Here is a 54373-nt window from a genome sequence, read left to right as displayed (position 1 = left end):
GGCCCGGCACTGGCCGCTGTGGAGTTGGGGCGCCCTGGCATTGTCCGGCCTGCTGCTGGCGCAATTCAGTCTTCAGCAACGTCGTCGGCAACGCCGGGGACTTGTGCCGCTGGTGGATATGACGTTACTGCGGCAACCGGCTTTCGCGCTGGGCTGTGTGCTGGTCACGCTGATTTATTCCACCTCCAGTTCCTTCTTCCTGTGCTTCGCGCTGCTGGTGCAAACCGGACTGGGGCTGGATCCGTTCCAGGCCGGGGCGCTGTTCGCGCCGGCCAGCGCCGGTTTCATGGCGTCGTCGCTGCTGGCGTCACGCTGGGTATCGCGCTATGGCACCGCCACCCTGGTGGCCGGCGGTGGTCTTTACGCGGTGTCCCTGGGATTACTGATCGTGCAGGTGAAGTGGACAGCGGAGGGTGGCCTGCTGGCCTGGTGGATTCCGGTATTGATCGCGGTGGGCTTTGGCCAGGGCCTGGTAATGACGCCGTTGTTGAATCTGGTTCTGGGAGTGGTGCCGCAGCGACAGGCGGGTATGGCCTCCGGCGTGATCTCCACACTGCAACAGGTAGGCGCCGCCCTCGGCGTGTGCGCCATGGGCATGCTGTTCCTCGGCACTTTGCGGGCCGCTCCGGCGGCGAATCCGGCCGCCGCCCATGTGGACGCGTTCGTCGTTGCTATGTTGTACAACCTGACGGCGGCGCTGGTGTCTTGCGTGCTGTTGCAGCGGCTGCGGCGGTTGGGGCATAACGCCTGACGCCAAAGGATGGAAAACCGCGTCCACCGCCCTTATCGGCGGGCGCTTACCGCCGGCTGATTTCGTTATTTTCTTTTTTCTTCTTCCCTTTATCGTAGTGCCACTTGATGGCGAAGAACATGCCCGTGCCGAACACGGCAACCTTGAACGTAAGGAAGACTATAGGGATCCAGTCCATCATTTGGAGTATTTCCAGGCTATGACTTGACACTGTCTATCGTGAGGAGCGTCGCGAAGTATGCCTCATCCGGGGTCTGATCGGCCAGGCTCGAATGGCCTCCGGCGCGCTCTCACAGCAGCGGCATATCCACCACCGTGGACCAGGCGGTGAACAGCAACAGCACCGCCATGGCGCGATTGAACCAGCGCAGGCGCCCCGGCGAGCGAGTCCAGGCCGCGGCTTTGACGCCCAGCCAGGCCCAGGTCGCCATGCACGGCAGCGCCACCAGAAAGAAGATCAGTGACAACAGGGCCACGCGACCGCCTTGCCCGGCGCCGGGGGTGACGAACACGCCCATGACCGCCAGCGCCATCATCCACACTTTCGGATTCACCAGTTGCAAGGTCGCGGCCACGGTAAATCCCCGGCCACGGCCAAGCGCCCGTTCGTCGTCACCAAGGGAATCACTGCGGAACAGACGCCAGGCCATCCAGCTCAGCCAGGCAACACCCATCCAGGCGATGGCCCGCTGGATCTGCGGGTGCTCCGCCAGGGAGCGGGTCAGGCCGCTGCCGACCAGCAGCACGATGGTGGCGGCGGCGGCGCAGCCGCCGATCACCATGGGCAGCGCCGCCGGCCAGCCATGGCGGGAAGCGTTGCTCATCACCAGCACGTTAGTGGGACCGGGCGTGATCGAGGCGACAAAGGCAAACAGAAAAAACGCGACCAGGGATTCCATGACACCAACCCTTAACCAGATGGGAGGGCTATCGTCGCGTGGCGGCCGCCGTCAGTCTGGAAGCTTTGAGCAGCGATTGCGGTAATAGGCCGGCGTCATCGCATAAGCGCGGCGGAACCAGCGCCCGAGATGGCTTTGGTCAGCGAACCCGGTGGCCGCCGCCACTTCCGCCGGTGTCTCGCCCCGGGCCAGCAGGCGGCGGGCGCCGACCAGACGCAGTTGCACCAGATAGGCGTGCGGCGACATACCGAACGCGGCTTTAAAGGCCCGCGTGATACGGAAACGGTCGCAGCCGAGCGCCCGCCCCACGTCGTCCATGCCGATGTCATCGGCGATATGAGCGTGCAGGAATTCCCGCGTTTTCGCCGCCAGCAACGGCATCGCCGGGCTCGGCCGCGGGCGTCGCCGCCATTGCACATGGCAGGTCAACCGCTCCAACAACGTATCCAACGCCGCCTGCCGGGTGATGCGAAAATCGCCGTGATGCATGACATCAAAGGCGGTACCGATGGCGTGGGCCAGCCGCACGTCGCTGCTCATGGCGTCCTGAAACGCCATGCGATAATGATCGGGGCGTTGTTCGAACAGCCCGCCCAATCGCTGATGCAGCCATTGCGGATCGATGTACAGTAGCCGGTAGGTAAAGCCTTCCGGCGTCGGCCCATGGCCGTCATGGACATCACCGGGTTCCAGCAGAATCACTTTGCCCGGCGTGCTCTCATGGCGGGTGCGCCCCAGATGAAACCGCTGCACGCCCTGTTCGGTGAGGCCGATGGCATAGGTGTCATGCCAATGCGGGTCGTAGGCGTGGCCTTCGAAATGGGCGCGCAAACTCTCGATCCCGGTTTCCGGATCGCGGGACAGATCAACCCAATTGGTGGACGTCATTGCCGTTCCTTGCCACAGTCTGGGGCGGATTCGCCCCGTGGCGTCATTATTACAGATTATTGGAATTGATCATCAATACAGCCCCGGGCGGGGACACGTCTGGAACATTTGTGCAGCGCCCCTCCATTCTTCAGTGCTAACGGCATCCCATAGGAATAAAAAATGAAATTTCTCTGTCTGGCCTATGAAGCGGAACACGCCCTCACCGATCTGACGCCGGAACAATGGCAGGCGCTGCGTCAGGAAACGCTGGACTATGTGGAAACCCTGCGCGCCGGGGGCCACCTGGTCGATACCCACGCGCTGCAAAGCGCGCACCGGGCCAAAACCACCCGCATCCGTGGCGGCAAGGTCTCCGTCACCGATGGTCCGTTCGCGGAAACCAAGGAGCAGTTGGGTGGCTTTTTCCTGATCGAAGCACGGGATTTCGAGGAAGCCCTGCGCCTGGCCCAGGGCTGGCCGTCGGCGCGGCTGGGCACGATTGAAGTGCGCCCGATCGAGGAAGTGTTGCGTGAAGAGGGGCGGTATTGAGTTGGTCTCACCCTCTCCCTCGGCCCCTTATTCACCCTGAAGGGTTCACCCCTTCGGGGCCAGCCTAGCGGCTGTTCTGCGCTGCGCTGGTCCCCTCAAGGGAGAGGGGACCGTATAGAAAGGTTGATCTTGTCTCCCCTCTCCCTCGAGGGGAGAGGGGTTGGGGGAGAGGGTGAAACGTTGCCGTTCAGTTCTGCCCGGCAATACGCTCCGCACGCAGCCGCTGGATCGCTTCGGCGGACAGCCCCAGGGTTTCCGCCAGCACCTCGTCGGTATGCTCGCCGAGAAGCGGCGGCGCGGTGCGGTACTCCACCGGTGACGCCGACAGCCGCAGCGGGCTGGCCACCTGCGGTACCGTGCCCAGACTCGGATGCGACATTTCCAGTTGCATGCCCCGGGCCTGGACATGGGGATCCTGGAACACATCGGCGATGCTGTTGACCGGTCCGCAGGGCACACCGGCCTGTTCCAGAACCTCGATCCATTCCTTGGTGGTACGCATTACCGTGGCCTGCCGCATCAACGGAATCAGGGTATCGCGATTGTCCACCCGGGCCCGGTTGGTGGCGTAGCGGTCGTCCGCGGCCCATTCCGGGTGTCCGGCCACCTCACAGAAGCGGGCGAACTGACCGTCGTTGCCGATGGCCAGGATCACATCACCGTCGGCGGTGGGGAAATCCTGGTACGGCACCACGCTGGGATGAGCATTGCCCATGCGCGTCGGCGCTTGACCGGTGGTGAGGTAATTGAGTGTCTGGTTGGCCAGACAGGCGATCTGCACATCCAGCAGCGCCATGTCGATGTGCTGGCCTTCGCCGGTCCGGTTGCGATGCTCCAATGCGCCCAGAATGGCGATGGTGGAATACAGACCAGTGGTGATGTCGGTGAGCGCCACGCCCACTTTCATCGGGCCGGCACCGGGCTCACCATCGCGATGGCCGGTGATGCTCATCAACCCGCCCATGGCCTGAATCAGAAAATCGTAGCCGGGACGGCTGGCGTAAGGCCCGGTCTGACCGAAGCCGGTGATGGAGCAATAAATCAGTCCGGGGTTGTCCGCGGACAAGGATTCATAGTCCAGACCGTAACGGCGCAGGCCGCCTTTTTTGAAGTTCTCGATCACCACATCGCTTTGCGCGGCCAGTTCACGAACCAGCGCCTGCCCTTCCGGGTGGGCGATATCGATGGCCACCGACTTCTTGTTGCGATTGGTGCACAGATAGTAGGCGGACTGATCACTGTCGTGACCCTCCGCGTCCTTGGCGTAGGGCGGCCCCCAGATGCGGGTATCGTCACCGCCGCCGGGCCGCTCCACCTTGATCACCTCGGCGCCCAGATCACCCAGGATCTGGCCGGCCCAGGGGCCGGCCAGAACGCGGGACAGATCGAGCACGCGCAGGTGCGACAGCGCGCCACTCATAACAGCCCCTTAGTTGGTGAAGGCTTGCAGGCCGGTTTGCGCGCGGCCGAGGATCAGCGCGTGCACGTCGTGGGTCCCCTCGTAGGTATTCACCACTTCCAGGTTGACCAGGTGACGGGCCACGCCGAATTCGTCGGAGATGCCGTTGCCGCCCATCATGTCGCGGGCCAGCCGCGCGATGTCCAGCGCCTTGCCGCAGGAGTTGCGCTTCATGATCGAGGTGATTTCCACCGCCGCGGTGCCTTCGTCCTTCATCCGGCCCAGACGCAGGCAGCCCTGCAGACCCAGGGTGATTTCGGTCTGCATGTCGGCCAGTTTCTTCTGGATCAATTGGTTGGCGGCCAGCGGACGGCCAAACTGTTTGCGGTCCAGGGTGTACTGGCGGGAGGTGTGCCAGCAGAACTCGGCGGCGCCCAGGGCGCCCCAGGCAATACCGTAACGGGCGGAGTTCAGGCAGGTGAACGGACCGCGCAGGCCGGACACGCCCGGCATCAGGTTTTCTTCCGGCACAAACACATTGTCCATGACGATTTCACCGGTGATGGAGGCGCGCAGGCCGACCTTGCCGTGAATCGCCGGAGCGCTCAGACCTTCCCAGCCTTTCTCCAGAATAAAGCCGCGGATCTTGTCGTCCTCGGTCTTGGCCCAGACCACGAACACATCGGCGATGGGGCTGTTGGTGATCCACATCTTGGCGCCGGAGAGCAGGTAACCGCCGTCTGTTTTCTTGGCGCGGGTGACCATGCTGCCCGGATCGGAACCGTGGTCCGGCTCGGTCAGACCAAAACAGCCGATCCATTCGCCGCTGGCCAGCTTCGGCAGGTATTTCTGCTTTTGCTCTTCACTGCCGAATTCATTGATCGGCACCATCACCAGGGAGGATTGCACGCTCATCATGGAGCGGTAACCGGAATCCACCCGTTCCACTTCCCGGGCGATCAGGCCGTAGCACACATAGTTAAGGCCGGCGCCGCCGTAAGCTTCCGGAATGGTGGCGCCCAGCAGCCCGAGTTCGCCCATTTCACGGAAGATTTCCACGTCGGTGTGCTCGTTGCGGAAGGCGTTAAGCACCCGCGGCATGAGCTTGCCCTGCGAGTACTGGTAGGCGGTGTCGCGCACCATGCGCTCGTCTTCGGTGAGTTGCTGATCCAGCAGGAGGGGACTCGCCCAATCAAAGGCTGCGTTATTGGCCACGGTTATTCCACCTTTTCACTTCAAGAAGGGATGAGAGACTGCCCGGTCAGGCACGAAGGCGCTATTTGGGCGGGTTTGGCGCCATGCTATACAGGCCGTGGCGGTCAGAACAAGCCACTTTCTCGCACGCCTTTGTGCTATTTTATCACTTGTAGATCAAAACGGACCGGGAAGACCCGCATGCGACGCAAGATCCCCAGCACCGCCGCTCTGATCGGCTTCGAGGCGGCCGCGCGCCATCAGAGCTTCACCAAAGCCGCCGAGGAACTGGCCCTGACACAAAGCGCCATTTGCCGCCAGATCGCGGCCCTGGAGGACTTTCTCGGCGTCAAACTGTTCCGCCGCTCACGTCCGGGCGTGCGGCTCACCGAAGCGGGCCGCGATTACAGCCGCCGGGTCAGCGTCCATCTTGATGAATTGGAACGGGATACACTGGCGGTGATGGGGGACCACGGCGCCGCCAACACCCTGGAACTGGCGGTGGTGCCCACCTTCGGCACCCGCTGGCTGCTGCCACGGCTGAAGGACTTCCGCCGTGCCCACCCCGGCGTCACCGTCAATCTGACCAACCGCACCAAGCCGTTTCTGTTCGCCGAGACCCGCTTCGACGCCGCCATCTATTTCGGCGACGGCGACTGGCCCGGCACCGAAGCCACCTTGTTAATGCATGAGGAACCGATGCCGGTGTGCAGCCCGCGGCTGATCGCCCCGGAACGGGAGCTGGACGCACAGACCATCGCCGTCCTCACCCTGCTGCAACAGACCACCCGCCCCTACGCCTGGCGCGAATGGTTCGACTCCACCGGCCTGCGGGTGGAACGGGACATGACCGGCCCGCGTTTCGAGCTGTTCACCATGCTGGCCGAAGCGGCCATGCAGGACATGGGGATCGCCCTGATTCCACCGTTCCTGATCCGCGAGGAGCTGGCCTCCGGGAGGCTGATCATTCCATTACCGCACAGCTATCGCAGTTCTTGGGCGTACCATTTTATTCTGCCGGAACAGAAAGCGGAGAATCCGTTGTTGGTGTTATTCCGGGATTGGCTGGTGACGGAGATCGAGCACTTCCGGGCAAGCGGCGGACTGACTGCGGCGCCGGCACCACAGGCGGTTTGACGCCGGGCGAGACGCATGGGTGTCACGGCTCACAAGCCGCGATCTTTTCCCTATCCGATGTCTTCCCTATGTCATTTCCTGGCGTTAACCTTGGACACGATGTCGAATTCCTCACCCCGTCGTTCGACTCAATGACGACTCAAAAGAAAGGAGAGACCGATGAACTACAAAGGAAGTTGTCATTGCGGAAACGTCGCCTTCGAAGCCGAAGGCGAGTTGGACGGCGCCATGTCCTGTAACTGCTCCATCTGTCAGCGCAAGGGATCCCTGATGTGGTTCATTCCCCGGGATCACCTTCATCTGCTGACGGCGGAGGACGACATCGCCACCTACACCTTCAATCAGCATGTGATCCAGCATCACTTTTGCCCGAAATGCGGCATTCATCCCTACGGTGAAGGGGTGGATCCGGAAGGCAATCGGATGGCGGCGATCAACATACGTTGTCTGGAAGGTGTCGACCTGGATTCGGTTCCCGTGCAGCGGTTCGACGGCCGCGCCATGTAACCGGTCCGGTTCGCCGACCAACCCGCCGAGCGACTGACCCACGCTCTTCACACTGCCCTTCGGGCATACCCGAACCTCATGGAGGTTCCTCTGTCGCGTTGCCGCAACGGGAAACCGTCGGCCCGTTCCCGCCACCCCCGTTCCAACTAACCTATGGTGGCGTAGCACGCGGCATCTTGTAGTAAGTGAAAGGATAACGACTGTGACACAGGAGAATATGGAAACTTCCAACGCGTCGCCGCCGGCCGCCACGCGGCGCGAGTGGCTGGGTCTGGCGGTACTGATGCTGCCCACGGTGCTGCTGGCACTGGACATGACGGTCCTGCATCTGGCGGTGCCACAGCTGAGCGCGGACCTGCATCCCACCAGTGATCAGTTGCTGTGGATTCTCGACATCTACGGTTTCATGATCGCCGGTTTCCTGGTGACCATGGGCACGCTGGGCGACCGTATCGGCCGGCGTAAGCTGCTGCTAACTGGCGCCACCGCTTTCGGTGCCGCTTCGGCGCTGGCGGCCTTCGCCACCAGCGCGGAAATGCTGATCGCCGCCCGCGCGCTGCTGGGCATCGCCGGCGCGACGTTGATGCCGTCCACCCTGTCGCTGCTGCGCAACATGTTCCATCAGGAGCACGAGCGCACCGTGGCGATTACGGTGTGGATGACCGGCTTTATCGTCGGCAGCGCCATCGGCCCGCTGGTGGGCGGCGCTCTGCTGGAATTTTTCTGGTGGGGATCGGTTTTCCTTCTGGGTGTGCCGGTGATGGCGCTGTTGTTGGTGTGCGGCCCACTCTTGTTGCCGGAGTTCCGCGACGAGCAGGCCGGACGTCAGGATTTTCTCAGCGCGCTGTTGTCGGTGGCCATGGTCATCGCGGTGATCTACGGCTTGAAGGACATGGCCCGCAACGGCGTATCGTGGATGCCCTTGCTGTCCATCGTCGCCGGGCTGGTCATCGGCGTACTGTTCGTGCGCCGGCAACGCCGTTTGGCGGAACCGATGTTCGATCTGGCGCTGTTCCGCAACCGCACTTTCAGCACCTCGGTGGTGGCCATGCTGCTTACCGTGCTGGCGCTGTCCGGTGCCTGGCTGATGGTGTTCCAGTACCTGCAAGGGGTACTGGGTCTGTCGCCATTGCACGCCGGTCTGGTGATGCTGCCGCCGGCGGTGATCCAGACCATCGTATCGCTGCTGGTGCCACGCCTGACCCGCTATATGAGTCGAGGCGTGCTGGTCAGTGTCGGCCTGTTGCTGTCGATGTTCGGCTTCCTTGCCATGGCCATGGTCAATGGAATGGACAACATGCCCTGGCTGGTAGCCGGCATGACGATCATGGGCGTGGGCGTGATGCCGATGATGATTCTGGGCACCGACATGGTGGTCAGCGCCGCCCCGCCCAACAAGACCGGCGCCGCCTCGGCAACGTCGGAGACCGCCACGGAACTGGGCATGGCCCTGGGTATCGCGGTGATCGGCAGCGCCGGTGCCGCGGTTTATCGCGCGCACATGGCCGGAGTCCTGCCGCCTGATCTGCCAGCGGATCTGACACTGGCCGCCGGTGACACCTTGGGCGGCGCTCTGGATGCTGCCAGCCAATTGCCGCCGGACGTGGCGGATCTGGTGCTGTCGGGGGCCCGTGAGGGCTTTACCCAGGCCTTGCACACCAACGCCCTTATCGGCGCGACCATCGTTGCCATCACCGCCGTGATGGTGGGCTGGTTGCTGGCGCGCCGTCAGGCCGCCCCGGATGACACCACGCAAACCGAAACCCCGTGACCCAACGCCTTCGAACAATAACGGATCGACAGGTCGGCAGTGGTCCGCTGGTCCGCACTGTGGCAATCTCGAATCAGATCATCCGGATAGGAGGCTGGTTTGATGAACGAAAAAGAAAAAACATCGTCCTGGGTATCCACTGTTAGCATCCTGGTGGGCCTGCTCATGGTGGTCGCCGGCATCGGGCTGTTCGGCGGCGGTATTTATCTGATTCTGCTGGGCGGTTCCTGGTACTTCAGCCTGGCTGGCATCGGCCTGGTGATCGCCGGCGGCCTGGTGATGGCCCGGCATGTTCTGGGCTTCTGGCTATACACGGTCGTTTTCGTAGGCACCGCGTTGTGGGCCTGGTGGGAGGTGGGTCTGGATTTCTGGCCTCAGGTGTCCCGCCTGTTCGCGCCGGCGGTGCTGCTGTTCCTGCTCGCGCTGCTGGCACCGGCTTTACGACGGGGCAAGCCGATCAGTGGCGGCACCGCCTATCCGGTGGCGGCGGTGATTCTGCTTGGTCTGGCGGCGACGATTTTTCATGCTTTCCATCCCGGCCCCATCATCGCCAGCAAGACCGAACCGCCCTCCTTGACAGTGACGGATCAGGCTCGGGAATGGCATCACTACGGACGCCAGCAGGACGGCACCCGCTATGCGCCGCAGGATCAGATCACACCCGACAACGTGGGCCGGTTGGAAGTGGCCTGGACCTTTCGCACCGGGGATGTTCCCAATGCCAACCCTCCCGGAGCCGGCGGTGAGGACCAGAACACGCCGATCCAGGTGGGCGACACGCTTTATGTCTGCACCGTGCACAACAAAGTGTTCGCCCTGGACGCGGACAGCGGTGAACAGAAGTGGAGCTTCGACCCGGAAGCGTCCTCGCCCTTGTGGCAACGCTGCCGGGGCCTCGGCTATTACCGGGCCTCAGACAATGATGAAACCTGCGCCGGACGCATCGTGCTGTCCACCATTGATGCCCGCCTGATCGAGCTGGACGCACAAACCGGCGCGCTCTGCCCTTCTTTCGGCGATGGCGGCACCGTGGACCTGAAGCAAGGCATGGGAGAAGTGAAGCCCGGCTTTTACTTCCAGACCTCGGCGCCCACGGTGACGCAAGGGCTGATCATTATCGGCGGCTGGGTGTTCGACAACATGATGATCGGCGAACCCTCCGGCGTGATCCGCGCCTTTCACGCCGACAGCGGAGAACTGGCCTGGGCCTGGGATCTGGCCAATCCAACGCTCACCGGCCTGCCTCCGGAGGGCGAGACCTACACCCGCGGCACACCGAATGTCTGGTCCACGCCGGCGGTGGATGAGGAATTAGGATTGATCTATCTGCCCACCGGCAATGCCACTCCGGATTTCTTTGGCGGTCACCGTACCGACGCGGATGAAGACTATTCTTCCTCCATCGTTGCCCTGGATCTTGGTACCGGACAGGAACGCTGGAAATTCCAGACCGTGCATCACGATATCTGGGATTACGACGTGCCCTCCCAACCCACTTTGTTCGATGTGGACGACGGTAGCGGCAATGCCGTGCCAGCGCTGATCCAAACCACCAAGCGCGGTCAGATTTTCATGCTCGACCGGCGTACCGGCACCCCCATTGCCGAAGTGGAAGAGCGCCCGGTTCCGCAGGGCGCGGTGGATGGTGACTGGACCTCGCCAACGCAACCCTATTCGGTGGGCATGCCCGCCATCGGCGCGGAGAAGCTGTCAGAGGCGGCCATGTGGGGCGCCACTCCGTTCGATCAACTGTATTGCCGGATCCAGTTTCGCAAACTGCGTTACGAAGGCGATTTCACTCCGCCAGGACTGACTCCCAGCCTGCAATGGCCGGGCTATTTCGGCGGTATGAACTGGGGCAGCAACACCATCTACAAACCCGGCGGCTATCTGATCGTCAACGACACCCGTTCCCCGCAGCGGGTATTGCTGGTACCGCGCGAGGAAGCGGATAAGGAAGACGCCTCCGCCTCTCATACCGGTTTATCTCCTCAGCACGGTACGCCCTATGGCGCCTCCAAATACGTGTTCATGTCGCCGCTGGGCGTGCCTTGCCAGAAGCCACCTTACGGTACTCTCAGCGCCATCGATTTGAATCGGCGTGAAGTGGTCTGGCAGGTTCCATTAGGTACCGTGGAGGATACCGGCCCTCTGGGACTGAAAATGCACCTGCCGATTCCCGTGGGCATGCCGACGGTGGGCGGGCCCATGTCCACCGCTTCTGGCCTGGTGTTCTATGCCGGCACTCTGGACTACAACATTCGCGCCATGGACGTGGCCAGCGGGGAAACGGTGTGGAAACATCGCCTGCCGGTGGGCTCCCAGGGCACGCCAATGACTTACACCTCCCCGGCCAGTGGCAAACAGTACCTGGTGATCTCCGCCGGGGGTTCCCGGCAATCTCCCGCCCGGGGCGACTACATTGTTGCCTTCGCCCTGCCGGACAAGCAGGACGGCGCCGCCCGCTAAAGCGATGGGGCGCCGGCATCCGCGCCGGCGCTCCGCCGCTTGAGGAGCGCGTGCAAGGCCACCGCCAGCACCGCCCCGACCGTCGCCAGCGCCATATCCTTCTGTGCGTCCCAAATGTCGCCCTGGGTCCCCAGGAACGCCTGCCCCAGATCACCGCCAAACCACACAGCGGCAATCCACTCGATCAGTTCGTACAACATCGACGTGGCCATGATGATCGCGGTGGCGAATACGTAGGCCCAGGCACGGCCCAGACCCACCACGCGCCGACAGAATTCGAACAGCGGTATGGTCAACAGCAACCCGTAAGCCAGATGCACCAGTCGGTCGAACTGATTGCGCTCCCAGCCCATCAGTTGATCAAGACTGAAGCCAAACAGCTTCCGCAGCGCCGGCTCGTAGGGCACCAGGGAATAGGTGTAATGGGAACCCAGCTCGTGCAAAGCAAGAAAAGCAAAGATCAACAGATAGGCCTGGTTGGAGAAAACGAACCAGCGCCGGGTGACAATCAGTGCCACAACCGCCAACAACACCAAGGCGTTTTCCAGCATCCAGTCCGCACGATCGTGGGGCTCGACAGCCATCCAGACGACAAACACCGTCAACAGGGATAGTAGAAGCATAAAGACAGCGCGACCGGACATTCCGTGATTCCATATCTGAAAGCATTTCAGGCAAGCGGCCACCGCGCGGGAGGTCAAGATTGGCCGTCGTCGGCAATGGCGACCAGCCAACGCCTGACGACCTTTTCCTCTTCGGCGCCGAGCCCTTTCATCAAAGCCTGTTCTACCTTATTCACCTTGGCTCTGCACTGTTTCAAAAGCCGCCGGCCTGATTCACTGGCTTCGATTCTCTGAATACGCCCATGTATCGGATGAGGCTGTCGCCGCACCAGACCACTCCGCTCAAGATTTTTGATGATCACGCTCACTGTCTGTGGAGTTAGCATGGCCAGCCGGGCCAGATCAGCGTTGGAAATCCCGGGATAGGCCTCCAGCATGGTAAGGGTCAGAAACTGGGGTAATGTGACCTCTTTGTCGGCAAGCGCTCTTTCCATTCGTAGTCTGTGGGCAGCGCTGGCCTGGCGTAGCAGATAGCCCAGGTACCCCTGCTCTCCCCGCTTTCCTTCCCCGATATCGGGCACATCCGGCGATGCCTTGCGCATATTATCAGTACTCTTATATGATGTCAGAGTACTGATAATATACGAACCCTTTCTCTATCGCCAGCAGCGGGCGGCAGTGAAGGCAATGAATATGAAGGGAGAGAGCCCGATGCATCCGTCCTACACCCTGCACACCCTGCAAGATGAGTCCGAGGTATCGCGGTGCTTTCCGCTTATGAAGCAGCTCAGACCCCATCTGTCCAGTCCAGCGGAATGGGTTTCCCGGTGGCGTACTCAGAGTGCGGAAGGCTACCGTTTGCTGGGGTTACAGCAGGAAGATCACTTCGTCGCCCTGGCCGGATATCGGGTCCAGAACAATCTGGTATACGGCCGATTTCTCTATGTGGATGACCTGGTTACCGATGAGCGGCACCGTAGCTGTGGGCTGGGCGAAAGATTAATGGCGGAAATAAAGTCGATAGGAGAAACGGAAGGTTGCGCAAAAGTGGTTCTGGACACGCCACTGAGCAATGTCCTGGGTCATCGCTTCTATTATCGTAACGGCCTGCTGGCTACCGCCCTGCGCTTCAATTTCATCTTGGAGAAGGCATCATGATCCGGATTCTGCATGTCTCGGCCAGCACCCGGGAGGCGTCATCCCGGAGCCGGATAGCCGCCGATATGGTATTGGCCAGGCTGCGTGAATCCCACCCGGATCAGAGTATCGTGGAGCGTGATCTGGCAGCCCGGCCGCTACCTCACCCGGATGTCGGCTTCGTGGAAGCCACCGCACTGCCCCCCAAAGCGCGTACGGAACAGCATGCGCACAGCCTGGCGTTGTCGGAGAACCTGATTCGTGAGCTGGAGCTCTCGGATCTGTTACTGATCTCCACTCCCATGCATAACTTTACTGTACCTTCCGTACTCAAAGCCTGGGTTGATCACGTGGTACGTCCATACCGAACATTCCAGTTGAGTCCCGAGGGCAAGATCGGTCTGCTTCGTCCCCAGCCTGTCCTGGTGATCAGCGCCTGTGGTGGCGGATTTATGGATGACATGCCAGGAGAAACACCTCGAACAACGGGAAAACAGAAGGATTTCCTGACCTCATATTTGCGCTACGTTCTGGCGGTCATCGGCCTGACCCAAGTGCAGGTATTGAGATTGGAACATCAGAATGCGCCCAGCGCCGGTGACATTACGGATGAAATCAACAGCTGGGCGGATCAGGTTCTGGATCAGTTGGAACTCTGATCGCTTTCCGGTCATCCCTTATCGGAGTGCCCAAAAGGCAAGGCAGCGAACGTCCGCGATGACTTTCCGTCTTTCCCCACACACTTCGCTACCAGCTTGGCTTTTTCCCGGTCGCTGTCATCATGCCCCAGAGCCAGTTGATTTTATAGCGCTCCGAAGCCACCGTCTGGAAGCCGGCGTCGCGCAGCAGATTCTCGCATTCAGCACTGCGATAGGTTTTGAAATGAGCGGGATCCGACCACTTCAGATACCAGTCACACAGACGGCAACCAAGGTAGTCATGGCACCAGTCGCTGATCACCAGCCGTCCGCCTGGCCGCAGCACCCGAAACATCTCCGCCAGGGCGGCGTCAGGATCACGGATATAATGAAACATGCTCAAGGAGACCACGATATCGAACTGTCCATCCTCGAACGGTAGCTGCTCCGCCCAGCCTTCCTTGAGGGTCACTTCCTCGCGCAAACGGTCACGCGCCCGCGCCAGCATCTGCGGCACCGGATCGATACCGGACAGCAGTCGTGGAGGATGGCGTTCAGCCAGCACCGCCAGCAGGGCACCGGTTCCGCATCCCACCTCCAGAACACGTTCCCCTCCATGCAGGGGCATCCGCGCCAGCGTCTCCTGGATCGTCCGGCGCAAATACCCGGACCAGCGCCGATCATAATCCGCGGCGAGACGGCCATAGGATTCCAGTACCGGCGGCTTTGATTTCATTTCGTTTCTCTTTTCACAGGAGGTTTCACGGCAGATCATCTTCCATTACGGATTTCACAAGCAATTCGCGCGCCAATAAAAAGTCAATAGGAAATGACCACTTTGTCTTGTAAGCCTTTTGCTCGAAGAATTCCGCCCTGGCTGATACCAAAGCTATGACAATATTATTACTCTCATGCGTTCTATCGCACTTTATTGGGAGATCACGGATATGGAAATCCGACACGCACTGGAAGTACTGCGGGACCTGGCGGAAGGTGTTGATCCGGTTACCGGGCAGCCTTTCCCGCAGCACTCGCCCTATATTCATCCGGACATTACCCGGGCCCTGTTTACCTGTATCCAGGACATTCGTTACCGCCGTTCCTCCGCCGTGACCCTGAGGGATAATCCGGCGACGGTCCCAGTAGTGAAGGGGCCGCATTATCTGAACCGGCCCTGGACGCCGGAGCAGAGCCGGCAATTGCGGGATGCTTTCCTGTCAGGGCTCTCAGTGGAAGCTCTGGCGCTATGCTTCTCCCGTTGCCCACCAATGGTCAGGAGTGAGCTGCAACGTCAGGGGCTGGTTCCCGGGGGGGATGATGAGAGCGCAACATCTTCCCGGTGAACCCCCGTAAGGACCACCGCTGCCCCACAATTTCGAAACGACCTATCTCGCCCGACAGCTTCCCACGGAAGGGACTACGAAGTCGCTGTAGGAGCTTGCCTTGCAAGCGAAGGCTTCCTGAGCCCAAGGATTCGCTTGCAAGGCAAGCTCCTACAGCGGCCTTGTAGCCATCTTTGAATTCATGTCTGCAGCGCCTGCCGATATAACCCTGGCAGGAATTCAAATACCGACCCTCTTCATACAGAAATGGGCCGCGATACTGCTTACTCCCAGTCCGGCAAATGCTTCAAGAGCACTTGAGCATCGTCGTACGCGTTCAGCGCCGCCACCACTTCCGGCAGCGGATCGGGGTAATAGCCGGGCAGATCCCGCTCACCCGGCAGATCAAGAGGGAACGCCAGGCGCTCCACCGGCGGTTCGAAGCGGGCATCGACACCCGGCCGATTACCACGGGCATCTATCCGATACCAACCGTGCTCCGGCAGGAACACTGCGTTGAGTCCGTGCAGACAATACGGAGCACCATCGTCATTGACGCTCAGACGCTGGTAGCAAAGGGCGGCGGGCAAGCCATTCGCCCTCAACAGTGCCGCCAGCAAGTGGCTCTTGGCGTAACAGAAGCCGCTGCGTTCGCGCAGCACTTGTGATGCCGAGCAGGTCACCGGGGAGAGTTGATAATCGATGGAATGGCGAATCTCATCACGCACCCAGAGAAAACACCGTTCCGCTATCCCCACGGGATTATCCTCCTGCCGCGACAACTCATCGGCCAAAGCCCGAACATCCGGATGGTGCCAATCCACTACCTCGGTCGAAGCCAAAAACGTTTCCATACCCTTCCTATCTCTCCAAAATGGACATCACCCGTACGAACGAGAACCCTATCAATGCACTCTTTCGACAAAATGCTGGCCCACGCCAATCATGGCCCCCAAAACCAGCAGGCATAGGGCATATCGCCCCACCCTGCGGCCTTGCGCCTTACCTTCTTCAGACACGGAGGGAGGCGGCTCGGTCTTGTTACCGAAGATACGGACCAATAACCGATATGGAAGCAAGAGAATCGCGGCCACGCCCGCTTCCATCAATCCAGCCAGCGTCGCCAGGACCAGGAATCCTATCAGGACTTTTATACCGCCCATCAGAGCGAGGGTCGCTAACAGATACCCGACTCCCAGAAACAACAAGCCGACCCCGAGCAGCGTCAACAAGCCGGCTCCGTCCATTATTTTCTCGAAGAGCGGTTTCATCCCTGATCACCTCTTTCACCGCCTGTTTGAAGGCCCTGCTTGAAGGCGCGGCGCCGGCAGTGTGGAAGACTTCCGGACAGGGTATCAGCATTCGACTTGAATTCCAGGGTAACGGTTAGTTCACCACCAGTTTCCCTTTCATCATCGTCCAATGGCCGGGGAAGCTGCAGAAGAAGGTATAGTCCTCTGCCGCTCTCAAACGATTCCCGGTAATGGTCAGCGAGGTGGATTGCCCACCCCCGATCATGTCACTGGCGCCGATGACGCGGTCATCGTCAGCCGGCACATAACCGTTCTCCGGCCCGGCCTTCATTCCGGCTTTCGCCACGTCCTTGAAGTCTCCGGTCAGCGTCACCACCACGTTGTGGCCCATGACGTTCGCGCCGAGCTTGCCGCTGTGCACCAATTCAATGGTCACGGCTTCACATTGGGAGGACACCGTGATCTCGGATTGGTCAAAGCGCATATTGTCGTCGCCATGCAGGGTAACCTGGCAGTTATCGGCGGCCTGTGCCAGAGAGGACAGCCCCCAGATCAGCAAGCCGACAGTAGTGTAAAAAGCAGTGTTCATCGGTGATCTCCTTGAGCTTGAGAGTGATGGGATGCCATGACCGCCTCGACCTCACGGACGAAGGCCGGATCCGGGACGCCGGCCATTTTCTCGGTACGTGCCACGATGCGGCCATCGGCGTCCAACAGCAGCCAGGCATTGGTGTGATCAAAGCCGCCGTCGTCACGTTGACGGAAGCGGATATCCAGCAGCGCGGCTATGGTTCGCTCCTGGTGATCCCGGGGCCGCAAAAAGGTCGCCCGTTGCGGCGACAGACGATAACGGGTCATGGTTTCCGCCAGCACTTCAGGCGTGTCATGGTCCGGATCCATGGAAATGATCAGTAGCCGGGGAGCCGCCGCCCCCTCTTCCAGGAGCCGCTGTTGCACGCTCATGCCCTGGTGAATGATCAGCGGACAGCTCATTCGGCAGCGGGTGTACACCATCGAAACAAGGCGGGGTTCTCCACGCAGATCACGCCACTGCAATGCCTTCCCTAGCTCATTTTCCAACGTCGCAGACAGTGCGTAGACGGAGTCGCCGGGCAGACTTTGCTCGCCACGCACCGCCTGAGGTATCAGCATCGTCAACACCAGCAAGGGCAACAGCACACTCAGGAAGTCCCAGGGTCTGCTCACAGCGGAGCGGGATTGCGTATTTTCTTCACGATTCGCTTTCATGGTAGCTCCTTGGCACAACGAAAGCCGAGGTTGAATAAGGTGGTCCGGGCGGACAGTGCCGACAGCAAGGCCACTCGTTTGATCACCGCATAATCACGGCGATCGGAGAAGGCCAGCGCACTGCCACCGCAGTACCGTAGCGGGCTTTCGGTATCGACGTTGCGGTTATCGGCGGCGGCCATCATGCCGGCGTGGTCCCAGGGCCATTCCCAGACCAGCCCATGAAGGTCATGCACGCCATACACATTTGGCTCGCTCTCTCCGGCGGCACGGTGAGCCCCGGGGGTGCCCACGGTCAGGATCCGGCGGCGGCGATCGGCATCATCACGGGCATCCGTCTGGTGGGCATCGGCGGCGGCAGCGAATTCCCACTCCAGCCAGGTCGGCAACCGCGCGCCCCGGGCACGGCAGTAGGCGTCCGCGGCGAACCAGCTCACCCGGGTCACCGGGAAATTCAGAGTGCCGGGGTGTGGAGCCAGCGGACTTTCCCAGTGAGACAGGTAGCCGGCGTCGGCGAACAGACCGGGAATCCGGTCCCGGCGCCATTGCGGGTGCGTCTCGACAAAAGCCAGAAATTCCACTTCACGCACCGGTTTTGACATCAGCTGATACCCGGCGACGACGCCCTTATCACCGCCGTTGCCAAACCGTAAACTGGAGTGGAAGGGGCCGCCGGGCAATGGCACGTACTCGTTCGCCAGCACCGCCGTGCTCAGTACACACAGCAACGGAATCCAGCTCCCCTTCCCTTTCATCCTCTATCTCCCACCCTCGGCTTCAGGGTATTCCCCACTGAACTGCTGGCCGGTGTAGATCTCCGGTTTCATCTCTCCGTCCACACTGAGAATGCCCAGCGCGCCTTTGTTGAAAGTGCGGAAGATACTGTGATCGACCAGAATGAAGTTACCCGGGACCTCGGTGGTGAACTCGACCATGGCGGCTCCCCCCGCCGGGATCAGCGTGGTTTGCACGTTCTCCTGATACTTGCTGCCCCCTTCGTAGAAGACGCGATCGAAGATCTCGCCAATCACGTGGAAACTGGATACCAGGTTGGGGCCACCGTTGCCGACAAACAGACGGACCTTATCCCCGGCGTTGGCGGTCAGCGCCCCTTCCCCGGTCAACGCCCCTTCGCTGCCATTGAAGACCACGTAGGTGGGGTGCTCGTCCACCGCCTTTTCCAGACTGAACGGTTGCAGACCCGGTGCGCCATGGTCGCCCTCGGTGTAGAAGTCGCCTTGCATGACGTAGTACTCACGATCCACCGGTGGCAATCCCTCCTCCGGCTCCACCAGAATCAGGCCGTACATACCGTTGGCGATATGCATTCCCACCGGCGCCATGGCGCAGTGATAGACGTACAGACCGGGGTTCAGGGCTTGGAAGGTGAACTGCGTTTTGTGGCCCGGCAGGGTGAAGGTGGCTTCCGCGCCACCGCCAGTTCCGGTGACCGCGTGCAGATCAATGTTGTGCGCCACATGGGAGTCATGGCGGTTCTTGAGGTGGAACTCAACGGTGTCACCCTCACGGATCCGGATGAAGCTGCCGGGCACCGTGCCGCCGAAGGTCCAGAACTCGTAGGTAACGCCATCGGAAAGGCGCATTTCCTGTTCCACCATTTCCAGGTCCACCACCACCTTGGCGGGACCTTTGCGGGAAATCGGTGGTGGCACCAGCGGCGGTGCCGTTAATTGAGCCTGCTCCACCGGAAGCGGTGCTTCGGCTGTTGCCTTGCCGGTTGTGCACCCATTCAAGAGAAGTGCCAGAGCGATCCCCCCGGCGAGCTGCTTCAGTACGGTATGTGATGTTAATCCAGATTTCATGGCCGACCCTCACTTTGGTTATCGGGCTCTACGTCGCGGTCTGGATTAAATATGCATTTAAAATGAATCTTTATGTTTTGACCGGTATCAATGAGTGAACCGCACCAACACATGGCGGTGACAAACCGGAATGATCAGTGATCTGAATCAATAATGATGGCGGTGGAACACGAAGGAGGAGGGAGCAGGATCCTCAGCGTCGAGTGTCCCGGCGGGCCTGGCGCCGCAGCGCCTGCGGAGGATGCCCGAACCGGCGAACGAAGGCGCGGCGCATTCGTTCCGGATCATTGAATCCGAACATGGCGGCAATCCGCTCGATGGGCTCGTGGCCGGCTTCCACCCGGTGCCGGGCCGCTTCCACCCGCAGCCGTTCCACTGCCCGCGCCGGGGTCTCCCCGGTTTCGGCACGGAACAACCGGCTGAACTGGCGCGTTCCCAAACAAGCCGCCTCGGCCAGACGTTCCACCGGCAACGGTTCATGCAGATGGGCACGGGCAAAGTCCAGCGCCATGCGAACGCGATCGGATTCAGGCTCCAGCGCCAGCGCCTCGGAAAACTGCGACTGATCTCCGGAGCGCCGTTGCTGTACCACCAGCTCCCGGGCGGCCGCGCGCGACAATTCCAACCCCAGATCCTGCTCGATCATGGCCAGCGCCAGATCGATACCGGCGGTGATGCCCGCGGAAGTCCAGATATGGCCATCACGGATGTAGATGCGGTCACCTTCCACCTTCAATGCCGGATAGTGCCGTTGCAGTTGAGCGGCATAACGCCAATGCGTGGTCACGCGGCGCCCGTCCAAAAGTCCCACCGCCGCCAGGATCACCGCACCGGTACAGACACTGGCGACCCGGTTGGCTCGCCGCGCCAGACGCCGGACAGTGTCCCGTTCTTCGCGCTGTTCGGCTAACCGGTGAGCCCCCCTGCCACCGACCACAATCAGCGTATCCAGCATCGCACGACCGGGTTTGAGGGTGTCTATGGTGATACCGGCGGTGCTGCGCACGCCGCCGCCCTGGCGGGAAAGCACGCGTAGATCGTAGGCCTGCTCCGGGGCCAGCTGATCCAGCCTCTGAAAGGCCGCCAGCGGGCCGCTGAGATCCAGCAACTGGAAGTCGGGGAACACATAGAAGGCAATTCGATGCATGACGGAAATCGAGGGAAACTGGTCATTGGCGCCACCACCTTGCTCCCCTAATCTGAAGGCGTCAAGCAGGAGACCCACCATGACGCAAACTTTGAATATCGTGTTCGCCGTTTACGATGATGTCACCCATCTGGATTTCACCGGCCCGCATATGTTCTTCGCGCGGCTGCCGGGTGCCCGGATCCAGGTGGCTTCTCTGCACGGTGATCCGGTGCACGCCGACGGTCTGGTATTCGCCGAGCTGGCGGCACTCACCGATATCCCCCACTGTGATGTGCTGTGTGTACCCGGCGGCCTGGGCTGCGTGGCGGTGATGGAGGACCCGGCCTATCTGTCGGAACTCAAACGGTTGGCCGCCAGTGCCCGTTATCTGACCTCTGTGTGCACCGGCTCCCTGATTCTCGGCGCCGCCGGCCTGCTGGAAGGCAAGCGGGCCGCCTGCCATTGGGCCTGGCGGGATATGCTCGGTGAACTCGGCGCCATCGCCGATCCGGAACGAGTGGTGCGCGACGGCAATCTGATCACCGGTGGCGGGGTGACCGCGGGTATTGATTTCGCGCTCACCGTGATCGAGGAACTGGCCGGCGCCGATGTCGCCCAGGCAATTCAGCTCGGACTGGAGTACGCGCCACAGCCCCCCTTCAACGCGGGCCGCCCGGAAACCGCGCCGGCGCCGATACTGGATAAAGTCAATGACGCCATGGCCGCGGCCATGCCGGCACGCTGGGAAGCCACCCGCCGGGCGGCGCGGCGTCTATCGCAAGACAACTGAGGCGACCACCTCAATCCAGGCGATGCCGTGGGCGGTCGGGGCGGTAATGGGAGGGCGGCTGGCCGAGCCGCCGCCGAAACATGGTGGAGAACGACGCCGGGCTGTCGTAGCCGTATTCAAGGGCAATGCGGGTGATCGATTCCCCTGCGGTCAAACGCTCCAGCGCCAGCACCACGCAAGCCTGCTGTTTCCAACGCAGAAACGACAGGCCGGTTTGCTGTTTGAACAGGCGGCTGAAAGTGCGTTCGCTCATGGCCAGACGCGGCAGCCAGTGTTCGATACGAGCGTGAATATCCGGCTCATCCAGGAACGCGCGGCAGACCTTCTGCAAGCGCTCATCCTCGGGCAACGGAATATGGAACGGCAAAGACGACAGCCGCGCCAGCTCATGGAAAACCAGACCCGCCAAGGTGCCGTCCCTGCCATCCAGGTCATACAACAAAGGTAACTGTACCGCTTCCGCCAACAGCTGACGCAGCAACGGCGACACTTTCACCACCTGGCACATCGGCGGCGGTCTGATCACCGCGTCGGGTTCCAGATAAAGGCTGTGCGTGCTCACCCCCAGCATGCGCACTTGATGCGCTTCCTCGGCCGGGATCCACACCGCCTGCCCGGGCGGCACCACCCAGTTCCCCGCCCCCGTGGCAACGTGCATCACACCCGTAGCGCCGTAGAGCAATTGCACCCGGCGATGGCGGTGCCAGGGCAACACCTGCCCATCGGCATAATCGGTGCGGATCGCCACCAAGGGGCGCGGCGTATCGTCAATGTCGTCGATAGGGATGTTTCGCATCGCCCTCTTCCAAGCCTCTGTGCCCAGGCCGCTATGCCCATCCTGCCTCACCCTGGCCGAAACACGATCAGGGTTGGCCGGATCGATGATACCGGCTCGGCAGCAGCGACGTATGCTTTCGACTCCGAAAACAATCCAGGCACAATGGGACCCGACTATCATGGACTACATTATCGTCATTGCCGTGGCCGGCTTCGCCACCGGCATCACCACTTTGCTGTTCGGCTTCGGCGGCGGCTTTGTGGTGGTCCCCTTCGTCTATCATTTCGTCAACGCCACCAGCGTTGGCGACGGCAATGGCATGCGCGTGGCCGTGGCCACGTCCACGGCGGTGATGATCCTGAACGCCGGCTATGCCACTTACACCAATTGGCGCCGGGGATATCTGCTTAGAGAGGCCCTGACCCCACTCCTTCTTCCCATCGGCATGGGCGCCGTGCTGGGTGCCGGCCTGGCCGATCTTCTCGACGATTCGATATTACGCATACTGTTCAGTGTTTATCTGGCGGGGACGCTGCTGGATGGCCTGCTGCGCAAGGGGTTCCTGGGTAAATCCAAGCCCCGCCGGATAGGCCTCACGACCCGCTGGGTCGGCGGCCCGCTGATCGGCGCCATCTCCACGCTGCTTGGCGTTGGCGGTAGTGTCATGACGGTTCCGCTGTTACGCCGGCATGGCCATGACATGAAGTACTGCGTCAGCACCGCCAACCCGTTATCAATGCCGGTGGCCATCGTCGGCACGGTGATGTACGCGTGGCTGGGACAAGACCAGTCGCTTGGTGCGGAATATCTGGGATACGTCAACACCAGGGTTCTGGGTGCCCTGGTGATCGCGGGCGTCGCCGGGATGCTGTTCGCGAGACACTGCATCCCGGCGATTAATGACCGGCTGCACGCCCGGGCCTACCTGCTGCTTCTACTGTTGATGCTGCTCGTCAGTCTGTGGCCGTAACCCGTGAAGACTACTGCCATTGCCCCTTTTTCGCGGGGGCCGGCTGAAGTAGCGGCGCCAGCTGTTCGAGCAGATCCCGTTGCCGCTGCGACGGGTTCCCCTCCACCCGGGTGATCCGTTCCACCAGGTTCAGTGCCGACTCGGCCTGCTCCGGCGAAAACCGGTCAAGACAGGGCCGCACCACCGCCGCCAGGTTATCCCGGATTTCCTCGCCCTTACCAAACAAATGCACGCACGCGGTCAACAGATCCGAGGCCTCGGCCTCGGACAGGTGGAAGGTCTCCCGGAACAGCGTCAACAGGGTTCGCTTTTCCTCACCGCTCATGTCGCCATCCAGTTTAGCGGCGGCGGTCATTAACAACGCCGTCACTTCCAGGGGACTTTCCAGAGCATAAATCGGGTTGCCCTGGCTGCGACCGCGCCACTGGCGGCGACGGCGCCAGGCCCAGGGATTCAGTCCGCCCAGATCGATCCCCATCTCCGCCAGGCGATAAAGCAGCCACAGAATCGTGACCAGCGTCCCCAGCAAACCCAATACAATATGCATGCCCGTACCTCCCTGTCTCCATGATGTCATCGGCGCCGCTGATTATAACGGGGTTTTGCCCATCAGGCTCAGCTGAACCCCACCACATCATGAGGGATGTACGCCTGCTCCAAGGCAGCGATCTCTTCCCTGGACAGCTCCAGGGACAAAGCACTGACCGCATCCTCCAATTGCGCCGGCTTGCTGGCACCGACAATCGGCGCGGTCACCGGAGATTGATGCAGCAGCCAGGCCAGCGCCACCTGCGCGCGCGGTACGCCGCGGGCCATGGCCACCTCGCCCACTGCCTCGATCACGCGGCGGTCCGCTTCCGCCATTTGCACGTAGAGCCCCTTGCCAAACTCATCGGTACGCTGCCGATCGCTGTCCTGATCCGGCTCGCGCGCCAGACGCCCTCGCGCCAGCGGGCTCCACGGCAGCACGCCGATGCCCTGGTCGGCGCAAAACGGCAGCATTTCCCGCTCTTCCTCGCGGTACAGAAGGTTGAGGTGGTTTTGCATGCTGACGAACTCGGTCCAGCCGTGCTGACGCGAGGTAAACACCGCCTTGGCGAACTGCCAGACATACATGGACGACGCGCCGATGTAGCGGGCCTTGCCGGCTTTCACCACATCGTGCAGCGCTTCCATGGTTTCCTCGATGGGGGTGTGATAATCCCAGCGATGGATCTGATACAGATCCACATAATCGGTGCCCAGCCGTCTCAGACTATTGTCGATTTCCCGCATGATCGCCTTGCGGGACAGACCGCCGCCATTGGCATCGCCGGACATCGGCATGAACACCTTGGTGGCCAGCACGATCTCGTCGCGGCGGGTAAAATCACGAAGGGCGCGCCCGACGATTTCCTCCGAGGTGCCGTCGGAATAGGCGTTGGCGGTATCGAAAAAATTGATGCCCGCCTCCAGCGCCTGACGAATCAGCGGCCGGCTGCGTTCCTCATCCAGGGTCCAGGCATGCTTGCCACGATCAGGAATACCGTAGGTCATGCACCCCAGGCAAAGCCGGGATACCTTCAGGCCGGTACGGCCCAGTCGAGTGTATTTCATCTCTGCTCTCCCCGTTTTGCCACGGCCATTCGCTGTCCTCCGCAAGAGACGAATGGCCGTGGCCAATGCGATTTTCGCACTGTATACCCAAACGCGGAAACAGACACCTCCGCTGGCGCTAGCGGGACGCCATCTCCGCTTGCCGCTGATCCGGTTCAATCAGCCCCTGGCGAAGTAATTCGGACAAGATCGCTCCTCGGGTGCGCTCGAAGCGGCCGGTCAAATCCGCGATGCTCGCGCCATCACGAAACTGATTCGCCAGTTCCTCCCGCAACGTCTCCGTCCACGGCAGCCCGGCATTTCTGGGGCGACCGAGTTTAATGTTCTCCTTTTGCCGATCCTCCAGACTCAGCGGCGCCCGCTTGGGCATCCGCACGGCTTTCAGCAACGTAAACAGGGAACGAATAACGGCAGGTTCATTGTACAAATGCTCTTCCGGCAGAACTTCACCGGTTACGGGATGTACGCCATTGGCCAGGGCCGAGACAACCCGACGGGCCTCTTCAATATCCATATCGAAGCACTCCTTTTTGTGTATAGATAGTTACGTATAGATAACTGTGTATGGATTCCCTTGGAGTCTATTCACAGTTAACAGGCCGGCACCCCATTTATCCGCCAGCCCGCTTCAAGTATCCCCGGGTACTCCAGGCATGGCTGTGACGGGGTTCATGGGAATGATTGACTCTCCAGAGAGGCTGCGGCACCCTCAACCAGATTGTTACTGAAAAACTCACCAGAAGAATAATCATGAAACAAAGCACCCGGTGCGATCTGTACGACCGCGCGCTCGCCGCCCTGACCGGAGAGCGTCCCGAAGGCAATGAGCAGGCCAGTTCGGTCCCGGTTTCCCGCTATCTGTCCGAGCCCCATTTCGAACAGGAGAGGGACCTGTTTCTTCGCCGCCCGATTCCGGTGGCGGCCGCATCCGAGCTGGCGACGGCCGGTGACTGGTTGTCCCTGGATTGCTATGACACCCCGTTGTTGCTGGTACGCCAACCCGACGGTACGGTGCGAGCCTTCCTTAACGTTTGCCGTCATCGTGGAGCGCGCGTGGTGCCCGCCGGGCGCGGTCACGGTGCTCGAGCTTTCGTTTGCCCTTATCACGCCTGGACCTACAAGCCGGACGGCGGCCTCAAAGGACTGCCGCAGGACTTCGGTTTTCCTTGCCTGGACCGATCACGCTCGGGTCTGCGCTGGCTGGCGGTGAGCGAACGCGCCGGTATGATCTGGCTGATTCTGGATCCGGATCAGGCCGATCAGGATATCGACACGCACCTCGATCCCTTAATGACGGAGCTGGAAACCCAGGACCTGGCACATCCCCAGGGCTTCGCCTCCCGTTCCTACCTGGTGAAGGCAAACTGGAAATTGCTGGTGGACGGCTCCTTCGAGGCGTATCACTTCAAAGTCGCCCATCGCAATACCATCGCCCACCTGTTCACCGACAACCTTCAGATCATCGACGAGTTCGATCTGCATCGTCGCCTGTTCCTGCTCAAGGCCAATTTCGATCCGGTCTCGCCGCCACCTCGCGACCGGTTCCAGCCACGGGACTATGGCAACATCATCTACTATTTCTTTCCCAACACCACCTTCCTGGTGCAACCGGACCACACCCAGTTCAGTACCCTCGAACCCCTGGCTCCCGGCCTCACCCGGGTTCATGAGACCACGCTTCTGCCGCAAGCCCCGGACAGCGACAAAGCACGGAGCTACTGGCAGGCCAACGTGGATTTGTACCGCCGCACCCTGGCGGAAGACTACGATCTGGCCGAGTCGATCCAGAGCGGGCTCGCCAGCGGTGCGAATGAAGCGCTGACGTTCGCTACCTTCGAATACAGCGCCCCGCTCTTTCACCGCCAACTGCAACAGCTTCTCGAACAGCGCCAGCCCCACGTAGTAACGGTGTAATACCTCTCAGCGATCGGCCCCTGCTAACTTTCCCGAGTCCATACCAACAACAGCGGGAGGCCGACATGGGCGCCAAGACGATTCTGATGATTACCGGTGACTTCACCGAGGACTACGAAACCATGGTGCCGTTCCAGGCGCTGCAGGCCGTCGGCCACACCGTCCATGCGGTGTGCCCGGACAAAAAGGCGGGCGATACCGTGGCCACCGCCATCCACGATTTCGAAGGGGATCAGACTTACACCGAGAAGCCGGGGCACCGTTTTGCCCTGAACGCCGACTTCGACGGTATCGACCCCGCCCGCTACGACGCCCTGGTGGTGCCCGGTGGCCGGGCGCCGGAATACCTGCGCCTGAACACCGATGTGCAAAACCTGGTACGGCACTTTTTTGACACCAACAAGCCGGTGGCCGCCATCTGCCATGGCGCACAGCTGCTCGCCGCCGCCGGGGTGCTGGAAGGCCGCACCTGCTCCGCCTACCCGGCTTGTCAGCCGGAGGTGGAATTGGCCGGAGGTACCTATGCCGGCATCGACGTTGACGATGCGGTAACCGATGGTAATCTGGTAACAGCACCGGCTTGGCCGGCCCACCCGGCCTGGCTGGCCCAGTTCTTCAAGCTGCTCGATCAATAACCGGGCCAGTGCGGGTGTCCCGGCCCTGACCGCGGGTTCAGGGACACCCGTAGGATCTCATCATGTGCAAGCTGTTTATTAACGCCGACTCGCAACTCTGGGTCAGCCGTACCCACTCCCTTCGCATCGACGGCATGGTCACCAGTGTGCGCATTGAAAACGCGTTCTGGCGCGTGCTTGAGGAAGTGGCGGAGCGGGACGGCATGAATCTGCCGCAGATGATCACCCGGCTCTATCATGAGTCTATTGACGCCGGCCATGATCTCGGAAATTTCACGTCCTTCCTGCGTGTCTGCGCCATGCGCTACCTGGCCCTGCAATTAAGTGGCGACATCCCCGCCGACACCCGGGTGGCAATCGCATCCCTGGACGCGGAAGGCATTCTGGCGCGCGAGCCCGCCAGCGGCAAACCTCACGGCAGGGCTGGCAAAACCACCCACTAACCCTTTCGTCCTGCGGGAGTCATCCTCATGAGCGACCGCCCGATCAAACAGCCCGGTCCCGATCATCCGATTGATATCCACCCCACACCAGGGCGCGTGGTGGTGATCGCCGACGGTGCCATCGTCGCCGACAGCCGCGCGACACTGACAGTGAGCGAGGCCGGTCTGCCGGATGTGTATTACATTCCCCGCGCCGATACCGACCTGTCGTTGCTGACACCGACACCACTGAAAACCTACTGTCCGTACAAAGGCGAGGCGAGTTACTTCAGTCTGCCCGGAGAGCAGGGTGAGAACGCCGTGTGGAGTTACCCGAAGCCTTTCCCCGCGGTGGCACAAATCAAGGAATACCTGGCGTTCTATCCGGAGCGGGTGGAGGACATCCGGATTCTACCCGAAGCCTGAAGCGGCATACCCTGCTCTATCCTACGCCCTTGGAATCTGCTCGGTGGTCACGTGTCCCGGTTGCCCGCTTACCCGATCCAGCCAGGCCTGAACATGCGGATACAGGGACAGATCGAAGCCGCCTTCATGGGCCTCGTGCGTGTAGGCATAGAGGGCGATATCGGCGATCGAGTAGCGTTCACCGACCATGAACGTGCGCGTACTCAGGTGCTGGTCCATCACCGCCAACGCCTCATTACCGGCCTTGTGTTTCTGTTCCAGCAGTTTGCGATTGAACGGCGTCTCTTCAAGCCCCTTGATCGCCAGCCAGAAGCGGGCGGTGGCGATGTTCGGCTCATGGCTGTACTGCTCGAAGAACAGCCACTGCATTACCCGCGCCTGCTGAACCTTATCTCCGGGCCAGTAATCCGTGCCCTGCGAAAGATAAAACAGTGCCGCATTGGACTCTGGCAGGAAGGTGCCGTCATCCAATTGCAATACCGGAATGCGTCCGTTGGGGTTCTTCGCCAGGAACTCCGGAGTACGGGATTCGCCGCGCAGGATGTCCACGGGTACGTACTGGTAGGAAATCCCCAGCAACGCCAGCAGCAAACGGATCTTGTAACCATTGCCGGATATCGGATCATCGTACAGAATCACGGAGCCCTCCTTGTCTTCCCTGTTATTTACGTTCTTCCAGCGATAAGCGGATCGCCAGACCCGCCAGCACGCCGCCCATCACATAGCGTTGCAGCGCCAGCCATAACGGGTTACGGGCAAACCAGCCGGAAATACCAGCGGCGGACAAAGCGATGGCAAGATTGACGGAAAAACTGACCAGAATCTGCGTCAGCCCCAGCGTGATACTTTGCAGGAACACCGAGCCGTTCGCCACGGCTATGAATTGAGGGAAAATGGACAAATAGAAGACCGCTATCTTCGGGTTCAACACATTGGTCAGAAACCCCATGAGGAACAGCCTGCCATCGGAATCCGCCGGCAGATCACGGGGCTCGAACGGCGAACGGGCACCCGGCCTCACCGCCTGCCAGGCCAGCCACAGCAAATACGCGGCACCGGCCCACTTCAACAGTTCATATGCCAACGGCACCGCCAGGAACAGGGCGGTCAGCCCCAGCGCCGCCGCCAGCATATGCACCAGAAAACCGGCGATCACGCCAAGCAGGGAAATCACACCAGCCCGCCGACCCTGACAAATCGAGCGGGAGATCAGATAGATCATGTTGGGGCCCGGTGTCAGCACCATCAGCAACGCGGCCCCGGCGAAAATAATCAGATCCTGCAGTGGCACCATATTTCAGTCCCCCGGTCGCGCCTTAAAACAGCGCTTCCTCCGGCGTCCTTGTCCCGTCCAGCAGAGCAAATTCCCGGTTCACCAGGGACGGGGTCCGTACCAGATACAGCAGGGCCGCCGCCACATTGGCGCGGGACACCACATTGTCGCCGGCCTCCTTCACGCTGGTCGCCACCCTGCCGGTGGCGGGGTCATCGGTGAGGCGTCCCGGCTTGAGAATAACGTAGGGTACGCCCCGGTTCTTCAGGTAATCGTCCGCCGCTTTTTTCGCCGCCATGTAGGGCCGCAGCTTCTCCGGCGCCCGCAGTGGATCGTCGGCGCGCAGAGCGCTCACCATGATGTAGCGGGACAGTCCCTTGCTCTTGGCCAGATCGGCCACCCGCATGGCGCCGTGCAGATCAATCAGCAGTGTCTTGTCCGGTCCGGTACGCGGCCCGGAGCCGGCGGTGAACAACACCTGATCGCAGCCGTCGAAGGCATGATCAAGGTCCCCTTCCAGATCCGCCAGCACGGAATCCATGCCCCGTTCCCGGAACCAGGCTTGCTGTTCCGTACTCCGCACCATGGCCCGGAACGGGACCGCCGCGTCTTGCGCCAATTGGCAGAACTGCCGTCCGATCTGCCCGTTGGCGCCTACCACCAGAATCGTCATCGCGCCCTCTCTCCACGGCCTTTCCGGTCGTGTTCGTCGCATATATGGAGCCCTCAACCGTAACCCATCGGACAGGGCGCGCAAAACGGTCGCCACAGCCCCCCATGCAAGAGGAGGCAACGCCCAATTCACCGGGACCAGCAGTAGCGGGTAGTCAAGAAAGCCCTGGGATAACGATGAGAGCCGTTCTTCCGGATCGCCACTCAAAAGCGATAGTTGGCGGACAGATTAACCAGCCTCGGGTCCCCTTGGAAACACTGCGTTTCACTGGCGCAGCCAACAATGTACTTCTTGTTGGAGAGGTTCTTGCCATTGAGAGCGAGTCGCCAATGGCCGGCGTCGTAATACACGGCCGCGTCGAACAGCGTGAAGTCCGGCACATCGAAGGTATTCATCTGATCACCGGCCTGCTCACCTACATAGCGAACCCCCGCGGCCACGCTCACGCCCGGCACCCAACTGCCCAGATCGTATTTGGCCCACAGGTTGGCCATCTGCTCCGGTGCCAGAACCGGCCGCTTGCCTTCCGTGCCGCTGTTGCTTCGAGTCACCTCCACGTCCATGTAGGTGTAAGTGCCAATCAGTTCGAGCTTCTCGGTGATCTGCCCGCTGACTTCCAGCTCCACGCCACGGTGCCGCTGCTCACCGACCTGGATGCTGTAGGCCGAATCATTGGGATCCGGGGTGGTGACGTTACGCCGTTTCAGGTCATAGACCGCCAGGGTAGCCCCCAGACGCTGATCAGCGGATTCATATTTGATCCCCAGTTCCTGCTGTTCCCCGGTTTCCGGCTCAAAGGCGGAGCCGTCGGCGGCGTCGCCAGTAACCGGCACGAAGGATTCGCTGTAACTGATGTATGGTGCCAGCCCGTTGGCAAACAGGTACAACAACCCGGCGCGACCCGTGGTCGCCTCTGGATCGGTTCGGGTACGGTCACCGTTGAGCCGGGTTTCCAGCAGATCGGAGCGATCACGGCGCAGCCCCAGGGACAAATTCCAGCCGTCGCCGAATTTGATCTGATCCTGGATGTAGACACCGGTCTGGGTCAGTTCGTCCTTGCCGCTGTTGGCATCGTTCCGTGTCGCCGCCCCAGGCACATAACCGTAGTCGGGATCGTACAAGTCCAGCGCCGGCAAGGTGAGCCGATGATCAATACGGTGGCTGGTAAAGTCGAGGTAGTCCACACCCAACAACAGGTCGTGATAGACCGGCCCGGTGCTGAACGACAACAGGAATTGATTATCCATGGTCAGCATGCGGCCATCCACGTCCCGGTAGTTCAGACGACGATTGTAATCGCGCCCGTTGCTGTCCAGGCTGGTCGGACCACTGAAGGCACCATCAAGGAAATAGCGGTTGTAACGAAGGTTCTGCCGAAACGACAGGGTCTCGGAGAATTGGTGCTCAAACAGATAGCCCAACAAGGATTGTCGGGTGGTATAGGTATCTTCTCCTGGTACGCCGACAAAGCGGCCGAAGTCGATCTTGCCATTGGGGTTGGGTAGTACGGTACCTCGGGCCGGCAAGCCACGCACCGGGACGAAATTGCTTTTCTGATAACTGGCCAGCAGCGTTAGCCGGGTATCGTCGGTCAGATCCCAGGTCAGAGACGGCGCGAAGTAGACCCGGTCGCGATCGACAAAATCCACCTTGTCATCGCTGGACGAGTACAGCCCCACCATCCGATAACGCACCGTGCCTTCTTCGTTAAGCGCATTGGAGACATCGGCGGTATATTGCCGTTGCTGGTAGTTACCCACGCTGACGCCCAGTTCCGCCATGGGTTCGTCCGTGGGGCGTTTAGTCACCAGGTTGACCAGGCCGCCGGGAGCGATCTGTCCGTACAGAATCGAGGCCGGCCCCTTCAGCACCTCAATGCGCTCGAAGGCGAACGGATCATTCTGTATCCACATATCGTTGTCCATGCGCATGCCATCACGGAACAGATAAGCACTTTGCACGAACCCCCGCACAGTAAAGTCATCCAGCCCGCGACGGCCACGCTGGCCGGCTTCCACACCGGCCACCGAGCGCAGGCTTTCCGCCAGAGTACGGGCATCCTGGTCACGAATCTGCTCACTGCCGACCACGGTGATCGACTGCGAGGTCTGCAGCAATGGCGTGGCGGTCTTGGTGGCGCTGCCGGCACGGGCGGCGTGGTAGCCGTCGAACGGAGCCGTGGCGTCCGGCTCGCGGTGATCCGCTTGTACCTCAACCGGTGCCAGTGTCACGCCGACCGCCGCGCGCGCTGCTACAGAAGCCTGTTCATCGGCCTGCGACAAGACCCCGATCATCAGTAATGGCGTGATGAGGAAAACGGAGCGGAATGTGATGGGGATGAGGCAGGGCAGGCTGGTCACACTAAGTGATCTGAACATGGAATTCCTTAAACGACAGGTGGAGCCGCAGGGCACCACACTGTCCAATCCGCGCATTAGGGATAGGCGCCCAAACAGCACCATAAAAAGCGACAACAATCTAAATGATAATTATTATCAAATCAAGACGGAGACGCGACGACGTACACTCCTTCGCCATCACGTACGATGGCATCCCATGGTTCAATACTGGCTCTGCTACTTCAGGAAGGAGCGGAAAAACTGACTCAAGGCGGTCAGATCCTCGGTTCGTTCGGCGGGGTCTTCCTGATAACTGGCCAGGCGTGAGAGTTCCTTCTCGATAAACCGGTTCAACGTCGGAATCGCCGGCACGAATTCCTTTTCCTGACTGCGCTTCTTGCGTTCCAACAGCTTGCTGATCTCATCGTTTACCCCCGGTGCATCCGTGAGGGTTTCACGCAGGCGCTCGAACTCGATGGGCGCGGGTTCGCCATGGGTCTCAAGCCAGCGGATCGCCAGCAGCGGCCTGAGCACGTAAAAGTACTTTTTCAACGGCACCAACTGGGCTTTCAGGTAGCCCTTATAGTTGGTCCTGGCCATGCTGTGGTAGTGGTGCACGCCCTTCGCCACCGAGTATATGCCCGGCATCAGCGAGCGGACGCCTTCGGAGAAGGTACGGTCGTCCACATAAACAATGGGGGACTGCATCCATTCGACGAAGGAAGGGTTGGACTTCCAGAACAGCTTCAATGCCTTACGCAGATCCCAGCCGTTGATGTCGATGTCGTCAACGATCTCGTACTCGATGACATCGCGCTTGTCTTCCAGATCCACGCTGAGATACCAGTCGTGGGGGTGCACATAGATAAAGCGCACATCATAGTCACTGTTCGGGGAGGCAAACCCCCAGGCCCGGCTGCCGGATTCCACGGCATAAAGCACACGGACCCCGTGCTCCTGCTCCGCGTCGCGAATACGGCGCATAATGTCTTCTCTTACTGCCTCGTCGATCATAGTCCGGTTTTTCCTCTTCTGCCGGTTGGTCATCGCCGGTTCGTCATCACCACCATCACAAGAATGGGGCATGACCTGCAACCCGCCAGTCCGGGCAAGCGGGCTCGCCAGTATGCTCGTGACCACGGCCATCCTGAGTGTACCCGTATGCCGTTTCGGCTACTTTTTACGTTCCTTGATGGATCGGCGGGATCAGCGGACGGCAATCGCGGCAAGGTGTCCGACCACCATGGCCGCGGCGCGGGGCAGACAGCCCTTGAAGAAATGGTCGGTGCCGGCGAACACCACCACCGGCCGTTGCTGCGGGCGAACCCACTGCAGCAGGTCGGTCAACGGCGCCCGTTCGTCGTTTTCGCCATGCAATAACAGCGCATTATCGGGAATGGGTTGCGGCTGGTAATAGCGGCCGTCCGGAACCTGTCCCACCGGCAGTCCCATCAACACCAGAGCGTCCACCGGCTGCCGGGCCTCCAGTCTGGTGGCGGCACGGGCAAACACATAGGCACCGAAGGAAAAGCCCACCAGCGCCAAGGGGAGCCGTGGATACTCCTCACGCAAGGCGGTGATCATCAACAGGGTGTCCTGTTCTTCCCCTTCGCCGGCACCGTGCTCCCCTTCCGAGTCATCGACACCGCGAAAACTCGGTCTCACCACCAGCCAGCCGGCATCGCGCAAGACCCGCGCCAGGGCATGCGGCACCGGATGCCGGGGGGAACCGCCCAGCAACGGCTGAGGGTGGCCCACCAGCACCACACCGCAGGGCGCGTCATCAGGATGATCAAGCGTCAGGCGAAGACGCCCTACCGGGCCTTGCAGATAACGGGTTTCACGTTGGGAAACAGATGCACTCATCAGAACAGGAGATTCCGGCTGACATATTGAAGATGGAGAAAAGTCTAACACGATCGTCTGTGTGCTCTGCTCTCCCCCTCACGGCTCCTCGTCCAAGTGCCAGCCGATCAAGTCACCCACCTCATCGTGGACATTGGCCAGCACTTCACAATCACAATAGCCGCCGTGTTCGTTCAGCCAGGGCACCACAAGCTCCGACGCCAGGCCCTGTTGATTCAGGAACACCCGTGTCTGGGTCAGGGAATGGTCGCAAGGCGGGGCATCAGTACGATCAAGAAAGGAGAACAGTGCTTTCAATTGTGCCAATGGCATCGGCAAGGAAGCGCATAATGCCACGCGCCGTTTTGCTTTGAATTCAGCCTTGAGCGCTTTCTTGGCCGCTTGATCCATCCGTTTTCCTCCGGCGCGACGCCCTCTGTTCGCGCCTTGCTATGAATTGGGGGAGGAGCCGGCCTTGCTGATGCTTGCCTACACGATAGCGGCCGGATTCCCCTCTCCACTGGAGTGTCCTGCCCGTCAAATAGTTCCGCATGGGCGGCATCGCCAGTGTGATCCGTGACTGCGTTCTCTGCAATTATCACATCTGGTGGTCCGACCAAAATTTTGTTTAAGACATACCCCGGAGAATGCCCCATAAAGCCATAGTGCCTCACCCGAACGCAGGCGGGCCACCCGGTCATCCCGGACGGCCCACACCCAACACCGAGAATCAGGCTTTGGCCGGCAACGGTTCGGTACGCAACCCCACGGACACCAGCAAACCAGCGAAGATCAACACCAAACCACTTATGGCGAATACACCGGTGGCGCCACTGACGTTGAACACCGCGCCGCCGGCGGCGGCCCCCAACGCGATGGCGAACTGAATCGCCACCACCATCAGCCCGCCACCGCTTTCCGCCTCATCAGGCACGGTGCGGGTGATCCAGGTGGACCAGGCCACCGGGACGGCGCCGAAAGCCATGCCCCATAACGCCACTAGGATGGCGTCACTGACCGGCGTACCGGTGAGCATGGCCAGACTCAGACCGGCCACGCCCATCACCAGCGGCATCGCCGCCAGCGTCAGGCGCATGTTACGTTCCACCAGCGCGCCGCCCAGGAAGGTCCCGATGAAATTGGCCACGCCGAAACCGAGCAAAATAGCGGAAATACCGGATACCGCCACCCCGGTGACGTTTTCCAGGAATGGGCGGACATAGGTAAACAAGGCAAAGTGGCCGGTGAATACCAGCAAGGAGGCCAACATGCCGAAGCCCATGCGTGGCCGCATCATCACCTCGAACATGGTACGCAGACGGGTGTGACCATTGGGCGCCATACGCGGCAGAGTGGCGAGCTGCACCACCAGCGCCAGGATCCCCAGCAAGGAGGCCAGCAGGAACACATTCCGCCAGCCGATCTGATCACCCAGGTAGCTGCCCAGCGGCGCCGCGAACACCGTAGCCGCCGACACACCGCTGAACAGTAGCGACAACGCCCGTGGCACCAGAGCTTCCGGCACCAGGCGCATTACCGTGGCCGCGGACATGGCCCAAAAGCCACCGATGCCGATACCCAGAAACACCCGGCCCAGCAGCAGCAAGACCAGATTGGGCGCATAGGCCACCAGCAGATTCGACACCACCAGCAGCGCGGAAAAGCCGATCAACACATGGCGCCGATCAATCCGCCGGGTCACCGAAGCGATAAACAGGCCGGTCACCATCGCCAGCACCGCGGTGATGGACACCGCCTGGCCGGCCAGACCTTCACTGACCGCCAGGTCCGCGGCCATCGGCGTCAGCAGACTGGCGGGCAGGAATTCGGCGGTGACCAGCCCGAAGACTCCCAGGGTCAGGGAAATCACCGCGCCCCAGGCGGCGGTCACCGGGGCGCTCGCGTTCTCCCGCGCAGTATCAGACTTGTTCATGGGTCTCCCTTCTTTGTCAGATGGCATCACGAAGGGCGCCAGAATAGAGTGGACAACCCAGACGATCCATGCCACAAAGTCTCCCATGCTTGATCAATCGTCCGAACCTCAATCTAATCTGTCCCGTTCCTCCAGCGCTGATCTGATCAGCGAATTGCTGGCGGGAATGCGGCTGCAAGGCTTGCGCTACCATCGTCTGAGGCTGACACCGCCTTTCGGCGTGCGCTTTGGCGAGGGTGGCACGCCACGGGCCCATTTCCACTTCGTGGCCCGGGGACGAGCCTATTTGCGTGGCGAAGATGGCGATTTAAGTGAATTGAGCCAGGGCACCGCGGTGTTGATGCCCCGCGACGGCCCCCATGCCCTGCTCTCCGAACCGGCGCTGCCGTGCCGCCACATCACCGGTTTTGACGCCGCCGCCCTCTGCGATGCCGTCGATGACGTGCAGTCCTGCGACCCGGACACCTGCCGCAGCCAGGATACCTTGATTTTCAGTGGCTGCATGGAATTGGATCTGGGCTCCCTGCATCCCCTGGTGTCATTGATGCCGGCGGTGATGCGGGTTGACCCTCAAGCGGACCGGCAATCGGAATTGCTCCCCATCCTGGAAGCCATGGAACAGGAGGTCTGCGGGCAACGGGCGGGCTTCGCCGGCATCCTCACGCGGCTGGCGGAAGTGGTCGCCGCCGCCATCATACGAAGCTGGGTGGAATGCGGCTGCGGAGATGCCAGCGGCTGGGTGGAAGCGTTGCGCGACCCGCGCCTGGGCAGGGTTATCGCCGCGCTGCATCGCGAACCCGGCCAACACTGGACGGTGGAATCCATGGCGGCGGAAATGGGCGTATCCCGCTCGGTGTTCGCCGAACGCTTCCTGGCGGTGACCGGCATCACGCCACTGCGCTACGTCACCGAACTGCGTATGCGCCTGGCCAGCCAGTGGTTGACCCGCGAACGCCTGCCCGTGGAAGATGTGGCGGAGCGGCTCGGTTACGGCTCCCAGGCGGCTTTCAGTCGCGCTTTCAAACGAACCACCGGCCACTCACCAGGCGCTTATCGCGCCGCCACCGCGCATCAATCCGAAGAGCATTGACGAGGCACCGCAATGTCCGGACAGCCGGTTCCCGGTCAATCACCGATCCGGCTGAAGGTTTCGAACGGCACCGCGCAGGCGCATAAAAACGCGTACAGCCGGACCGACTCATCCCCGGCAAAACGTTGCTTCAACGCCGCCAGCACCGGCTTGCGGGTTTGTAACGCCGCCCTCAGCTTCGGCAAATCGGCGGCTTTTATCGTCCACTGCCATTCATATTCGGAACAACCCAGGCTCTCGGAGACACCCGCGCCCAGATCCTGCCCCACGAACACCAGATCACCGTTGCTCTGTAATTCGGCGGCAAGATACCGGAAGCCACGATGATCCCGGTTTTGCCTCAGTATCACTTTGCTTGGACGCCACCAGCGGCCCATAACGTCATCCATCCGATTGCCGGCACCACATCGCCCCTCCACCCGATCATCAGTTCTTTGATCGTGGCTTCCTGGGGGGGCGAAGACACTGCCTGAGATTACGGGATACCAGCTCGGTTACGAAAATGAAACCCACCTCTCGGATCCGGGAAAAGGAAGCTGCTAGATTGCACGGGAACCGCCCATAAAGGCATCCGGCTCATGTTCTCCATGCCCTCCCATCTTCCGGATGGCTCACTCCTCCTCCCCAGGCATCCGTTTTCGGAAGCGTTTTTCCCGGCGTATCAAATAAAAATCCTCCAACCACTCCATGCCCCAGAGCAGAATATAACCCGATACCACCAATACGACGCCGATCAAGAACGCCGCCATGGCCACCCCGCCACCACCCAAGGCTACCTCCATTCGAACATGCCCCATAACCCCACGTCAGGATCATTTCCAAGCCCAACCTCTGATAACAGGCCAACAGAGGATCACTCCAGAGACCTGCTCCGTCCCTTCTTCACGCTTGTCCCGGTTCGGCAACACCGCTGAGACGCGGCGTCCATTGATACAAAAAGGTCAAAAAATAAACAAAATAGGCGTTATATGCCTCTTTTTGTCCATTTATCTACATTCTACACACATCAAATAACCGTTCAACATCACATTTAATATAAAAATCATCACAAAACGTCGTTCTTGAAGGCTCCACTATCTGCTGAACTGCCCGGCAGGAGAGGAGCAGCCATGAAGAACCCCAAACAACTCATCGGCCAGCGCATCAGCTTGTTGCGGCGTGCCCGGCATCTGACCCAGAACGATCTGGCGGAAGGCGTCGGTGTGGACAGCCGCCATATCTCACGGCTGGAAACCGGCAAATACTTTCCGTCGCTGGACACGCTGGTGACGATGTCCAAGGTGCTGGGAGTGGAATTACAGGAGTTCTTTCTGTTTCCGTCGGTGGAAACGGAAAGCGAAATGCGGGAAGCCCTGGTCGCCATCGCCGAGGAAGCCCCGGAGCCGGTGCTCCGGGAAATATTATCCTTCGCCCGCAACCAGTTGGCCCAGCGCCGGGGTGCCGATTAGCAACGCAGAGACGGCATGCCTTGCCGAATTCTCCATACCCTTTGCTCGTTCCTTCCAACCCGGTAGCCGTACTCTTCCCGGATCGATTAGGATCGAACCATGATCAAGGCCTTGCTTGAGGCTGTTCGCCGTTACCTGGCACATCACGCCGACGCCACGGGCCTGGCGCAAACGCCGATTCCGGGGCTGACAACCATTCGTTCGACCACGCCGAGCAGCCTGGAGTACGCCATTTCGCGGCCCCTGGCCTGCCTCGTGCTGCAAGGCAAAAAGCAGGTCACCATGGGCACTCAGACACTCATCTTCGAGGCCGGGGATTCACTACTGATCACCGCGGACGTGCCGATTGTCAGTCAGGTACTCCAAGCCAGTGTCGAAACGCCCTATATGTCCCTGGTCATGGACCTGGATCCAGCGGTGATCACCGAATTAACCATGGAAATGCACGCCGGCCCCGCCGCCGAGGGTGCGGCCGTGCGATTCCAACCCACCGACACGGAAGTGGCCGACGCCGCGCTGCGACTGATGCAGTTATTGGATCGTCCGGAATCAGTACCCGTACTCCACAAACAACGGGTAAGAGAGCTGCACTACTGGCTCTTGGCCGGCCGGCACGGCGCCGCGATTCGGCGGCTCGGCTACCCCGACGGTCATGAGCAGAGGATAGCTCGTGCCGTGACCTTGCTCCGAGCAGAGTTTACCCGTCCCCTGCCGGTGGAACGCCTGGCCGCCGTGGCTGGCATGAGCCACTCCTCCTTCTATCAGCACTTTCGCAACGTCACCTCTCTATCACCTCTGCAGTTCCAGAAGCAACTGCGGCTGATCGAGGCGCGCCGGTTAATGATGGCGGAAGGCGTGTCGGCAAGCAGCGCCGCTTTTGCCGTAGGCTATGAGAGCGTGTCGCAATTTTCCCGGGAGTATCGCCGAATGTTCAGCCAACCGCCGGCCAGGGATGCCGAGGCCATGAAGCATCGTTTACAGAACTGACCGGCTTTCAGAGCAAACCAATAGCCCAAGCAATCGATACCCGAAAAAAAAGGCCGGCCAATGCGGCAGGCCTGAACAAAACAGAGAGACCATCAGATACCCTGCCCCCCTGATACCTCGATCCGCTGAGCATTTATCCAGCGATTATCCTCACTCAGCAGGCTGGCGATCATCGGTCCGATGTCATCAGGCACGCCAACCCGTCCCAGTGGTGTCATCTCCGCGAAGATCTGATTCAGATCCGGTGTATCGCGAACAGCACCACCAAGAAAATCGGTCTCGATGGCCCCCGGTGCCACTGTATTCACCGCAATGCCACGGTGGCCAAATTCCTTGGCCATGTAGAGGCTGAGGACTTCAACGGCTCCCTTCATCGCCGAGTAGGCGGAAAAGCCGGGAGAGATCACCCGGGTCAGACCGGAAGACAGATTGACGATACGGCCACCATCGACGATCAGCGGCAGTAACGCCTGAGTGAGAAAGAACACCCCCTTGAAATGCACGTTCATCAGCGTATCGAACTGCGCCTCGGTGGTCTCCGCCATTGACACCATCTCGCCATGGCCCGCGTTATTGATCAGGTGATCGAAAGTCTCACGCTGCCAGGTCGCCATTAGCGCCTTGCGCAACTTTTCGGCGAAAATCGGAAAGCCGGCAACCTCACCGGTATTAAGTTGCAAGGCCACTGCCCTGCGGCCCATCGCCTCGATTTCCGCCACCACCGCCTCGGCGTTTTCTCGCCCGTGAAGATAGGTGAGTACAACATCGCCGCCTTTACCGGCGATGCTCAAGGCCGTGTTGCGGCCAAGCCCACGGCTGGCACCGGTAATTAAAGAGATTCTGGTCATGCTTCATGCCCTCAACGTTGGGATAACGTGCTGACAGTATGGCAAGCCGCCCGAAGTCCGGTCGCTGCCGGATCGTCGATTAGCTTTGCCCGAATCTCCAACCCGTTCTCTTCGGCCCTGGCGGCATTGGCAGGCCAACCCCGCTCTGACGGCAGACTCAGCGCCTGTTATACAGAGAGTGCACCGCGCCCGGTTTGTTTTTTATTCCCCGGACCATCGCTTTATGCACGAACGGCGAGGTCATTGCCCGCATCAAGGCACTGTAGTTGACGCCGAAGCGAACCTCGCCGCCCACCTGCAGCCGGTGCGTGCCGCTATTGAGAATCAGGTGATCACTGCTGGCGCCAAGGATGGACAAGCCCTCAGGGGGCTGTAGCCCATCCGGATCCAGGTCCTGTTCTCCGATGGCCAGAATCACCCGGGCCATATCGCCACGATCCATGGACGTAACGCCTTCACCAAAGGCGGTTTCCCCCAAGGTGCCCCAAGGGAGGGAGGGTTTGATTTTGGACTCGATGACCTCCGCCACCAGGGCAATGGCGTCGGTATAAAGGCCGTCGACCGGCTGGCGATGTAGCGATTCCCGGCCCAGCAAAATCGCTTCTCCCAGGCGCAAGTGGTTGACCCGCCCCTTGCGGCCTGCCCCCAAGGCCCAATCCAGGTTGGCCGAATTACCACCGGATACCAGTTCCAGCTTCACTTCCAGTGTTTCCTCCAGCTCATCGGCCAGAGCCGACAGATCCGCCATATTGGCCGCATCCGGCGCCACGCCACTGTGGCAGGCCAGATTGGTGCCAATACCGGTAAGAACCAGATTGGGAAGGCGCAACACCTCCCGGGCGGCATTGACCAGATCACCGGGGAGAATACCTTCGCGCAGGTCACCCAGTTCCACCATCAACACCACACCGTGAGTTCGCTCCGCAAGCTGGGCCGCGGCGGAAAGCCGGCGTACCACCGCAAGCTCGGTGTTGAAGCTGATGTCCGCGTGCCGGACCACCCTTTCCACCTGACTGAGCATGGGTGAGCGAATCAACATGATCGGTGCCGCGATACGTTGTTGGCGCATTGCTTCGATATTTTCGATGCGGGCGTCCCCCAGCCCGTTAACGCCAGCGCGCAACATCGCCTTGGCGACCTCCACCGATCCCATGCACGATTTGGTGACACCGGTCACCGTGATGCCGTTTTCACCCAACTCCTCTACCAGGAGACGGGCATTTTGCGTGATCTTGTCCAGATCCACTTCCAGGCGCGGAGCGTTCATTGCGTTTCTCCTTGAGATCGGACGGCGAGTTCCGGAAAAGCCGCGAACACCATATCCACCAGGTACTGGGCAGGCCTGGTCAGCGCATCGGTGACGGGAATACCGAGATCGCGGGTGTAGGCGTCGATCGCCGAAGCCACCTCGCCCTCACCCATGTGTTCGTGGTTGAGCGTCAAACCAATCACCCGCGTAGGCGAAAAGGTCTCGATCAAGCGGATTTCATCCGCCGGATCCGGCATGGCCATGGTGGCGAAGTCGCATCGAAATTCACGTGCCGGAGCGTGCTGCAAGACCACACCATGAGGGCAGGCCCCGCGCAGAACGAAGGAAGTCGTGGAAAAAGCCGGGTGGCTCAGCGCACCCTGCCCTTCGATGATGATCACATCCGGTTGCTCGGCGTGAAAGGCCTCGACGATGGTGGCTTCCAACTCACCGGCACAGAACTGCGAAGGCACGGAGTCCAGAGCCACACCGTAGCGGGCCCCCTGGATGATCCCCGTCTGCCCGGTGCCGACCATAACCGCCTTGAGCCCCATGGCGTTGAGCGCCGCGGTGAGAACAGTGGCGGTGGTGCGTTTGCCAATGGCACAGTCGGTGCCCAACACCGCGATACGAGGGCAGGTAACCTCACTGATACGGCCGCTGAAAAGGCGCAAAAATTTCTTCGGCCGGGGACAGCGGACATCGACGATATCCACTTTATGGGCAATCCGGGCGGCGGCGAATTCCGGATCATCGTTGAGGAACTCATGCAGCCCGTTAATGATGCTCATGCCCTCGGCCATGGCCGCCAGCACCACTTCCCGTTGCTCGGTGGACAGCAGCCCGCTGGCCGGCGCCATGCCGAAGATAAGAAAATCCGGCACCGTATCCACCTGGCTCAGAGCGTCGCTCAGATCACGGCAAACCGGAATGCCATTCGCGCTACCATCCAGAATGGTGCCGGTATCCTCACCGGTCTGGCGGCTGTCGATCACCGACAGAACAGTGTATTTCTCGGAGTGGCGGATCAGTCCGTTAGCGGTTTTGCCATCGATATCACCGAACTGTCCTTCGCAGTAGACAATCGCGGTAGCGATATTCGAGCGCGCGCGGGTAACAAAAGTGTGAGCGTTATGAAGAGGAGGTTCAGGAGGAACAAGCGGCGGGCGGGATCGGGAGGACGGGACGGCGGCGGGCGGAGCCTGTGCGGAGTACGGACGGGCTCGCAACGAAATGGGGGAAACGATGGTCATGGTGAGCTCCTCAAGCGGCGCGACGCTTAGAGGGGCAATAGCGATTAGGCCGGCCAGGGTGGCCGAAAAAACAACGAGAGATCCCCACTAAGCGGTGGGGTGGTCGGCAGCCATGGTATCACGAATCGGCCCGGACAGGGTGAATATAAACGGTTCATCGCCAGATAATGGCAATGAGCGGGGCTCGTTATTGACGACCATTTTCATGGTGGGAACTCCTGTTCGGAGAGCGCGACAAGGGCAGGTGCCGCCTTCTTTCCGTGCAATCCGTCGCTGTCAAAGCGCTTAGTTCCGGCCTGCTGGGCAAGTCTTCCGGCAATCGGATCGACCATACCAGCCCGAGATCCCGCAGGCGATTCAACACCCACCAACCCGGGTCCGGTTGATTCTCATACAATCCCAGCAACGCCGACCCCGGATAAGCGTGATGATTGTTATGCCAGCTTTCTCCCATGGTCAGATAAGCCGCGGCGGGAATATTGAAGCCCTGTACCGCCGCGCCTTCAACATGCCAGTCGCGCTGTCCACGATTATGGGCGAAATAACCCACCAGCCAATGTCCCGTTACCGAGACGGCAATTCGCGCGGAAATCCCCCAAACCACCCAGGGCAATCCCCCTACCCAGAACAGCAGCACAGCCCAAGGCAGCTGCTGCCACATCCAGGTTCGCTCCATGAAAGCGTAGACACGATCATTGGCGACTCGCGGCTCCGGATCAAACTCCGGCGGCTCGCATAGCGCCAGATCACAATGGAGCTGCCACCAGCCATCCTTCCAAAGGCCTTCTCCGTGCCGCAGGTAGGGATGGCAATCCGGCTGTCTTTGCGCCCAGTCGCGCAGATCGTGTTGATGCATCATCCCCAGTGGGCCGGCCATACCGACCAGCACGCCGAAGTGGACAAAGAGGTATTCCAGCCAAAGCGGACATTCATAGGCATTGTGGATCAGCCGGCGGTGCATTCCCAAGGAATGCCCAAGGCACAAGGTGATCCCCGTGGTGCCTATAAAAACAAGGAAAGAAGACAGCGAAAACGTTAGATATCCGGCGACAATTGCTATCGACACATGCGCCAGATACCACAGCGACTTGGCAGGCGCCCAATGCACCCGGCCCGAGACGGGACTCGTGCCCGGAGACGCCAGGATTCTCGGCGTATGAGCGTTAGTATCCATACTGCACTCCCTCTAAGTTACCGTGGTGTTACGATCCCGGACCGGCGGCCGTCCGTACATGCGGGCATACTCCCGGGTGAATTGAGACACACTGGCATAGCCGACCTCGAAAGCCACCCGGCTCGAGGTCTTTCCCTGGGATAACATCAATCTGCGGGCTTCGATCAGACGTAGCTGCTTCTGGAACTGCAATGGCGACAGCGAGGTAACCGCGCGGAAGTGTTTGTGAAAGGCGGAGCGGCTCATACCCGCCGCTTTCGCCAGGCGCTCAATCGGTAGCGGCCGCGCATAGTCTTTGCGCAGTATGGCCACGGCACGGGCGATGCGTCGAACCTGGCCGTCCGGCAAGCCCAAGCGGCGAATCGCCTTTCCCTGATCGCCAAGCAGCAACCAGTAATGTATCTCCCTGACCAGTTGCTTGTGCAGCACGGACAGCGATTGCGGTTGCCCCAATAACCGGACCAGCCTGAACATCGCGTTACGAAGTTCTTCGTCAACGTTGATGCCCACAGGCTCCTGAGGCGAACCCGCCATACTCATGGCCACATCCAGATCGGTAATCACCGCGGGATCCAGATCCAAGGCCAGCGCCAGATAGGGCCTGGTGATCGTCGCCTCACTGATGCGGCTCACCGTCGGCACATTGGCGGTGACGATCATCGAGTCGCCCGCGCTAAAGCTGAAATCCCTATCGCCAATGGTGACGCGCTTACTGCCTTGCAGCACCAGACACACTAGAGGACTGGCAATGGCATGTTCCAGTTCGCCGGGCGAGAAGCCACGCACCAGAAAAAGACCCCGCACCGGGGTACCAGCGATACCGTCCGCGTTGGCGTGTTCTTGGGTATAACGCTGGACCGCGTCACGCAGAGCATCAGACATGACTTATTCTTGCCCACCGACTTCCACCACGTAAAGCGAAATGGACAATCAGGCAAAAAGCGGCGAACTTCAGGCATCACCGGCTCGCCGTACCGTTCTACCGTAAAACCTCTGCAATGGAGGTGAATGATGACAGACGAAACGAAATCACCAGGCGCGGCAAGCACCGCCTCTCCAGGACCAACCCCTGATCCGGCTCCGTCTCACCGGGAGCACCCTCATCGTGGTGTACGCGTATCCGGGCTGGATGGCGAAGAAGGGCCGAAGGCCTTCTATATTCACATCGAGGCTCTGCCCGGTAAGGAAAATCAGGTCATCCGCATGCTCGAAGACATTCTCGGCTGTGTGCAGGAGGAACCGGCCACCGGCCCCTGGTACGCGGTACGGTATTCGCAAACCACTTTTGGCATCTTCGAGGTTTTCCCGGATCTGGCCGGACGACAGGCGCACGTGGAGGGCGGCGGCGGCGATATCTTCCGGGATGTTGAACGGATGAACGCGCTACTGGCCTACCCCGCCCACGTCCATAGACTGGATGTACTAATGAGCAAAGAGGTATTTACCCGGCGCTGAACGCTCCGTCCACCACCAACCCACCGCCAACCCGCCGTCGGCCCCGTGGTTCCGGCGGCGTGCGCTCTCCGGCCTGGTCCGGTGCCACGCCACCTGCATGCCTTCACCCTCCGATCTGTGCGACAATCCCGCGCGATGCGCATCCCGCTCTTCCACGGCCCGCCCAGGCGAACTATCTCCCTCCGGCATACCAGCCGGGTATGCGGGAAAAGCACACTGGAGCCAGTTTGACAGGAGTCCCGATCCCATCATGAAGAAACCCCTCATTGCGCTTTCTGGTATAGCAATAGCCGCCGCCCTCTTTTTCCTGATCATCCCCAATGATGAGTCTCCGGATATTCAGGCGCTGACGGACGCGATGCTGGAAAAGAAAGACGCCAGGCTCTCCCGCTTGGAATCCGTGGAAGACGAGGCACTCCGGAAGTCACTCCGTAATCTGGTGTACGACGCCATGTTCACCGATGGGATGGAACTGGACTTCCAGGCACCACCACGAAATACCGCCTATACCACCGCCAAACTGGCCCGCCTGGACGATTACTCGAGCATCGATGAGTTGACAGAAGTGTTCCTGGCCAACCAGATCGCCGCCACCACCTATCGGGACAGAAGCTGCGTCTGGCCGCGCGAACCTTTCGACTACCCTTTCCAGCACCAATTGGCCTGGACCGCCATCCGGCTGGATAATGGCGAGACCACCGAGTTGCCGAATCATTTTTCGGGAAGCTCATACAATGCCGAAATAGAATACAGCGGCGCCCGGAGTACGTTTTGCTATCGTGATCCCCTTGGCCCGGACGAGCCGGCCCCCGTGGCACTGGTCGGTGAGTTCTCTGTTCAACTTCCCCAAAAACTGATCCAGTTTGACTTCAGTCGCCCGGATGTCGACCAGTCTCAATCGAAGGACGGGTACACGGTGACGCTGGTGGAGGCCAACGACTTTTCGTACGCCATTGAAGTGTCCTCCTCCAGCGGCGAACCGCCATCATTAGGCAGCAAGGACATTATCGGTGAAGCCCTCGATGACACCGGAAAGTACCTTGCCCACACAGGTACCCGCACCGGCCGCGCTGAACTTTATGAAGCCTCCGACCTTATCATCGACGGCCTGATTGATCGCGCCCTTGAAGGGACACTGACGGAGACGCAGATAGACCAACGATTCGACGAAATGCAGGGCGAGTTGAATGAAAAGTATGCAAACAAACTCCACAAGCACTTCTTTTTCAGCGGCTCCGTTAAAACCGCCCGGATAACCGTGCTTGACAAGGAAGCCAAGCAAACGCCTTTTAAACAGCGTCTCGACTTACCCATCCGCAACCTGGCCAGGCGGCAGCCCACGCCGAGCGTCGATCTGGATACGCTGGAGCGGATCCCCACCCTCCGCCCTGTCTATGACCACTCGATCCAGAGCAAGGTTGATCTCAACGCCGACGAAATGAAGACAGCCATCGACATTCGTCAGAACGAGATATCGGCGGATTTGAAGTACAGCGCCCAGGTAAAGCTTTACTACCCGCCAGTACAAAGCGACCGCTTCCTCGATATATTCGACCGTTATCAAAAGCCGGGGGCTGACGACATCGTCTTTCTCAATGCCCAGGGCGCTCCCATCGATGTGCCCAGTGACGACCCGGACTATTATCGGTTCATGGTCAGCCGGATCGAGTACAACCCCGACCGCTTTCCTGAAAAGCCGGTGCGACTCTCCGCCACCGTGCCCGTGGTGACCACACCGAATCTGACCCCCAAAGGCCACGGGCGAAACAACCTGCCCGATGGCGTGCGCATCATGGACAACATGGTCGTTATCGACCGCGCCGTCTTTAAACCCGCAAGCAATAACGAACGCTCCGAGAAGACCTATCTGTTCTTCGCCAAAAGCGCCGACCAGCGCTATCTGAGCAAGGTCACTGGCCTTCACTTCCCAAGAACCGAGGGCCCTGGCGTCGATGTCATCTACTACAACGGCTCACCGGAGATTTTTGAAGTCTGGTACAGAGGCGACAAGAAGATCGTGGAATATCAGGTGGAACTGGATCTGGAGGAGCCGGCCCCACGGGAATAGCCACACCGTCATTCGTGTTGCAGGATATTGATCAGCTTCCCGAAAGGATCGCGGACATAGAACCGCCGCACTCCCCAGGGTTCACTGACAGGGCCGTACTCCACCGGGATCTCCGCGGCCTTGAAGCGCGCCAGCGCCGCCTCGACATCATCAACCTCGATGGACAGATCAGGCACTGGAGTCCCCGAACCACCCTCGGAGGCAAAACTCACCTGGACCCGCATCGTCTCGGCCGAGCCGTAAGTCTGCAACCAGCCGTGATCCATCAACAGGTCAAGGCCCAGTATGTCGCCATAAAAGAGCGCGGCCTTCTCAGGATCCGATGTCTCGATGTTGGTCATGATGCGTTTGACGTTCATAGTTCACCTCAACTGTGGGGAAGGCGCGCGATGACCTTGATTTCAAAATCAAACCCGGCAAGCCAATTCACCCCCACCGCGGTCCAGTTCGGATAAGGCGGCTCGCCGATCACTGCCAGCCGAACCTCATTGATTGCCTGCCACTGCGCTTCCGGATCAGTATGGAAAGTGGTCACATCAACGATGTCGTCGAAGTTGCAACCAGCGGCATCCAGTACCGCCGCCAGGTTATCAAAGGCGAGCTGAACCTGCTGCTTGAAATCCGGCTCCGCAGAGCCATCCTCGCGGCTGCCCACCTGCCCGGAGACGAACAGAAAGTCGCCCGAGCGGATCGCCGCCGAATAGCGATTGATGTCATACAGCGCCTGCCGGCCGGCAGGAAAAACCGCATCGCGTTTGGCCATGGTTCTACTCCTCTTTGAGAACACCCAATGTTAAGATACGCATCGTATGCGAACAGCATTCTAAACATACGCTCCGTATGCAATCAAGCATACGATGCGTATGTCATTTGATTCATGAAGGAACAGGAGAGCACCGTGGCAGCAAAGCGACGCGCACAGATGGTGGAGGAAACCCGCGCCAAACTGATAAAAGCCGCCCGGCGGGCCTTCGCCCGTCAAGGCTATTCCGCCGCTTCCATGGATGATCTGACCGCCGCCGCCGGCCTCACAAGGGGCGCGCTTTACCATAACTTCGGCGACAAGAAGGGATTGCTGCAAGCCGTGGTCGACCAGATCGACGGCGAAATGCTTGAGCGCATGCGCATCGCCCAAGAGCATGCGGCCAACCAATGGCAAGGGTTACTACTGGAAAGCGTTGCCTATATCGAGATGGCACTGGAGCCGGAAATCCAGCGCATCATGCTGCTGGACGGGCCGGCGGTACTGGGCGATCCCTCGCAATGGCCCAACCAGACCGCCTGCCTGCGCCGGACCGAGTCGATTCTGCGGGGGCTGATTGATGACGGCACCCTGAAACCGGTGGACGCCGAGGCCGCCGCTCGCCTTCTCAACGGCGCCGCCCTGAATGCGGCGCTGTGGATCGCCGCCGCCGACGATCCACAGGCGGTACTGAAAAAAGCGGTGGCGGCGTTTCTGGAGCTGGCGACGGGGTTGCGACGATAACATCCGGCATTTAAAAACCCCGGCGGCCAGACACCAACAGAGAGGGAGACGTAACGATGTCGCGCAACATTCTGGTTCTGGGAGCCGGCATGGTCGGCGTATCCGCCGCCTGGCATCTGCTTGAACGCGGTCACCGGGTAACCCTGGTCGACCGCAATGAGCCGGGCCGGGAAACCTCCTTCGGCAACGCCGGCATCATCCAGCGCGAAGCCGTACGCCCTTATCGTTTCCCCCGGGACCTGGCCACGCTGATGCGGGTGCTGCCCAACCGGCAAATCGACATCCGCTACCAACCTTCCGGTATGGTTCAAGCCGCCGGCCCGCTGCTTCAGTATTGGCGCAACTCGGAGCCGGAGCGCTACGCTCGCATCGTGCCCGAGTACGCCGCTCTCATCCGCCATGCTTTGGACGCTCATGCGCCGATGATCGATGTGGCCGGCGCCGAGGCTCTGATTCGCCGGGACGGCTATCTCGAAGTGCTCCGCACCGCCGAGGCTCTGGACAAGGAATGCCGACTGGCACAAACCGATGGACAACGTTATGGCGTTACCCATCGCGTTCTGGACAGTACGGCGCTCGCCGACATGGAACCCGACCTCTCTCCCGGCCTCGCCGGTGCCATTCACTGGACCCAGCCCTGGACCGTCATGGATCCCGGCGCCCTGGTCGCCGCCTACGCCAAAGCGTTTCAGGAGAGAGGCGGACAGTTTATTCAGGGGGCTCTGCGGAAGCTGTCCCCTGACGGCAACGTCTGGCGGGCGGAGGTCGGCGACGAGACCCTGTCCGCCGAGCAGGTGATACTGGCGTTGGGCCCCTGGTCCACGCACTGGCTATCACAACAAGGCCTTTCCGTGCCCCTGTTCGTCAAACGCGGCTATCACATGCATTACGGCGCCCGCGGCGGTGCCCGCCTGCGGCACTGGGTGATGGACGCCGAGGTCGGCTACCTGCTCGCCCCCATGCGCGCCGGCATACGTCTCACCACCGGTGCCGAACTGGCCCGCCACGACGCCACACCCCACTACCAACAGTTGGCCGCCGCCGAGGCCACCGCCCGCCAGCTGTTTCCGCTGGGCGAGCGCCTCGATCCTCAACCCTGGATGGGCGCCCGCCCCTGCACCCCGGACATGAAGCCAATCATCAGCCCGGCGCCCGGTTTGCCTGGGCTATGGCTGGCCTTCGGCCACGGTCATCAGGGTTTCACTCTGGGACCGATCACCGGGAGATTGTTGGGACAGATGATGGACGGTGAGCCCACCGATGTGGATATGAGGCCTTATCGGGTGGATCGGTTTTGACACCCGGATAGCGGTGAGGCGTCTTCTCGATGAAAGCGGGCCCGTGGACGGGTCAAACAACACCGTCACCGGGCCCTCATGGTCACGGTTTACTGGATGGTGGCAATCACGCTGGTCGGGGTATAGACCAGTTCCACCGCGACATCACCGGCATCAACGGCGTCGAACGTTCCGGCCACGACAGCACCGCTCAATAGCGTGAACTCAACACCGCTTTGCGGGGCGAGTGTCTGGAAATCCAGTACCAGGGTCCCGCCATCGATATAAACGGTTTCCCCCACCGTGAGCTGACTTTGATCATCATCCATTCGTAGCGTCAGCGCGCCGCCGTCCACCGTCAGATTGCCTGGGACAGCCAAAGCACCCTCCACATCCACCAAGACCGAGCCTTCATCGACATAGACATCTCCGGAACCGAACGCGGATGGGGAGAGCGCCGCCAAGGTGCCATCCTGTACCAGGGTGCCGCCGGAATAGGTGTTCTCACCGGTCAGCGCCAGATAGCCATCGCCCTCCTTGAGCAAACGGCCTGCACCGGAAATATCGTTCTGCCAGGAGTCCCGTGCGTTGAACCCGCCAAGACTGGCATCCATGGTCACGGTGACATCGCCCAGAAAGGCGCCATAGCCATCCGCGGCGGTCACCAGATCCAGGCGGCCCCAACCATTGGTGGCGTCCAGCACCGGGTACCCGGAATCAATGGAGGTGGTATAAAGCACCGCCCGGCGCTGCTCGCCGGTAAGGTACGGCAGGCGCGTGGCCAACAGGGCTTCCGCGCCTTCCGGCACGATCGGGTCCTGGCCCGCCTTACTCGGGTCCTGCGGCAAACCGTAGGTCATGCGGAAGCGGTATGCTTCCTTGTTGGCCTCACGATCGTCATACAGATTGTTGTCGTAGACTTCGGTGCGAACATTGGCTCCGTCGATGAGTTCCGCTTGGTCGGTTACCGGACGGTGGGCGTACTGGTACAAATCCATCCCTTCGGCCTCGGCCAGATCACCGAAGAACTGCTGAGTACGCTGGTACGCCGCGGTCGCCTGATCCAGGATAGCCGGCTGATTGAGCGCGTAGCTGGCAACGATCATGGATTGAACGCGGCCGCCAATGACATCGAGCGGTGAATGCATGCCGGCCATGATACGGCTTTCACCCAGTTGCGAGCCCCGGGTCAGCATTTCCGAATAGCGCTGCGGCAGCGCGTAGGCATAGGCCATGGCGGCAAGATAACCGGCGTTGGTATGGCCGCTGGGATAGCCCCCATCCTTGCGACGGTTCTCGGTGTCCTCCGTGTACAGCCCTTTGTCATGATCACCGGTGCTGTGAGCACGGCGCGCGCACATCAGGCCCGGCACCACTTTCACGCTGGTGATGTAGCTGTCCACCGTGCGCATCTCGCTATTGCCGGCGCTGTCCACGCAGGTGTAATCCTTGACGGTACCCAGGAAATCGATCTCTCCGCTATCGGTCATCCGCCAGGGACGCGGCGTGGAGAAGATATACTTGGATGCGTTAGTGGAAGCCGGCGAGCGCTGGCGGAAGGCATCCACCAGAGTAACGACTTCCCCCAGCGTGGAAGCCTGATCCCCGGCAAAGACGATATTGTCATTGGAGCCGGGCTGGTAGTGCTCATCCTCCAACACCTGGGCGGTGGTCGGCACGGGGATATCCACATAGGCCCCGGAGTTCTCGACATAGGCCTCGGTGAGCGGCCCGTAGCCGTCGATCACGCTGTAGTTCTTGCTGCGGCTATCGTCGAGGAACGCCAGGACGGCCTGCTCATCGGAGCGTTCATGGGTCACGTCGATGACGTACTGCATGTTGGCGGCCCAGACCTCGGCATTAATGATCGGATTCGTCAGATAGCTGTCCGGACCACTGCCTGATGCCGCGCTCTGATAGCCGTCCGACGTTCCTTTCCAGATGTCATTGATGCCGCTGAGAAGCTTGGCTACAGGGTTGTCACCAATGATCCAGCGCAAGGTGTCATCCGCGTTGTTTTCGGCATACCGGCTGGCAGGCAGAGGGTAGGCTACCGACGGTGTTGCAACCATCAGCTCGCTGCCGGTCCCCACGGGCTGCTCGGGCTTACCAACATCGGAGGAAGAATCGCTATCGCTTGAGCTGCCACCGCAGCCGGACAATGCCAGTGCGGCCACGGCGGCCAACATCAGACCGCCGGAGCGCGCTCCTGGCAACGAATGGAAAGTCATGAACGGCTCACTTATCAAAGATGGAATCGGGTTGAATTTCTTGCCACAAGAAAGGAAGGCGGCGCTCGCCTTTGCAAACGTCACCGCCTTCGCCAAAGCGATCCATCCTAGTCATCAAAAATGACCTTTCTGTTACATACCGCTCTGAATGACTGGCATCTTAAGAAACCACAAAACGGCGCCGGGTCCGACCCCGCCCTCCATCTAACGAAGTTGAATCAGCTCGCCACTGGCCTTCAAATAATGTTGGGAGTCAGCTCTCTTCTTTTAGCATGCACCGCCGTGGGCTCGTCGGTTCTTTATGGCAACTCATTCCCAAAGGCAGAAGCGATATCCACATCAGCCCCTGTTACCAGAGGATACTGTAACGCAATCCCAGCCACCTCCCCTCTGGCCTCCGGGCTCTTTGACACGCCGGAGACCGAAACAATGCCTTTCGAATACGCAACAGATAAGTCCTCAATGTCCGGCGAGGCGCTGCGGATCGCATCCGCGATCTCGCTGGCAATACGAAAGGCCTCCCTGGACTGAAGCACCTTCTCCCTAACGTCAGGGGGCAGCTTTGCTATATCGTCATTCATACTGTGATCTCCGGTGCCACCGGAACCAGGCTACCAGCAGCGCAAGATGCGTACATAGCGCCGGTTACGGCTGTATGAGGGCGGCTGGCCGAACCAGCGTTGGTAGGTACGTGACAAATGCGCCGAATCAGTGAAACCGGCGGCATGGGCGATCTCGGTGATGCTTCGGTCCGAATGGAGCAAATCAAACACCCGCTGCAACTTTCGCCACGCCTTGTAGTCACGCAGAGACATACCGAAGACGTCACTGATCACCCGGGACGCCCAGAAATAGGATACACCCAGCTGCTCGGCCAGTTGCGCCAGTGAAACTTCCGGCTCGGCCTCCAGGAGTTCGCGAAGACGTCTAGCTCTCGAGTCCATCTGAGGCGGTATCGGCATGTGCCGGAAGGGCACCCGCAACACCGTTTGATAAACCTCGGCAGCCCTGCGGGCCGACAATCTGCCCTGAAAAAGCGCTGCCAGTTCCTGATCCAGATTGCCGAACTGCTCCCGATCCAGCAGCAATACCCGCCCCTTGGCCAACCCGTTGAGGGCATCATAATGGGGAGACGTCGGCATCACATGGCAGCAGACCAGGGGCACATTGGCCGCCAGCAAACTGCGAGGGACGAATGGCGGCACCAGGATGGCACGGCCACGCCATTCCTGGCCGCCGGCGGACACGGTAAACCGGCCCTCGCCAACGGAAAGAAGAACCGCCGCCGACGGCGGCCGGGTGTCACGAGTATCGATCCACGGCGCGGTATAGATAAAGCCGGACCGACCGATCATGTAGACGTTATCCTTCACCTCGTGGGACAGGGTACCGAATCCCGAACTGTCCCGTTCCGAGTGTTTCACCGCCATGGAATCTCTCCTCCGCGCGGCACAGCCGCCTGGTCTTCCACGGCCAGCTCCTGCCCCGCTCGCTCCCATCATAGCCGAAAGCTCGATCCTGGAGACTTGTACGTTTTTGCGGTGGCAGGGCAAA

At 60.6% G+C, this 54373-nt stretch carries 62 protein-coding genes (1 of these 62 only partly in view); 23 read left to right on the top strand and 39 right to left on the bottom strand.

Annotated elements, in window-relative coordinates; genetic code table 11:
* Positions 1–751, top strand: the 3' portion of a protein-coding gene (locus B5T_RS06575; protein ID WP_014993703.1) for an MFS transporter. It extends 689 nt beyond the left edge of the window; the window shows 751 of its 1440 coding nt (coding positions 690–1440); its start codon lies beyond the left edge, outside the window; its stop codon occupies positions 749–751.
* Positions 752–797: 46 nt separating this feature from the next.
* Here B5T_RS06575 and B5T_RS23730 read toward each other — a convergent pair whose 3' ends face one another.
* The 3 genes from B5T_RS23730 to B5T_RS06565 all read right to left on the bottom strand — a co-directional run bounded on the left by B5T_RS23730 (position 798) and on the right by B5T_RS06565 (position 2538).
* Positions 798–932: a hypothetical protein gene (locus tag B5T_RS23730; protein ID WP_014993702.1), complete on the bottom strand. Its 135-nt coding sequence runs from the start codon at positions 930–932 to the stop codon at positions 798–800.
* Between the two features lie 109 nt (positions 933–1041).
* Complete coding sequence (locus B5T_RS06570; protein WP_014993701.1) at positions 1042–1650, bottom strand: LysE family translocator; 609 nt, start codon at positions 1648–1650, stop codon at positions 1042–1044.
* A 51-nt stretch (positions 1651–1701) separates the two neighbouring features.
* On the bottom strand, positions 1702–2538 hold the full coding sequence (locus B5T_RS06565) for an AraC family transcriptional regulator (RefSeq protein ID WP_014993700.1): 837 nt from the start codon (positions 2536–2538) through the stop codon (positions 1702–1704).
* Between the two features lie 162 nt (positions 2539–2700).
* On the opposite strand from B5T_RS06565, the gene B5T_RS06560 reads away from it, so the two are divergent.
* Positions 2701–3069 carry a YciI family protein gene (locus B5T_RS06560; protein WP_014993699.1) on the top strand — a complete coding sequence of 123 codons (369 nt, stop codon included), beginning with the start codon at positions 2701–2703 and terminating at the stop codon, positions 3067–3069.
* A 187-nt stretch (positions 3070–3256) separates the two neighbouring features.
* Here B5T_RS06560 and B5T_RS06555 read toward each other — a convergent pair whose 3' ends face one another.
* Entirely contained in the window at positions 3257–4489 is a 1233-nt protein-coding gene (locus B5T_RS06555) for a CaiB/BaiF CoA transferase family protein (RefSeq protein ID WP_014993698.1), read from the bottom strand.
* Positions 4490–4498: 9 nt separating this feature from the next.
* Positions 4499–5683 carry an acyl-CoA dehydrogenase gene (locus B5T_RS06550; RefSeq protein ID WP_014993697.1) on the bottom strand — a complete coding sequence of 395 codons (1185 nt, stop codon included), beginning with the start codon at positions 5681–5683 and terminating at the stop codon, positions 4499–4501.
* A 180-nt stretch (positions 5684–5863) separates the two neighbouring features.
* On the opposite strand from B5T_RS06550, the gene B5T_RS06545 reads away from it, so the two are divergent.
* The 4 genes from B5T_RS06545 to B5T_RS06530 all read left to right on the top strand — a co-directional run bounded on the left by B5T_RS06545 (position 5864) and on the right by B5T_RS06530 (position 11546).
* Entirely contained in the window at positions 5864–6799 is a 936-nt protein-coding gene (locus tag B5T_RS06545; RefSeq protein WP_014993696.1) for a LysR family transcriptional regulator, read from the top strand.
* A 159-nt stretch (positions 6800–6958) separates the two neighbouring features.
* Entirely contained in the window at positions 6959–7306 is a 348-nt protein-coding gene (locus B5T_RS06540) for a GFA family protein (RefSeq protein ID WP_014993695.1), read from the top strand.
* A gap of 217 nt (positions 7307–7523) precedes the next feature.
* Positions 7524–9077 carry an MFS transporter gene (locus B5T_RS06535; protein ID WP_014993694.1) on the top strand — a complete coding sequence of 518 codons (1554 nt, stop codon included), beginning with the start codon at positions 7524–7526 and terminating at the stop codon, positions 9075–9077.
* Positions 9078–9179: 102 nt separating this feature from the next.
* On the top strand, positions 9180–11546 hold the full coding sequence (locus B5T_RS06530; protein ID WP_014993693.1) for a membrane-bound PQQ-dependent dehydrogenase, glucose/quinate/shikimate family: 2367 nt from the start codon (positions 9180–9182) through the stop codon (positions 11544–11546).
* On the opposite strand, the gene B5T_RS06525 is transcribed toward B5T_RS06530, so the two are convergent.
* Positions 11543–12190, bottom strand: a complete 648-nt coding sequence (locus tag B5T_RS06525) for a DUF2238 domain-containing protein (protein ID WP_014993692.1) — start codon at positions 12188–12190, stop codon at positions 11543–11545. The two genes, B5T_RS06530 and B5T_RS06525, sit on opposite strands and share 4 nt — an antisense overlap.
* Before the next feature lie 53 nt (positions 12191–12243).
* A complete protein-coding gene (locus B5T_RS06520) occupies positions 12244–12711 on the bottom strand; it encodes a MarR family winged helix-turn-helix transcriptional regulator (RefSeq protein ID WP_014993691.1) in 468 nt (155 codons plus the stop codon).
* Between the two features lie 109 nt (positions 12712–12820).
* On the opposite strand from B5T_RS06520, the gene B5T_RS06515 reads away from it, so the two are divergent.
* Positions 12821–13267 carry a GNAT family N-acetyltransferase gene (locus B5T_RS06515; protein WP_014993690.1) on the top strand — a complete coding sequence of 149 codons (447 nt, stop codon included), beginning with the start codon at positions 12821–12823 and terminating at the stop codon, positions 13265–13267.
* Positions 13264–13905 (top strand): FMN-dependent NADH-azoreductase, encoded by a 642-nt coding sequence (locus B5T_RS06510; protein ID WP_014993689.1) that lies wholly within the window; start codon positions 13264–13266, stop codon positions 13903–13905. The genes B5T_RS06515 and B5T_RS06510 overlap by 4 nt, the downstream gene beginning before the upstream one ends.
* 88 nt (positions 13906–13993) lie before the next feature.
* Here B5T_RS06510 and B5T_RS06505 read toward each other — a convergent pair whose 3' ends face one another.
* Positions 13994–14620, bottom strand: a complete 627-nt coding sequence (locus B5T_RS06505) for a class I SAM-dependent methyltransferase (RefSeq protein ID WP_041717371.1) — start codon at positions 14618–14620, stop codon at positions 13994–13996.
* A gap of 211 nt (positions 14621–14831) precedes the next feature.
* On the opposite strand from B5T_RS06505, the gene B5T_RS22990 reads away from it, so the two are divergent.
* A complete protein-coding gene (locus B5T_RS22990) occupies positions 14832–15227 on the top strand; it encodes a hypothetical protein (RefSeq protein WP_014993687.1) in 396 nt (131 codons plus the stop codon).
* A gap of 263 nt (positions 15228–15490) precedes the next feature.
* Here B5T_RS22990 and B5T_RS06495 read toward each other — a convergent pair whose 3' ends face one another.
* The 7 genes from B5T_RS06495 to B5T_RS06465 all read right to left on the bottom strand — a co-directional run bounded on the left by B5T_RS06495 (position 15491) and on the right by B5T_RS06465 (position 20677).
* Positions 15491–16060: a transglutaminase-like domain-containing protein gene (locus tag B5T_RS06495; RefSeq protein ID WP_014993686.1), complete on the bottom strand. Its 570-nt coding sequence runs from the start codon at positions 16058–16060 to the stop codon at positions 15491–15493.
* A gap of 51 nt (positions 16061–16111) precedes the next feature.
* Positions 16112–16477 carry a hypothetical protein gene (locus B5T_RS06490; protein ID WP_014993685.1) on the bottom strand — a complete coding sequence of 122 codons (366 nt, stop codon included), beginning with the start codon at positions 16475–16477 and terminating at the stop codon, positions 16112–16114.
* Between the two features lie 115 nt (positions 16478–16592).
* Positions 16593–17048, bottom strand: a complete 456-nt coding sequence (azu, locus tag B5T_RS06485) for an azurin (protein ID WP_014993684.1) — start codon at positions 17046–17048, stop codon at positions 16593–16595.
* Positions 17045–17707, bottom strand: coding sequence for an SCO family protein (locus B5T_RS06480; RefSeq protein WP_014993683.1), 663 nt, complete (start codon positions 17705–17707; stop codon positions 17045–17047). The genes azu and B5T_RS06480 overlap by 4 nt, the downstream gene beginning before the upstream one ends.
* Positions 17704–18462: a formylglycine-generating enzyme family protein gene (locus B5T_RS06475; protein ID WP_014993682.1), complete on the bottom strand. Its 759-nt coding sequence runs from the start codon at positions 18460–18462 to the stop codon at positions 17704–17706. Before B5T_RS06475 ends, B5T_RS06480 begins: the two co-directional genes overlap by 4 nt.
* 3 nt (positions 18463–18465) lie before the next feature.
* A complete protein-coding gene (gene nirK, locus B5T_RS06470) occupies positions 18466–19461 on the bottom strand; it encodes a copper-containing nitrite reductase (RefSeq protein WP_229682990.1) in 996 nt (331 codons plus the stop codon).
* 262 nt (positions 19462–19723) lie between these two features.
* Positions 19724–20677 (bottom strand): GlxA family transcriptional regulator, encoded by a 954-nt coding sequence (locus B5T_RS06465; RefSeq protein WP_014993679.1) that lies wholly within the window; start codon positions 20675–20677, stop codon positions 19724–19726.
* 79 nt (positions 20678–20756) lie between these two features.
* On the opposite strand from B5T_RS06465, the gene B5T_RS06460 reads away from it, so the two are divergent.
* Positions 20757–21449, top strand: coding sequence for a DJ-1/PfpI family protein (locus tag B5T_RS06460; protein WP_014993678.1), 693 nt, complete (start codon positions 20757–20759; stop codon positions 21447–21449).
* A 10-nt stretch (positions 21450–21459) separates the two neighbouring features.
* On the opposite strand, the gene B5T_RS06455 is transcribed toward B5T_RS06460, so the two are convergent.
* Positions 21460–22245: an AraC family transcriptional regulator gene (locus B5T_RS06455; RefSeq protein ID WP_014993677.1), complete on the bottom strand. Its 786-nt coding sequence runs from the start codon at positions 22243–22245 to the stop codon at positions 21460–21462.
* A 160-nt stretch (positions 22246–22405) separates the two neighbouring features.
* Here B5T_RS06455 and B5T_RS06450 point away from each other — a divergent pair, with 160 nt between their 5' ends.
* Positions 22406–23197, top strand: coding sequence for a sulfite exporter TauE/SafE family protein (locus B5T_RS06450; RefSeq protein WP_014993676.1), 792 nt, complete (start codon positions 22406–22408; stop codon positions 23195–23197).
* Positions 23198–23207: 10 nt separating this feature from the next.
* Here B5T_RS06450 and B5T_RS06445 read toward each other — a convergent pair whose 3' ends face one another.
* From B5T_RS06445 to B5T_RS06435, 3 genes are all read right to left on the bottom strand, one after another.
* The gene (locus B5T_RS06445; RefSeq protein ID WP_014993675.1) at positions 23208–23744 is read right to left on the bottom strand and encodes a tellurite resistance TerB family protein; all 537 of its coding nucleotides are present in this window, start codon (positions 23742–23744) and stop codon (positions 23208–23210) included.
* Positions 23745–23812: 68 nt separating this feature from the next.
* Positions 23813–24793 carry an aldo/keto reductase gene (locus B5T_RS06440; protein ID WP_014993674.1) on the bottom strand — a complete coding sequence of 327 codons (981 nt, stop codon included), beginning with the start codon at positions 24791–24793 and terminating at the stop codon, positions 23813–23815.
* A 118-nt stretch (positions 24794–24911) separates the two neighbouring features.
* Positions 24912–25307, bottom strand: coding sequence for a hypothetical protein (locus tag B5T_RS06435; RefSeq protein WP_014993673.1), 396 nt, complete (start codon positions 25305–25307; stop codon positions 24912–24914).
* Positions 25308–25543: 236 nt separating this feature from the next.
* Here B5T_RS06435 and B5T_RS06430 point away from each other — a divergent pair, with 236 nt between their 5' ends.
* The 4 genes from B5T_RS06430 (at position 25544) to B5T_RS06415 (ending at position 28190) form a co-directional block, all read left to right on the top strand.
* The gene (locus tag B5T_RS06430) at positions 25544–26707 is read left to right on the top strand and encodes an aromatic ring-hydroxylating oxygenase subunit alpha (RefSeq protein WP_014993672.1); all 1164 of its coding nucleotides are present in this window, start codon (positions 25544–25546) and stop codon (positions 26705–26707) included.
* 65 nt (positions 26708–26772) lie between these two features.
* The gene (locus B5T_RS06425) at positions 26773–27342 is read left to right on the top strand and encodes a DJ-1/PfpI family protein (protein ID WP_014993671.1); all 570 of its coding nucleotides are present in this window, start codon (positions 26773–26775) and stop codon (positions 27340–27342) included.
* Positions 27343–27404: 62 nt separating this feature from the next.
* Positions 27405–27785 carry a ribbon-helix-helix domain-containing protein gene (locus B5T_RS06420; RefSeq protein WP_014993670.1) on the top strand — a complete coding sequence of 127 codons (381 nt, stop codon included), beginning with the start codon at positions 27405–27407 and terminating at the stop codon, positions 27783–27785.
* A 27-nt stretch (positions 27786–27812) separates the two neighbouring features.
* Complete coding sequence (locus B5T_RS06415) at positions 27813–28190, top strand: DUF427 domain-containing protein (RefSeq protein ID WP_014993669.1); 378 nt, start codon at positions 27813–27815, stop codon at positions 28188–28190.
* Between the two features lie 21 nt (positions 28191–28211).
* Here B5T_RS06415 and B5T_RS06410 read toward each other — a convergent pair whose 3' ends face one another.
* The 8 genes from B5T_RS06410 to B5T_RS06375 form a co-directional block, all read right to left on the bottom strand.
* Positions 28212–28829 (bottom strand): glutathione S-transferase family protein, encoded by a 618-nt coding sequence (locus B5T_RS06410; RefSeq protein ID WP_014993668.1) that lies wholly within the window; start codon positions 28827–28829, stop codon positions 28212–28214.
* 22 nt (positions 28830–28851) lie between these two features.
* Entirely contained in the window at positions 28852–29484 is a 633-nt protein-coding gene (locus tag B5T_RS06405; protein ID WP_014993667.1) for a LysE family translocator, read from the bottom strand.
* 22 nt (positions 29485–29506) lie between these two features.
* Entirely contained in the window at positions 29507–30136 is a 630-nt protein-coding gene (locus tag B5T_RS06400) for an SDR family oxidoreductase (protein ID WP_014993666.1), read from the bottom strand.
* Between the two features lie 203 nt (positions 30137–30339).
* Positions 30340–32514 carry a TonB-dependent siderophore receptor gene (locus tag B5T_RS06395; RefSeq protein WP_014993665.1) on the bottom strand — a complete coding sequence of 725 codons (2175 nt, stop codon included), beginning with the start codon at positions 32512–32514 and terminating at the stop codon, positions 30340–30342.
* A 198-nt stretch (positions 32515–32712) separates the two neighbouring features.
* The gene (locus B5T_RS06390; protein WP_014993664.1) at positions 32713–33489 is read right to left on the bottom strand and encodes a nucleotidyltransferase domain-containing protein; all 777 of its coding nucleotides are present in this window, start codon (positions 33487–33489) and stop codon (positions 32713–32715) included.
* Between the two features lie 192 nt (positions 33490–33681).
* Positions 33682–34341, bottom strand: coding sequence for an alpha/beta hydrolase (locus B5T_RS06385; protein WP_014993663.1), 660 nt, complete (start codon positions 34339–34341; stop codon positions 33682–33684).
* 78 nt (positions 34342–34419) lie between these two features.
* Complete coding sequence (locus B5T_RS06380) at positions 34420–34731, bottom strand: DUF2695 domain-containing protein (protein WP_014993662.1); 312 nt, start codon at positions 34729–34731, stop codon at positions 34420–34422.
* Positions 34732–35050: 319 nt separating this feature from the next.
* Complete coding sequence (locus B5T_RS06375) at positions 35051–36253, bottom strand: MFS transporter (protein WP_014993661.1); 1203 nt, start codon at positions 36251–36253, stop codon at positions 35051–35053.
* 85 nt (positions 36254–36338) lie between these two features.
* Here B5T_RS06375 and B5T_RS06370 point away from each other — a divergent pair, with 85 nt between their 5' ends.
* Complete coding sequence (locus B5T_RS06370) at positions 36339–37343, top strand: AraC family transcriptional regulator (RefSeq protein ID WP_014993660.1); 1005 nt, start codon at positions 36339–36341, stop codon at positions 37341–37343.
* A gap of 35 nt (positions 37344–37378) precedes the next feature.
* On the opposite strand, the gene B5T_RS06365 is transcribed toward B5T_RS06370, so the two are convergent.
* The gene (locus B5T_RS06365) at positions 37379–37732 is read right to left on the bottom strand and encodes a hypothetical protein (protein ID WP_148279213.1); all 354 of its coding nucleotides are present in this window, start codon (positions 37730–37732) and stop codon (positions 37379–37381) included.
* Between the two features lie 222 nt (positions 37733–37954).
* Complete coding sequence (locus B5T_RS23360; protein ID WP_167321204.1) at positions 37955–38125, bottom strand: hypothetical protein; 171 nt, start codon at positions 38123–38125, stop codon at positions 37955–37957.
* Between the two features lie 327 nt (positions 38126–38452).
* Between B5T_RS23360 and B5T_RS06360 the strand changes: the two genes are divergently transcribed.
* Together B5T_RS06360 and B5T_RS06355 are read left to right on the top strand one after the other, a co-directional pair.
* Positions 38453–38791 carry a helix-turn-helix domain-containing protein gene (locus B5T_RS06360; RefSeq protein WP_014993657.1) on the top strand — a complete coding sequence of 113 codons (339 nt, stop codon included), beginning with the start codon at positions 38453–38455 and terminating at the stop codon, positions 38789–38791.
* Positions 38792–38890: 99 nt separating this feature from the next.
* Complete coding sequence (locus B5T_RS06355; RefSeq protein WP_014993656.1) at positions 38891–39778, top strand: AraC family transcriptional regulator; 888 nt, start codon at positions 38891–38893, stop codon at positions 39776–39778.
* 92 nt (positions 39779–39870) lie between these two features.
* Here the strand turns inward: B5T_RS06355 and B5T_RS06350 are convergent, their stop codons facing one another.
* The 5 genes from B5T_RS06350 to B5T_RS06330 all read right to left on the bottom strand — a co-directional run bounded on the left by B5T_RS06350 (position 39871) and on the right by B5T_RS06330 (position 45184).
* Positions 39871–40626 (bottom strand): SDR family oxidoreductase, encoded by a 756-nt coding sequence (locus tag B5T_RS06350; RefSeq protein ID WP_014993655.1) that lies wholly within the window; start codon positions 40624–40626, stop codon positions 39871–39873.
* A gap of 157 nt (positions 40627–40783) precedes the next feature.
* Positions 40784–41893 (bottom strand): alanine/ornithine racemase family PLP-dependent enzyme, encoded by a 1110-nt coding sequence (locus B5T_RS06345; RefSeq protein ID WP_014993654.1) that lies wholly within the window; start codon positions 41891–41893, stop codon positions 40784–40786.
* Positions 41890–43128: a DUF1611 domain-containing protein gene (locus tag B5T_RS06340; RefSeq protein ID WP_014993653.1), complete on the bottom strand. Its 1239-nt coding sequence runs from the start codon at positions 43126–43128 to the stop codon at positions 41890–41892. The genes B5T_RS06345 and B5T_RS06340 overlap by 4 nt, the downstream gene beginning before the upstream one ends.
* Before the next feature lie 187 nt (positions 43129–43315).
* Positions 43316–44302, bottom strand: coding sequence for an acyl-CoA desaturase (locus tag B5T_RS06335; RefSeq protein WP_193353779.1), 987 nt, complete (start codon positions 44300–44302; stop codon positions 43316–43318).
* A 12-nt stretch (positions 44303–44314) separates the two neighbouring features.
* The gene (locus B5T_RS06330) at positions 44315–45184 is read right to left on the bottom strand and encodes an AraC family transcriptional regulator (RefSeq protein ID WP_014993651.1); all 870 of its coding nucleotides are present in this window, start codon (positions 45182–45184) and stop codon (positions 44315–44317) included.
* Positions 45185–45310: 126 nt separating this feature from the next.
* On the opposite strand from B5T_RS06330, the gene B5T_RS06325 reads away from it, so the two are divergent.
* The gene (locus tag B5T_RS06325) at positions 45311–45757 is read left to right on the top strand and encodes a putative quinol monooxygenase (protein WP_014993650.1); all 447 of its coding nucleotides are present in this window, start codon (positions 45311–45313) and stop codon (positions 45755–45757) included.
* Positions 45758–46007: 250 nt separating this feature from the next.
* Positions 46008–47825, top strand: a complete 1818-nt coding sequence (locus B5T_RS06320) for a hypothetical protein (protein WP_014993649.1) — start codon at positions 46008–46010, stop codon at positions 47823–47825.
* A gap of 8 nt (positions 47826–47833) precedes the next feature.
* On the opposite strand, the gene B5T_RS06315 is transcribed toward B5T_RS06320, so the two are convergent.
* Positions 47834–48184, bottom strand: coding sequence for a VOC family protein (locus tag B5T_RS06315; protein WP_014993648.1), 351 nt, complete (start codon positions 48182–48184; stop codon positions 47834–47836).
* 8 nt (positions 48185–48192) lie between these two features.
* Positions 48193–48588 carry a RidA family protein gene (locus B5T_RS06310; protein WP_014993647.1) on the bottom strand — a complete coding sequence of 132 codons (396 nt, stop codon included), beginning with the start codon at positions 48586–48588 and terminating at the stop codon, positions 48193–48195.
* A 135-nt stretch (positions 48589–48723) separates the two neighbouring features.
* Between B5T_RS06310 and B5T_RS06305 the strand changes: the two genes are divergently transcribed.
* Together B5T_RS06305 and B5T_RS06300 are read left to right on the top strand one after the other, a co-directional pair.
* Positions 48724–49311, top strand: a complete 588-nt coding sequence (locus B5T_RS06305; protein ID WP_041716911.1) for a TetR/AcrR family transcriptional regulator — start codon at positions 48724–48726, stop codon at positions 49309–49311.
* A gap of 56 nt (positions 49312–49367) precedes the next feature.
* Entirely contained in the window at positions 49368–50609 is a 1242-nt protein-coding gene (locus B5T_RS06300; RefSeq protein WP_014993645.1) for an NAD(P)/FAD-dependent oxidoreductase, read from the top strand.
* 89 nt (positions 50610–50698) lie between these two features.
* On the opposite strand, the gene B5T_RS06295 is transcribed toward B5T_RS06300, so the two are convergent.
* Positions 50699–52819, bottom strand: a complete 2121-nt coding sequence (locus B5T_RS06295; protein ID WP_041716910.1) for a phosphatase PAP2 family protein — start codon at positions 52817–52819, stop codon at positions 50699–50701.
* Between B5T_RS06295 and B5T_RS23725 the strand changes: the two genes are divergently transcribed.
* Positions 52818–52943 (top strand): hypothetical protein, encoded by a 126-nt coding sequence (locus B5T_RS23725; RefSeq protein WP_268237327.1) that lies wholly within the window; start codon positions 52818–52820, stop codon positions 52941–52943. The genes B5T_RS06295 and B5T_RS23725 overlap by 2 nt on opposite strands.
* Positions 52944–53118: 175 nt before the next feature.
* On the opposite strand, the gene B5T_RS06290 is transcribed toward B5T_RS23725, so the two are convergent.
* Together B5T_RS06290 and B5T_RS22230 are read right to left on the bottom strand one after the other, a co-directional pair.
* Complete coding sequence (locus tag B5T_RS06290; protein ID WP_014993643.1) at positions 53119–53400, bottom strand: hypothetical protein; 282 nt, start codon at positions 53398–53400, stop codon at positions 53119–53121.
* Positions 53401–53430: 30 nt separating this feature from the next.
* Positions 53431–54249, bottom strand: coding sequence for a helix-turn-helix domain-containing protein (locus B5T_RS22230; RefSeq protein WP_014993642.1), 819 nt, complete (start codon positions 54247–54249; stop codon positions 53431–53433).
* Positions 54250–54373: the final 124 nt, after the last annotated feature.

Source organism: Alloalcanivorax dieselolei B5, assembly GCF_000300005.1.
Taxonomy (GTDB): domain Bacteria; phylum Pseudomonadota; class Gammaproteobacteria; order Pseudomonadales; family Alcanivoracaceae; genus Alloalcanivorax; species Alloalcanivorax dieselolei.
This window is presented reverse-complemented; position numbering and strand designations above follow the sequence as displayed.

What these genes read in the sequence shown, in the direction of transcription:
- B5T_RS23730 (WP_014993702.1), bottom strand. Translation starts at nt 932, where the DNA reads ATGATGGACTGGATCCCTATAGTCTTCCTTACGTTCAAGGTTGCCGTG.
- B5T_RS06570 (WP_014993701.1), bottom strand. Translation starts at nt 1,650, where the DNA reads ATGGAATCCCTGGTCGCGTTTTTTCTGTTTGCCTTTGTCGCCTCGATC.
- B5T_RS06565 (WP_014993700.1), bottom strand. Translation starts at nt 2,538, where the DNA reads ATGACGTCCACCAATTGGGTTGATCTGTCCCGCGATCCGGAAACCGGG.
- B5T_RS06560 (WP_014993699.1), top strand. Translation starts at nt 2,701, where the DNA reads ATGAAATTTCTCTGTCTGGCCTATGAAGCGGAACACGCCCTCACCGAT.
- B5T_RS06555 (WP_014993698.1), bottom strand. Translation starts at nt 4,489, where the DNA reads ATGAGTGGCGCGCTGTCGCACCTGCGCGTGCTCGATCTGTCCCGCGTT.
- B5T_RS06545 (WP_014993696.1), top strand. Translation starts at nt 5,864, where the DNA reads ATGCGACGCAAGATCCCCAGCACCGCCGCTCTGATCGGCTTCGAGGCG.
- B5T_RS06540 (WP_014993695.1), top strand. Translation starts at nt 6,959, where the DNA reads ATGAACTACAAAGGAAGTTGTCATTGCGGAAACGTCGCCTTCGAAGCC.
- B5T_RS06535 (WP_014993694.1), top strand. Translation starts at nt 7,524, where the DNA reads ATGGAAACTTCCAACGCGTCGCCGCCGGCCGCCACGCGGCGCGAGTGG.
- B5T_RS06530 (WP_014993693.1), top strand. Translation starts at nt 9,180, where the DNA reads ATGAACGAAAAAGAAAAAACATCGTCCTGGGTATCCACTGTTAGCATC.
- B5T_RS06525 (WP_014993692.1), bottom strand. Translation starts at nt 12,190, where the DNA reads ATGTCCGGTCGCGCTGTCTTTATGCTTCTACTATCCCTGTTGACGGTG.
- B5T_RS06520 (WP_014993691.1), bottom strand. Translation starts at nt 12,711, where the DNA reads ATGCGCAAGGCATCGCCGGATGTGCCCGATATCGGGGAAGGAAAGCGG.
- B5T_RS06515 (WP_014993690.1), top strand. Translation starts at nt 12,821, where the DNA reads ATGCATCCGTCCTACACCCTGCACACCCTGCAAGATGAGTCCGAGGTA.
- B5T_RS06510 (WP_014993689.1), top strand. Translation starts at nt 13,264, where the DNA reads ATGATCCGGATTCTGCATGTCTCGGCCAGCACCCGGGAGGCGTCATCC.
- B5T_RS06505 (WP_041717371.1), bottom strand. Translation starts at nt 14,620, where the DNA reads ATGAAATCAAAGCCGCCGGTACTGGAATCCTATGGCCGTCTCGCCGCG.
- B5T_RS22990 (WP_014993687.1), top strand. Translation starts at nt 14,832, where the DNA reads ATGGAAATCCGACACGCACTGGAAGTACTGCGGGACCTGGCGGAAGGT.
- B5T_RS06495 (WP_014993686.1), bottom strand. Translation starts at nt 16,060, where the DNA reads ATGGAAACGTTTTTGGCTTCGACCGAGGTAGTGGATTGGCACCATCCG.
- B5T_RS06490 (WP_014993685.1), bottom strand. Translation starts at nt 16,477, where the DNA reads ATGAAACCGCTCTTCGAGAAAATAATGGACGGAGCCGGCTTGTTGACG.
- azu (WP_014993684.1), bottom strand. Translation starts at nt 17,048, where the DNA reads ATGAACACTGCTTTTTACACTACTGTCGGCTTGCTGATCTGGGGGCTG.
- B5T_RS06480 (WP_014993683.1), bottom strand. Translation starts at nt 17,707, where the DNA reads ATGAAAGCGAATCGTGAAGAAAATACGCAATCCCGCTCCGCTGTGAGC.
- B5T_RS06475 (WP_014993682.1), bottom strand. Translation starts at nt 18,462, where the DNA reads ATGAAAGGGAAGGGGAGCTGGATTCCGTTGCTGTGTGTACTGAGCACG.
- B5T_RS06465 (WP_014993679.1), bottom strand. Translation starts at nt 20,677, where the DNA reads ATGCATCGAATTGCCTTCTATGTGTTCCCCGACTTCCAGTTGCTGGAT.
- B5T_RS06460 (WP_014993678.1), top strand. Translation starts at nt 20,757, where the DNA reads ATGACGCAAACTTTGAATATCGTGTTCGCCGTTTACGATGATGTCACC.
- B5T_RS06455 (WP_014993677.1), bottom strand. Translation starts at nt 22,245, where the DNA reads ATGCGAAACATCCCTATCGACGACATTGACGATACGCCGCGCCCCTTG.
- B5T_RS06450 (WP_014993676.1), top strand. Translation starts at nt 22,406, where the DNA reads ATGGACTACATTATCGTCATTGCCGTGGCCGGCTTCGCCACCGGCATC.
- B5T_RS06445 (WP_014993675.1), bottom strand. Translation starts at nt 23,744, where the DNA reads ATGCATATTGTATTGGGTTTGCTGGGGACGCTGGTCACGATTCTGTGG.
- B5T_RS06440 (WP_014993674.1), bottom strand. Translation starts at nt 24,793, where the DNA reads ATGAAATACACTCGACTGGGCCGTACCGGCCTGAAGGTATCCCGGCTT.
- B5T_RS06435 (WP_014993673.1), bottom strand. Translation starts at nt 25,307, where the DNA reads ATGGATATTGAAGAGGCCCGTCGGGTTGTCTCGGCCCTGGCCAATGGC.
- B5T_RS06430 (WP_014993672.1), top strand. Translation starts at nt 25,544, where the DNA reads ATGAAACAAAGCACCCGGTGCGATCTGTACGACCGCGCGCTCGCCGCC.
- B5T_RS06425 (WP_014993671.1), top strand. Translation starts at nt 26,773, where the DNA reads ATGGGCGCCAAGACGATTCTGATGATTACCGGTGACTTCACCGAGGAC.
- B5T_RS06420 (WP_014993670.1), top strand. Translation starts at nt 27,405, where the DNA reads ATGTGCAAGCTGTTTATTAACGCCGACTCGCAACTCTGGGTCAGCCGT.
- B5T_RS06415 (WP_014993669.1), top strand. Translation starts at nt 27,813, where the DNA reads ATGAGCGACCGCCCGATCAAACAGCCCGGTCCCGATCATCCGATTGAT.
- B5T_RS06405 (WP_014993667.1), bottom strand. Translation starts at nt 29,484, where the DNA reads ATGGTGCCACTGCAGGATCTGATTATTTTCGCCGGGGCCGCGTTGCTG.
- B5T_RS06400 (WP_014993666.1), bottom strand. Translation starts at nt 30,136, where the DNA reads ATGACGATTCTGGTGGTAGGCGCCAACGGGCAGATCGGACGGCAGTTC.
- B5T_RS06395 (WP_014993665.1), bottom strand. Translation starts at nt 32,514, where the DNA reads ATGTTCAGATCACTTAGTGTGACCAGCCTGCCCTGCCTCATCCCCATC.
- B5T_RS06390 (WP_014993664.1), bottom strand. Translation starts at nt 33,489, where the DNA reads ATGATCGACGAGGCAGTAAGAGAAGACATTATGCGCCGTATTCGCGAC.
- B5T_RS06385 (WP_014993663.1), bottom strand. Translation starts at nt 34,341, where the DNA reads ATGAGTGCATCTGTTTCCCAACGTGAAACCCGTTATCTGCAAGGCCCG.
- B5T_RS06380 (WP_014993662.1), bottom strand. Translation starts at nt 34,731, where the DNA reads ATGGATCAAGCGGCCAAGAAAGCGCTCAAGGCTGAATTCAAAGCAAAA.
- B5T_RS06375 (WP_014993661.1), bottom strand. Translation starts at nt 36,253, where the DNA reads ATGAACAAGTCTGATACTGCGCGGGAGAACGCGAGCGCCCCGGTGACC.
- B5T_RS06370 (WP_014993660.1), top strand. Translation starts at nt 36,339, where the DNA reads ATGCTTGATCAATCGTCCGAACCTCAATCTAATCTGTCCCGTTCCTCC.
- B5T_RS06365 (WP_148279213.1), bottom strand. Translation starts at nt 37,732, where the DNA reads ATGGATGACGTTATGGGCCGCTGGTGGCGTCCAAGCAAAGTGATACTG.
- B5T_RS23360 (WP_167321204.1), bottom strand. Translation starts at nt 38,125, where the DNA reads ATGGAGGTAGCCTTGGGTGGTGGCGGGGTGGCCATGGCGGCGTTCTTG.
- B5T_RS06360 (WP_014993657.1), top strand. Translation starts at nt 38,453, where the DNA reads ATGAAGAACCCCAAACAACTCATCGGCCAGCGCATCAGCTTGTTGCGG.
- B5T_RS06355 (WP_014993656.1), top strand. Translation starts at nt 38,891, where the DNA reads ATGATCAAGGCCTTGCTTGAGGCTGTTCGCCGTTACCTGGCACATCAC.
- B5T_RS06350 (WP_014993655.1), bottom strand. Translation starts at nt 40,626, where the DNA reads ATGACCAGAATCTCTTTAATTACCGGTGCCAGCCGTGGGCTTGGCCGC.
- B5T_RS06345 (WP_014993654.1), bottom strand. Translation starts at nt 41,893, where the DNA reads ATGAACGCTCCGCGCCTGGAAGTGGATCTGGACAAGATCACGCAAAAT.
- B5T_RS06340 (WP_014993653.1), bottom strand. Translation starts at nt 43,128, where the DNA reads ATGACCATCGTTTCCCCCATTTCGTTGCGAGCCCGTCCGTACTCCGCA.
- B5T_RS06335 (WP_193353779.1), bottom strand. Translation starts at nt 44,302, where the DNA reads ATGGATACTAACGCTCATACGCCGAGAATCCTGGCGTCTCCGGGCACG.
- B5T_RS06330 (WP_014993651.1), bottom strand. Translation starts at nt 45,184, where the DNA reads ATGTCTGATGCTCTGCGTGACGCGGTCCAGCGTTATACCCAAGAACAC.
- B5T_RS06325 (WP_014993650.1), top strand. Translation starts at nt 45,311, where the DNA reads ATGATGACAGACGAAACGAAATCACCAGGCGCGGCAAGCACCGCCTCT.
- B5T_RS06320 (WP_014993649.1), top strand. Translation starts at nt 46,008, where the DNA reads ATGAAGAAACCCCTCATTGCGCTTTCTGGTATAGCAATAGCCGCCGCC.
- B5T_RS06315 (WP_014993648.1), bottom strand. Translation starts at nt 48,184, where the DNA reads ATGAACGTCAAACGCATCATGACCAACATCGAGACATCGGATCCTGAG.
- B5T_RS06310 (WP_014993647.1), bottom strand. Translation starts at nt 48,588, where the DNA reads ATGGCCAAACGCGATGCGGTTTTTCCTGCCGGCCGGCAGGCGCTGTAT.
- B5T_RS06300 (WP_014993645.1), top strand. Translation starts at nt 49,368, where the DNA reads ATGTCGCGCAACATTCTGGTTCTGGGAGCCGGCATGGTCGGCGTATCC.
- B5T_RS23725 (WP_268237327.1), top strand. Translation starts at nt 52,818, where the DNA reads ATGAACGGCTCACTTATCAAAGATGGAATCGGGTTGAATTTCTTGCCA.
- B5T_RS06295 (WP_041716910.1), bottom strand. Translation starts at nt 52,819, where the DNA reads ATGACTTTCCATTCGTTGCCAGGAGCGCGCTCCGGCGGTCTGATGTTG.
- B5T_RS06290 (WP_014993643.1), bottom strand. Translation starts at nt 53,400, where the DNA reads ATGAATGACGATATAGCAAAGCTGCCCCCTGACGTTAGGGAGAAGGTG.
- B5T_RS22230 (WP_014993642.1), bottom strand. Translation starts at nt 54,249, where the DNA reads ATGGCGGTGAAACACTCGGAACGGGACAGTTCGGGATTCGGTACCCTG.